The organism is Sediminibacterium roseum (assembly GCF_009939005.1).
GTDB lineage: Bacteria > Bacteroidota > Bacteroidia > Chitinophagales > Chitinophagaceae > Sediminibacterium > Sediminibacterium roseum.
Genome location: NZ_JAACJS010000015.1, coordinates 476,682 through 534,352, shown reverse-complemented (window position 1 = coordinate 534,352; position 57,671 = coordinate 476,682). Strand labels below are relative to the sequence as shown.

General features: G+C 43.9%; 44 protein-coding genes and 1 tRNA gene (1 of these 45 only partly in view). 29 read left to right on the top strand and 16 right to left on the bottom strand.

The features are described 5' to 3' along the window. Together GWC95_RS13485 and GWC95_RS13480 are read left to right on the top strand one after the other, a co-directional pair. A protein-coding gene (locus tag GWC95_RS13485) for a M24 family metallopeptidase (protein WP_161819247.1) crosses the window boundary here: on the top strand, positions 1–699 show its 3' portion. It extends 579 nt beyond the left edge of the window; the window shows 699 of its 1,278 coding nt (coding positions 580–1,278); its start codon lies beyond the left edge, outside the window; its stop codon occupies positions 697–699. 28 nt (positions 700–727) lie between these two features. Next, positions 728–1,690 carry a proline iminopeptidase-family hydrolase gene (locus tag GWC95_RS13480; RefSeq protein ID WP_161819246.1) on the top strand — a complete coding sequence of 321 codons (963 nt, stop codon included), beginning with the start codon at positions 728–730 and terminating at the stop codon, positions 1,688–1,690. A gap of 18 nt (positions 1,691–1,708) precedes the next feature. On the opposite strand, the gene GWC95_RS13475 is transcribed toward GWC95_RS13480, so the two are convergent. Continuing rightward, complete coding sequence (locus tag GWC95_RS13475; protein WP_161819245.1) at positions 1,709–2,530, bottom strand: alpha/beta hydrolase family protein; 822 nt, start codon at positions 2,528–2,530, stop codon at positions 1,709–1,711. A 251-nt stretch (positions 2,531–2,781) separates the two neighbouring features. Here GWC95_RS13475 and GWC95_RS13470 point away from each other — a divergent pair, with 251 nt between their 5' ends. From GWC95_RS13470 to GWC95_RS13450, 5 genes are all read left to right on the top strand, one after another. Continuing rightward, entirely contained in the window at positions 2,782–4,095 is a 1,314-nt protein-coding gene (locus GWC95_RS13470; protein ID WP_161819244.1) for a paraquat-inducible protein A, read from the top strand. After that, on the top strand, positions 4,092–5,456 hold the full coding sequence (locus GWC95_RS13465; protein WP_161819243.1) for a paraquat-inducible protein A: 1,365 nt from the start codon (positions 4,092–4,094) through the stop codon (positions 5,454–5,456). Before GWC95_RS13470 ends, GWC95_RS13465 begins: the two co-directional genes overlap by 4 nt. A 153-nt stretch (positions 5,457–5,609) precedes the next feature. Then, complete coding sequence (locus GWC95_RS13460) at positions 5,610–8,024, top strand: ABC transporter permease (RefSeq protein ID WP_161819242.1); 2,415 nt, start codon at positions 5,610–5,612, stop codon at positions 8,022–8,024. A gap of 158 nt (positions 8,025–8,182) precedes the next feature. Beyond that, positions 8,183–8,575 carry a hypothetical protein gene (locus GWC95_RS13455; RefSeq protein ID WP_237722155.1) on the top strand — a complete coding sequence of 131 codons (393 nt, stop codon included), beginning with the start codon at positions 8,183–8,185 and terminating at the stop codon, positions 8,573–8,575. A gap of 518 nt (positions 8,576–9,093) precedes the next feature. Further along, on the top strand, positions 9,094–9,492 hold the full coding sequence (locus tag GWC95_RS13450) for a hypothetical protein (RefSeq protein ID WP_161819240.1): 399 nt from the start codon (positions 9,094–9,096) through the stop codon (positions 9,490–9,492). 462 nt (positions 9,493–9,954) lie between these two features. Here the strand turns inward: GWC95_RS13450 and GWC95_RS13445 are convergent, their stop codons facing one another. Continuing rightward, positions 9,955–10,332, bottom strand: coding sequence for a replication protein RepA (locus GWC95_RS13445; RefSeq protein WP_161819239.1), 378 nt, complete (start codon positions 10,330–10,332; stop codon positions 9,955–9,957). 310 nt (positions 10,333–10,642) lie between these two features. Here GWC95_RS13445 and GWC95_RS13440 point away from each other — a divergent pair, with 310 nt between their 5' ends. Then, a complete protein-coding gene (locus GWC95_RS13440) occupies positions 10,643–11,404 on the top strand; it encodes a hypothetical protein (RefSeq protein ID WP_161819238.1) in 762 nt (253 codons plus the stop codon). A gap of 473 nt (positions 11,405–11,877) precedes the next feature. Here GWC95_RS13440 and GWC95_RS13435 read toward each other — a convergent pair whose 3' ends face one another. Then, positions 11,878–17,100: a cadherin-like beta sandwich domain-containing protein gene (locus GWC95_RS13435; RefSeq protein ID WP_161819237.1), complete on the bottom strand. Its 5,223-nt coding sequence runs from the start codon at positions 17,098–17,100 to the stop codon at positions 11,878–11,880. Positions 17,101–18,719: 1,619 nt separating this feature from the next. Here GWC95_RS13435 and GWC95_RS13430 point away from each other — a divergent pair. From GWC95_RS13430 to GWC95_RS13410, 5 genes are read left to right on the top strand one after another with little or no spacing between them, the layout of a single operon-like run. Continuing rightward, the gene (locus tag GWC95_RS13430) at positions 18,720–19,379 is read left to right on the top strand and encodes a response regulator transcription factor (protein WP_161819236.1); all 660 of its coding nucleotides are present in this window, start codon (positions 18,720–18,722) and stop codon (positions 19,377–19,379) included. Position 19,380: 1 nt separating this feature from the next. After that, positions 19,381–20,199 (top strand): GLPGLI family protein, encoded by an 819-nt coding sequence (locus GWC95_RS13425; RefSeq protein ID WP_161819235.1) that lies wholly within the window; start codon positions 19,381–19,383, stop codon positions 20,197–20,199. Beyond that, positions 20,189–22,855, top strand: coding sequence for a porin family protein (locus GWC95_RS13420; RefSeq protein ID WP_161819234.1), 2,667 nt, complete (start codon positions 20,189–20,191; stop codon positions 22,853–22,855). The genes GWC95_RS13425 and GWC95_RS13420 overlap by 11 nt, the downstream gene beginning before the upstream one ends. 53 nt (positions 22,856–22,908) lie before the next feature. Further along, positions 22,909–24,012: a hypothetical protein gene (locus GWC95_RS13415; protein WP_161819233.1), complete on the top strand. Its 1,104-nt coding sequence runs from the start codon at positions 22,909–22,911 to the stop codon at positions 24,010–24,012. Positions 24,013–24,014: 2 nt separating this feature from the next. Beyond that, complete coding sequence (locus tag GWC95_RS13410; RefSeq protein ID WP_161819232.1) at positions 24,015–24,440, top strand: hypothetical protein; 426 nt, start codon at positions 24,015–24,017, stop codon at positions 24,438–24,440. A gap of 8 nt (positions 24,441–24,448) precedes the next feature. Here GWC95_RS13410 and GWC95_RS13405 read toward each other — a convergent pair whose 3' ends face one another. From GWC95_RS13405 to GWC95_RS13395, 3 genes are all read right to left on the bottom strand, one after another. Continuing rightward, positions 24,449–25,549 carry a hypothetical protein gene (locus GWC95_RS13405; protein ID WP_161819231.1) on the bottom strand — a complete coding sequence of 367 codons (1,101 nt, stop codon included), beginning with the start codon at positions 25,547–25,549 and terminating at the stop codon, positions 24,449–24,451. A gap of 831 nt (positions 25,550–26,380) precedes the next feature. Next, complete coding sequence (locus tag GWC95_RS13400) at positions 26,381–26,857, bottom strand: hypothetical protein (RefSeq protein WP_161819230.1); 477 nt, start codon at positions 26,855–26,857, stop codon at positions 26,381–26,383. 280 nt (positions 26,858–27,137) lie between these two features. Continuing rightward, the gene (locus tag GWC95_RS13395) at positions 27,138–27,839 is read right to left on the bottom strand and encodes a M949_RS01915 family surface polysaccharide biosynthesis protein (RefSeq protein WP_161819229.1); all 702 of its coding nucleotides are present in this window, start codon (positions 27,837–27,839) and stop codon (positions 27,138–27,140) included. Positions 27,840–28,179: 340 nt separating this feature from the next. Between GWC95_RS13395 and GWC95_RS13390 the strand changes: the two genes are divergently transcribed. From GWC95_RS13390 to GWC95_RS13350, 9 genes are all read left to right on the top strand, one after another. Beyond that, positions 28,180–28,701, top strand: coding sequence for a hypothetical protein (locus GWC95_RS13390; RefSeq protein ID WP_161819228.1), 522 nt, complete (start codon positions 28,180–28,182; stop codon positions 28,699–28,701). Positions 28,702–28,998: 297 nt separating this feature from the next. Beyond that, the gene (locus tag GWC95_RS13385; RefSeq protein ID WP_202630291.1) at positions 28,999–30,336 is read left to right on the top strand and encodes an AAA family ATPase; all 1,338 of its coding nucleotides are present in this window, start codon (positions 28,999–29,001) and stop codon (positions 30,334–30,336) included. Beyond that, on the top strand, positions 30,293–31,000 hold the full coding sequence (locus tag GWC95_RS13380; protein ID WP_161819227.1) for an RloB family protein: 708 nt from the start codon (positions 30,293–30,295) through the stop codon (positions 30,998–31,000). Before GWC95_RS13385 ends, GWC95_RS13380 begins: the two co-directional genes overlap by 44 nt. 227 nt (positions 31,001–31,227) lie before the next feature. After that, on the top strand, positions 31,228–32,178 hold the full coding sequence (locus GWC95_RS13375) for a hypothetical protein (protein ID WP_161819226.1): 951 nt from the start codon (positions 31,228–31,230) through the stop codon (positions 32,176–32,178). A gap of 627 nt (positions 32,179–32,805) precedes the next feature. Continuing rightward, complete coding sequence (locus GWC95_RS13370) at positions 32,806–34,020, top strand: phosphoribosyltransferase-like protein (RefSeq protein ID WP_161819225.1); 1,215 nt, start codon at positions 32,806–32,808, stop codon at positions 34,018–34,020. Continuing rightward, the gene (locus GWC95_RS13365; protein ID WP_161819224.1) at positions 34,017–35,030 is read left to right on the top strand and encodes a hypothetical protein; all 1,014 of its coding nucleotides are present in this window, start codon (positions 34,017–34,019) and stop codon (positions 35,028–35,030) included. Before GWC95_RS13370 ends, GWC95_RS13365 begins: the two co-directional genes overlap by 4 nt. Positions 35,031–35,065: 35 nt before the next feature. Then, entirely contained in the window at positions 35,066–35,620 is a 555-nt protein-coding gene (locus tag GWC95_RS13360; protein ID WP_161819223.1) for a hypothetical protein, read from the top strand. A gap of 11 nt (positions 35,621–35,631) precedes the next feature. After that, positions 35,632–36,927: a phosphoribosylanthranilate isomerase gene (gene trpF / locus GWC95_RS13355; protein ID WP_161819222.1), complete on the top strand. Its 1,296-nt coding sequence runs from the start codon at positions 35,632–35,634 to the stop codon at positions 36,925–36,927. Beyond that, positions 36,905–37,471, top strand: a complete 567-nt coding sequence (locus GWC95_RS13350; protein ID WP_161819221.1) for an HAD family hydrolase — start codon at positions 36,905–36,907, stop codon at positions 37,469–37,471. Before trpF ends, GWC95_RS13350 begins: the two co-directional genes overlap by 23 nt. Positions 37,472–37,477: 6 nt before the next feature. Here GWC95_RS13350 and GWC95_RS13345 read toward each other — a convergent pair whose 3' ends face one another. The 5 genes from GWC95_RS13345 to GWC95_RS13325 all read right to left on the bottom strand — a co-directional run bounded on the left by GWC95_RS13345 (position 37,478) and on the right by GWC95_RS13325 (position 44,560). Next, the gene (locus GWC95_RS13345) at positions 37,478–37,984 is read right to left on the bottom strand and encodes a hypothetical protein (RefSeq protein WP_161819220.1); all 507 of its coding nucleotides are present in this window, start codon (positions 37,982–37,984) and stop codon (positions 37,478–37,480) included. 243 nt (positions 37,985–38,227) lie between these two features. Continuing rightward, a complete protein-coding gene (locus GWC95_RS13340) occupies positions 38,228–39,880 on the bottom strand; it encodes a phosphoribosyltransferase (RefSeq protein ID WP_161819219.1) in 1,653 nt (550 codons plus the stop codon). Positions 39,881–39,963: 83 nt separating this feature from the next. Continuing rightward, positions 39,964–41,088 (bottom strand): DNA methyltransferase, encoded by a 1,125-nt coding sequence (locus tag GWC95_RS13335; protein WP_161819218.1) that lies wholly within the window; start codon positions 41,086–41,088, stop codon positions 39,964–39,966. Further along, positions 41,085–42,455 (bottom strand): DNA double-strand break repair nuclease NurA, encoded by a 1,371-nt coding sequence (locus tag GWC95_RS13330; RefSeq protein WP_161819217.1) that lies wholly within the window; start codon positions 42,453–42,455, stop codon positions 41,085–41,087. Before GWC95_RS13330 ends, GWC95_RS13335 begins: the two co-directional genes overlap by 4 nt. Further along, positions 42,452–44,560, bottom strand: coding sequence for a helicase HerA domain-containing protein (locus GWC95_RS13325; RefSeq protein WP_161819216.1), 2,109 nt, complete (start codon positions 44,558–44,560; stop codon positions 42,452–42,454). Before GWC95_RS13325 ends, GWC95_RS13330 begins: the two co-directional genes overlap by 4 nt. 264 nt (positions 44,561–44,824) lie before the next feature. Between GWC95_RS13325 and GWC95_RS13320 the strand changes: the two genes are divergently transcribed. After that, on the top strand, positions 44,825–46,396 hold the full coding sequence (locus GWC95_RS13320; RefSeq protein ID WP_161819215.1) for a recombinase family protein: 1,572 nt from the start codon (positions 44,825–44,827) through the stop codon (positions 46,394–46,396). 267 nt (positions 46,397–46,663) lie between these two features. Here GWC95_RS13320 and GWC95_RS13315 read toward each other — a convergent pair. Continuing rightward, positions 46,664–46,734, bottom strand: a tRNA-Gln gene (locus tag GWC95_RS13315). A 244-nt stretch (positions 46,735–46,978) separates the two neighbouring features. Further along, on the bottom strand, positions 46,979–49,600 hold the full coding sequence (gene cphA, locus GWC95_RS13310; protein WP_161819214.1) for a cyanophycin synthetase: 2,622 nt from the start codon (positions 49,598–49,600) through the stop codon (positions 46,979–46,981). 186 nt (positions 49,601–49,786) lie between these two features. Here cphA and GWC95_RS13305 point away from each other — a divergent pair, with 186 nt between their 5' ends. From GWC95_RS13305 to GWC95_RS13290, 4 genes are all read left to right on the top strand, one after another. Beyond that, positions 49,787–50,677, top strand: coding sequence for a cyanophycinase (locus tag GWC95_RS13305; protein WP_161819213.1), 891 nt, complete (start codon positions 49,787–49,789; stop codon positions 50,675–50,677). 109 nt (positions 50,678–50,786) lie between these two features. Beyond that, positions 50,787–51,467 (top strand): SGNH/GDSL hydrolase family protein, encoded by a 681-nt coding sequence (locus GWC95_RS13300; protein WP_161819212.1) that lies wholly within the window; start codon positions 50,787–50,789, stop codon positions 51,465–51,467. 97 nt (positions 51,468–51,564) lie between these two features. Beyond that, positions 51,565–52,347 carry a sialate O-acetylesterase gene (locus GWC95_RS13295; protein ID WP_161819211.1) on the top strand — a complete coding sequence of 261 codons (783 nt, stop codon included), beginning with the start codon at positions 51,565–51,567 and terminating at the stop codon, positions 52,345–52,347. A gap of 107 nt (positions 52,348–52,454) precedes the next feature. Further along, the gene (locus tag GWC95_RS13290) at positions 52,455–52,655 is read left to right on the top strand and encodes a hypothetical protein (RefSeq protein ID WP_161819210.1); all 201 of its coding nucleotides are present in this window, start codon (positions 52,455–52,457) and stop codon (positions 52,653–52,655) included. Between the two features lie 71 nt (positions 52,656–52,726). On the opposite strand, the gene GWC95_RS13285 is transcribed toward GWC95_RS13290, so the two are convergent. After that, positions 52,727–53,368, bottom strand: a complete 642-nt coding sequence (locus tag GWC95_RS13285) for an alpha/beta fold hydrolase (RefSeq protein ID WP_161819209.1) — start codon at positions 53,366–53,368, stop codon at positions 52,727–52,729. Next, complete coding sequence (tyrS, locus tag GWC95_RS13280; RefSeq protein ID WP_161819208.1) at positions 53,368–54,651, bottom strand: tyrosine--tRNA ligase; 1,284 nt, start codon at positions 54,649–54,651, stop codon at positions 53,368–53,370. Before tyrS ends, GWC95_RS13285 begins: the two co-directional genes overlap by 1 nt. Before the next feature lie 95 nt (positions 54,652–54,746). Here tyrS and GWC95_RS13275 point away from each other — a divergent pair, with 95 nt between their 5' ends. Next, complete coding sequence (locus GWC95_RS13275) at positions 54,747–55,124, top strand: RDD family protein (RefSeq protein ID WP_161819207.1); 378 nt, start codon at positions 54,747–54,749, stop codon at positions 55,122–55,124. Between the two features lie 69 nt (positions 55,125–55,193). Continuing rightward, on the top strand, positions 55,194–57,050 hold the full coding sequence (hscA, locus tag GWC95_RS13270) for a Fe-S protein assembly chaperone HscA (protein WP_161819206.1): 1,857 nt from the start codon (positions 55,194–55,196) through the stop codon (positions 57,048–57,050). A 1-nt stretch (position 57,051) separates the two neighbouring features. Here the strand turns inward: hscA and GWC95_RS13265 are convergent, their stop codons facing one another. After that, positions 57,052–57,645 (bottom strand): riboflavin synthase, encoded by a 594-nt coding sequence (locus GWC95_RS13265; protein WP_161819205.1) that lies wholly within the window; start codon positions 57,643–57,645, stop codon positions 57,052–57,054. Between the last annotated feature and the right edge of the window lie 26 nt (positions 57,646–57,671).

The window sequence follows — 57,671 nt, the reverse complement described above, 5'->3', positions numbered from 1 at the left end:
AAATCTCCGGCCGAGATCGCGTTGATGCAAAAGGCAAGCGATATAACGGTTGCCGCAATACAAGCAGGTATCAGCAGTTTACGGGAGGGAATGTCGCAACAGGATGTTGCTTCGATCGTTACCGACGCACAAAACAAACTCGGCGGTGTGTCTGATTTTGCACTGATCCTTTTTGGAGAATCGTCTGCAATGCCACATGGCAGCATCAAACCAAAGACCTTGAAAAAAGGAGATATTGTTTTGATGGACTGCGGTTGTACCGTAGAAAATTACAATTCCGATATTACGCGCACCATAGTCTTTGGCGCCGCACCCACCAAACGGCAACTCGATGTATGGGCCCTCGAACAAAAGGCCCAGGCCGCCGGGTTTGCCGCCGCAAAAAATGGGATGCCCTGCGAACTTGTTGATGCCGCGGCCCGCAAAGTGATCACCGATGCAGGTTTCGGCCCAGGCTACCAGTTGCCCGGCCTCCCGCACAGAACGGGCCATGGGATAGGCATGGATGGACACGAGTGGGGAAACATGGTAAAAGGGAACAAGCTGCTGCTTGAACCCGGTATGTGCTTCAGCGTAGAACCGAATATTTCCATACCGGGAGAGTTTGGTGTAAGACTGGAAGACTGCGCTTACATGACTGCCGACGGCCCCAAATGGTTTTCGAAACCGGCATTGTCGATCGACCGGCCGTTTGGATAGTAACTTTTGGAAAGTTTAACCAAAACACATGCGACCACCTGACCTGAAAAGAACATTGACCTTTTTGTGCCTGTGCTGTTTATGCATTGCCTGCAGGCATGAGCCTACGGGCAAACCGGCAGAAGGTTTTATTACAGTAAGCGGAAAAAAGCTATGGTACAAAATATATGGCTCGGGCGATGCCACACCGCTGCTGATGCTTCATGGCGGGCCGGGGTTTCCTTCGTATTATCTTTCACCATTGGCCGCAAGACTGGCAACGGAAAGAAAAGTGATTGTATTTGACCAGATCGGTTGCGGGCGTTCGGAAAGGACAACAGACACTGCATTTATGTCGATAGAAAGCCACCTGGCGCAGGTAGATTCGCTGCTTTCGTATTTACAGGTGAAAGAATATTACCTCTATGGCCACTCTTATGGTACCATGCTGGCGATGGATCATTACCTCAAGCACCCGCAATCGATCAAAGGCGTGGTGTTCGCGAGCCCCTGTATGAGTACGCTGCGTTGGGTAAAGGATGCCGATACGCTTGCCGGCCTGCTGCCCGATTCAACAAGGCTGTTGTTGCGGCAATACATACGCAAAGAGAAAACAGATCCTGTAAAGTTTGCAAAGGCGATCGATACTTATTACAGTACGTATTACAACAGGAAACAACCGGTTCCGAAGGAAGTGGATTCGTCCATCAAAAATTCTGGAGATAATATGTACGAACACATGTGGGGCAAATATGATTTTGAATGCACCGGAACATTATCGGCTTATAACAGGATCAACGATCTTCCACGGGTAAAGGCCCCTGTTCTTTTTACCTGTGGTGAGTTTGATGCGGCGCGGCCCGCAACGGTAAAATATTACCACAGCCTTTTGCCCGGTTCAACGTTTGTTGTGATACCCAATGCGGGGCACGGTACAATGGGCGACCAGCCTGGAGAAGACTACAAAAACGTGCACCTGTTTCTGCAACGGCTCGATCGACAGGAAAGATAAACGCATGTGGCGCAGAGCTTAGCGCTGTAGAAAATCAATCACCAAAGCACTCAACGATTTGCGTTTGTTTGTGAAACTATGATCGGTGTTCCACACCTCGTACCTGAAATAATTTTTGTTGGTTGATTTGAAAAGGGCCGCGAGCTCCTTGTTTTCGTTGTGTTCATCCAGCATGATCACTTGTTTGCCGGCCAGCGGGTTCGCGATTTTTTTGAGGTTGTGAAAATCTGCTTCCTTCAACACGGCCGCGAACAGCGCCTTTCCGGATTTTTTGTTGAGCACAAAATAACCATCTGCCTCTTTTTCCTGCGCAGCCATCTCTGAGGGCGAATTGGTGGAAATGTTTTTATAGATATCCCATGCAGAAAGTGCGAAACCTTTCTTGATACCGGGTATTTCGCTCAATGCTTTCAGGCAAACAAACCCACCCATGCTGTGTCCGAACAAAGCGATGTTGTTGGGGTCTACCTGTAATTTTGCAGCGTTCTGCCTGCAGTAAGCCACTACATTTTTTACATCTTCCACGCAGTGGCGAAAAGAAAATTCGCCCTGGCTTGCCCAACTGCCGCGGTAATTGAAATAGATCACGTTCCAGCCCCGTGCACGCACATCCTGGGCGAGATCCAGGTTGCGTTCGTTGCCGGGATACCCGTGCAGCACCAGCAACGTTGGGTGTGGCTTGCTGCCATTGGCCTTGTACATAAATCCCTGCAGCAAACTTCCCTCCGACGGGAGCTGCAGTTCAATCATCGATGCCGGTGAATCCTTGCTCCATCCGAGATCTTGCGCAGATCCGGATAAGAACGAGGCGATCAATACCACGGTGAAGAGTTTTTTCATAAGCTTTTTTCTTTTTGATAAATTGACCATCGCCACACTGCGGCAAGTGCCAGGCCCGGTGTTGCTTGTCGTGTGCAGAACCACCATTCACCGGATGAAGTTACTGCGTTGGGCCCAACCTCTTGGCCATTTTTCAGGTTTTTTTAAGGTGGTAGCTAACGCGGCCAGGCCTACTGGTACGATTATTTAGCTGTTACCGTCAGAACATTCAATTCCACACTAAAATAACGATTTACAACACCACACGACCGATGGCCAAGGAACGACCTACCCGTAAACCGCTTTTGTACAAGCTGCTGCTGATTGCGGGCGTTGGTATTTTACTTTTTATAGAAGTATTGTGTGGTCTCAAAGTACGCGATCTTTCCGCTGCGCAAAAAGAATACAATTCGAGCTATGCCGAGGTAATCAACGTGTCTTATGGCCTGTTGTCGGTTGATGTATGGCGCGAGCAGATCGTTTCGGCGGCACGCCAGGAGATCGGGCAGTACAGGCTTACGCCTGAACAGCAGGTGGAATTGCGTAAAGAGATCAACCAGTTGCTGCGCACGCTCGTGGCGCATGCGTTCGAGGTGATCAACCGGCCGCAAAAATCGATCGGCGGCAAGCTGAGAAAACTGGTGGTAAAGACATTTGTAAACAAAGAAAAAATTGAAAAGCAGGTTCCCGGTTACACGGATAAATTGATGGCGGAGATTACAAAGCCCGCCACTTTCAAAAAGATCGCTACGCTGGCAGATACGGCTTTGTCGCAGATGGGCCGCGAATCCTACGACAGCTCCGTTGCTGCAACAAAGCACCTGATGGATTCCATCTTTCACAAATACGGCGCCACAGACAGGGCTTCGTATGAGCAGGTGCACCAGTCGCGGTTGAAACAGATCCACAAAGACACCTACAACTATGCCTTCGGTATGTTGGGTTGTATTGTTGCGGTATTGTTGCTGTGGCTGGTACTACGTAAAAAAAGAGACCTTCACTTCTCACTGTATATTTTGTCTGTTGTATCGGCGATGATCCTGCTGGTGGTAGGGTTATCCACCACCATGATAGAAATTGATGCACGTATCGCAACCATGAACCTTCATTTTTTAGGGAAGGAAATTGTATTCAAGGACCAGGGGCTTTTCTTCCAGAGCAAAAGCATCATCGATGTGGTAATGCTTTTACTGGAAACCGGCAAGTTCGACTCGCAGGCGGTGGGTGTTTTGATATTGGTGTTCAGCGTACTGTTTCCTTTTACCAAACTCGCGGCCACTGCTGTGGTTTTGGCTAGTGAAGACAAATGGGGCAAGAAAAAATGGATCCGCTATTTCGCATTCGAATCGGGTAAATGGAGCATGGCGGATGTGATGGTGGTTGCAATATTGATGACCTACATCGGTTTCAACGGCATCGTTCACAAAACGCTTTCGGGTTTGCGCAACGTACCGAATGTTACCACCATTACCACGAGCAATACATCGGTGCAACCGGGTTACATCATCTTTATCGCATTTGTGATCTATGGATTTGTATTGTCTGCGATCCTTAAAAAGATCACCAAAAATTTCACCATCAAATGAGCCGCCCGATGAACCATACCGCAACGCATGCTTCACGTTTACTGAGAGCTACGCTGGTAGCAGCGGTTGCACTGTTGTTGCTGGCGGAAGCGTGGCTGGGATACCAGGTTCATAAATTATCCGATGAGCGCCTGCGTTTGAAATCCACTTATTCGTTTGTAAACAATGTTTCTTTCGGCCTTTTGTCGGTGGATATCTGGCGCGACCAGGTAATAGATGCGGCAAGTGAAAAGATCAGCTCGTTCAGGCTTACACCGGAACAGGAAGATGATCTCCGGAAACAGATCAATGCAGCCCTTCATGGAATGGTTGACGATGCTTTTGCCGATGTAAACAAAAAACAGAAATCGCTCGGCGGAAAACTGAAAAAACTGGCAGTGAAAACCATTGTGGATCCCAAAGAGGTTCATGCGGAAGTGCCCGGTTTTACCAATAAGTTGATGGCGGAATTGACCAAGCCATCGAGCTACCGCAGGATCGCCAACATTGCAGATACGCTCGTGGCAGAGCTGGGGCGTAAGATCTACGACAGCTCCGCCATGGGAACAAAATACCTGATGGATTCTATCTACCGCCGCTATGGCGCCGGGGAGCGCACTGCATTCGAGCGTAACATCCTTCAGAAAATGGAAGTGGTAAGAGAGAACAACTGGAAGTACACCTATGCAATGCTCGGCTGCGCCATCGCCGTACTGATCTGCCTATTTATCGGGAGAAAGAAAACCAATCTTCAAAGCGTATTAACCGTGCTGGCGGTAGTGGCCGCATTGGTGCTGCTGCTCACAGGCGTTACCACCACGCTGATTGAAATAGATGCGATGCTGCAGAAACTGGAACTCCATCTCGTAAGCAAGGCGGTTACATTTGCCAACCAGGACCTTTTCTTCCAGAGCCAGAGTATCATCGATGTTTGTTGGCTGCTGATCAATTCGGGCCGTGCTGATTCGTTTATTGTGGGAGCGATGGTGCTTTTGTTCTCTGTTGTTTTTCCACTGGTAAAACTGGTTTGTATCGCCTTGTCGCGCTCGAGGAAGGAATGGGCGAGAAGCAAAACCATTTATTATTTCGCCTTTCAATCAGACAAATGGGATATGTCGAATGTGATGGTGGTGGCCATACTCATGACCTTCATCGGCTTCAACGGGATTGTAGACAGCACACTCTCAACGCTCAACTTCACCGACGGCAGCCTCTCCAGCGCAACGCTGAATAATACGAGCATACAGCCGGGCTATATTTTGTTTGTGGGTTTTGTTGTGTTCAGCTATTTTTTATCGGCCATGTTCAAAAAGATTTGTGAGGGCGATCTGAAACCCAACGCAAGAACCGGCGAGGTTGACCCGGACTGCATTTCCGCATAGCGTGTAAACGACAGCGCCGTGCCTTCATAAACCTGCTTTCCGTAACCACAATGCTGGCCAGCGGACCGTTAGCTTCAATTTTTCCCGTTTTCCCTCCCAATTTTGTAACTAATGGCGGTAATCTACGTTACCAGTGCATAAACCAAAGCCGCTATGTTCAAAAACTACCTCAAAATCGCCTGGAGGAACCTTGGAAAGAATAAGCTGTTCAGTTTCATTAATATCAGCGGGCTTGCCATCGGCATGCTGGCGGTGATGCTGATCTCTTTGTGGGTCTGGGATGAAGTTGGTTACAATAAATCCTTCAAAAATCATGAACACATCGCTTCCATTTACCGGCGCTATACAGAGCCACTGGACCGTAGCGTAAAAACCTGGGAGTGGGTGCAATATCCGATGGCTGGTGTAATAAAATTAAAATACGGCCATATATTCAGGCATGTGGTGCTCACCCGGAGCGAAATGGAGTATAACCTGACATTGAACGACAGGAACTTCACAGCGCGTGGACGTTTTGCTACCGGGGAAGTGATCGAGATGTTCTCCTTGAAGATGCTAAGAGGCGGGGCGAACAGCATGGATGATCCTACCGGGATCATCATTTCATCTTCCACTGCTACAACGCTTTTCGGGAACAGCGATCCTGTTAACCAAACCATCAAGTTGAACAATCACTTCGAGGTGAAGGTGTCGGGAGTGTACCAGGATGTGCCGTCCAATTCAATATTGGGTACTGCGTGGTTTATTGGTAACCTGGAGCACCTGAAAAAGTTTGACAACAACATCGCTTCGCAATCCATCGACTGGGGCAATACCTCCTCCAATATCTGGGTGCAAACCGCAGACAATGTGAGTATGGAACAGGCGGAAGCGGCCATCAGGAATTTCTACTTTTCAGACGCGCCGCCCGAAACAAGGGACAATGCAAAAAAATACCAGCAAACCCTGTGGCTCCATCCAATGGACCAGTGGTACCTGTATTCGGATTTCAAGGATGGATATGCCAAAGCGGGCAGGGCGGGTTATGTATGGCTGTTCGGTATCATCGGCGCTTTTATTTTATTGCTTGCCTGCATCAACTTTGTTAACCTGAGCACCGCAAGAAGCGAAAAGAGGGCAAAAGAAGTTGGCATCCGGAAAGCGATCGGCTCCATGCGGGCGCAATTGATCGGCCAATTCTTAAGCGAATCGTTCATGGTAGTGTTTTTATCTTTTCTCATCAGTGTTTTATTGATCTGGCTGGTACTGCCCGCGTTCAATGAACTGACTTCTAAAAGCATCCGGTTGCCTTTCACCAATCTTTATTTCTGGATAGACAGCTTTGTCTTCCTGGCCCTTACCGCTTTGCTGGCGGGCCTTTATCCGGCCATTTACCTTTCGTCTTTTCAGCCGGTAAAAGTTTTAAAAGGCATCGCGAAAGCAGGCAGATATGCTTCCCTGCCACGGAAAATATTGGTTGTAGTGCAGTTTACCGTCTCGGTCATCATGATTATTGGCACCACGATTGTTTACCAACAGATCCGTTATACACAAGATCGCCCAACAGGTTATACGCAGGAGAACCTGCTGCGCATCAGTGTGAAGGACCCGTTGTTCGAAAAACAAAAAATGGTGATGAAGCAGGCTTTGCTCAACAGTGGTGTGGTATCGGCCGTTGCGCTTTCCAATAGCCCTGTTACGGCCATCTGGGGCAACTGGGGCGGCTTTAGCTGGAGAGGCAAGGATCCGCGGGCAGAGGCTAATTTCACGACCACGTATATCGATGAAGATTATGGTAAGACCATTCAATGGAAAATAGTACAGGGCAGGGACTTCTCAAAAGATTTCAGTATGGATGCCGATGGCGTGATCATCAACGAAGCGGCGGCCAAATACATGAAGCTGGAAAACCCGGTGGGAGAGTACATCACACATGACTTTTTAAAGATGTCCAGGCAAATCATCGGTGTGGTCAAGGATGTGATCGTACAAAGCCCATACGAAAATGTGAGCCCGGGTTTTTACTGGTTCGATCCGAAAGGCAGCAATCTTTTTACGTTCCAGGTAAGACTGCGGCCCGACCAGCCTGTTCACGCAGCGCTTGCAAAGATCGAAGCGATACAAAAACAGCTACTGCCTTCGGCTCCCTTCAGTTATTCCTTTACCGACCAGGACTATGGAAAGAAGTTCGCGGCGGAACAACGCCTTGGAAAACTGGCAACCCTGTTTGCCATACTCGCCATTTTCATTTCGTGCCTCGGTCTTTTCGGCCTCGCCAGTTTTGTAGCGGAACAAAGAACAAAAGAGATCGGCATCCGCAAAGTATTGGGGGCCACGGTTGCCAATATCTGGAAAATGCTTTCGACGGATTTTGTCCTGCTGATCGTGATTTCCTGCTGTATCGCTTCCCCGATTGCGTACTATTATCTTGACCAGTGGCTGGAAAAATATTCCTACCGGATCCATATTTCCGGTTGGGTATTTGTATGTGCCGCCGCGGGTTCGATTCTGCTGACACTCTTAACGATCAGCTGGCAGGCGATCAAGGCGGCGATGATGAACCCGGTGAAAAGTTTGCGGTCGGAATAGGGCGGAAGTCTCGTCGTTTCTTTCGTCTCTCGTAGGGTGTCAGTGAAAAAACAAATGTGTTCTCAGCGAACGTCTCTAGAAGGCGGGTACGCGCAACACCATATTGTATGTTCTGATAGACACCCGCAAAGAATTAAACATTTAACTTCAGTAATTAAATGTGGACAAATCAAAGCGATCGCCCTATCGTTCGATACATCCACAGTAATTTTGCTGAACCATTCGTGTTAAATAAAGAAAACATGCAGGCCCTGGAACCTATCAGAAAAATATTCTCCTGGATTGCGGTTGTAGCCGTTTTGTTTTTTGTTGTCAACCTTTTTGTGTGGGACAGTGAAACGGTACTGCCCTATGGCACCGTTAGAACCATGTTGCTCATTGGTTTCATCGCCGGTGCGCTGGCAGCCGTTCTATGTATCGCAGAGCCGCCCGTTTCCTGGAAAACGCTCGTGTTTACATTGGCGCTGGCGATTGTTACGGGCGGGCTGTATTTTTTCGAAAGTTCATTCAATGATGCCTGGAAAACTAAGAATGAAGCCTTGAAAAAATAGTGACATTTAAGGCGGGCAACCAGGACTGTTGTTTTTTGAGAGACGTCCCGGGGAGAACTAATAACGGCTCCAATCTTTAATCAATTAAACCTATTTTAACTATTTATAAGGGATAGATTACTTAAGTTCGTATGGGATGACAAAAATCAATTCACATATTACTTCTTCTATTCACACCAGGTATTTTCTTGTACTTGATACACGCGATTCTTTTACTTGTTCTTTCACGGAGTTTCTTCCATTCACCTCGGCCTTGTATTATTTTTCAAGCTTCAAAGCCTTTAAAAGGCTGATCCCGGCCTGACGGTTCCGTTCCCGGGAAACTACTTTTCTAAATATTGCTGCGCAGCAGATGCGACGGTCCAAATAAGTGCATTTCGAAAGTGCATGTCCATAGTCAAATTCGGTTGGCATGTATTTGCATATCTGTCACCAAACAATTAAAAGTATTTATCATGACAATAACCATAGTTCCCCTTTTTAAATATTTCAATAAAAAAATAAATGGTATCTGGAACATGACCCGGTTTGGTAAGGACCGGAACTTATTCTTTTCAAATAAAGATGTATTGTCTGGATCTGTGATTGCCAACGATGCGAGAAAGAGAAAACTTTTGTTCTTCCGAAAATCAGGCTACAGGCAATCGTGCATGATCATTGATCTTGAACAGCTGGATAATTGCAGCATCATAAGGCAGTATCATGAAATCAATGCCGGTGAATTAAAGCATAAAAAACTGCATGAATTTCTTAAGAGTATTTGTTTGAACCTTCGTTTCAAGAATCAAAACCAAACGATTGCCATTCCTTTTTATGAATCCAGTTTCAGCAATGCCGGCGATATAGAGAGGCTTGAGACAAAAGCCAATAAGTGGAAATTGATCCTGTCCAGCACGCTGCCGGTGAGGATTGGATAGTTGTTGAACGGTTTATCGCGGATTGTTTTTTCACCACTAAACATGTTAATTATGACTGAACATAAGACTGATCCTTCGGTAGGAGGGATGATAATAGTGTTGTTGGTACTTTTTAATGCGATCATTTTAAAATCAGGTTTTGTCAGCAATGATCACAGCTGGTCGGGGCTATTGATAACTGTGCCGTTGCTGTTGATTGCGGTTTTTGCCAGGTGGAGGAGTAAAAAGAGTCATTGATTGTGCTTTGGTCACCAGAATATAGGGTGCCATATACATACCTGTACTCCACTATTTTTTTGCTCCTAAAATGGTCCAATTGCAATAAACTCGGATTGTTCTCCGCGGATGTCTCTGGAAGAAGACTCCGCGGTCGGGGTCTTGCACATTGCGTTTAAGCTTGAACCAGTGTGCAATTCAGGTAAACGAAAGAGTAGGGCAGTTATCGGGGATCGATTTCTCGCGTTATTTAAAATAGGCCTCGAAAAATTCTATAAGGAGTTCATCACTGATTCTATTGGTTGTACTTTCTTTTGCGATCACATTCCTGTATTGAGGTGTTTCTCCCAGGAATCTGATAAACTGTTCCTGGATTTGACCGGTACCGGTTACATGGATCTCATCGATGTTCACCATTTTGGCGGCAATTTCCTTGAAAAACTTTTGTGTCAGCGTAACCTCGTGGTTGTTCGCTGTATTTTCATTGGAATTGTTGGCAGCTCCAGCATTGTGGACCTGGCCAAGTATGTAAAAGCGCTGCTGTTCTGACTGGTCTCTTCCGGCAATAATAGCTACATGTGAATCCATCCAAACACCGAATTGTTTTTTGTACTTATTGATCATAATCTGTTTTTTTAAAGTTAGCTCATTTATAATGCGCAGAACGGCCTTTGGCTTAACCTTGTGAGAGTGAGCAACAAACGCCCCATAAAATTATTTTCCCAGTGTGGGAACATGAGGTTGCATGCTGACTAGTCGGCTTTTACAACTTTGATTGTTATCGATCCCCGAAGCGATACGCGAACCGGTCTATAATATTTTTGTTCTCCGCAATGTCTCCCAGCGGGGACATTGCGGTCAGCGTGTTGCACCTGATTTTTTTGCAACGACGATCTGTTTCACTTTATGTGCGGCATCCAGGAACAATTTCGCAATGGCTGATTTCGTAAAGCAGATGTGTAGCACCCCGACCGCAATGTCGCCGCTGGGAGACATTGCGGAGACAAAAAAGATTGATACGTGTGGTACTCCGACCGCAGAGTTGCCGTTGGGAGACGTCTGCGGATACGTTCAAATATTCTTTATTTTTAAGGATAGAGTGGGGGAGAAAAACGCATACTCTGTGGAGAATAAAAACATAAAACTTTCAAATAGTATGATCATGAAAAAGAAAATATTATCAGGCATATTGCTGGTTGCCGTTATTACGGTTGTCTCGTTCTGGGCAAAGAGCCAATTGAATTCTTCCAACGACACATTAAGTTTTTCAGAATTCAATATATCGCCAACCGGCACTGGCTTCACAGCTTTTAATACCGCGTTATTAGGTGAGTCAGGTTTCCTCTCAAGGTTCGGCGCGCCCCCGGCAGGCGTAAATGCGGATTATTCTGATGAAGATGAGGCCAATATGAGCCACTACGTTTACAAGGGGGCTGAAGCCTGGTTCCTTAACGACAAATTACAGGCGTTGGTTATATCCTCATCAGATTTTACGCTTTATTTTTCCAATGGTAGTTCTCTGGTGGTTGGCGATAATATTTCCGCAGTGAACGCGACGTTCCCCAACTCCTGGACAGCCAGGACCGGCAATCAGGTATATGTTAACCTTCAGAATTCATCAGGTCCAGTGGATGCGACGTTATTGTTCGCGTACGATATTGCTACGGGCGTTATCACATCCATCTCTGTACAATAAAGAGGGGGGCTATAATAAAGGAACGTTACAATTTGCCCCTTGGCAGGTTGTACCGTTCCTTGAATTAACTTATTGGTAAGAGTTCTAACTTTTGTTCTCCGCAATGTCTCCCGGCGGGGACATTGCGGTCAGCGTGTTGCACCTGATTTTTTTGCAACGACGATCTGTTTCACTTTATGTGCGGCATCCAGGAACAATTTCGCAATGGCTGATTTCGTAAAGCAGATGTGTAGCACCCCGGCCGCAATGTCCCCGCCGGGAGACATTGCGGAGACAAAATATCTGAATGTCTGCGGGCACGTTCAAACATTCTTTGTTTTTAAATATCTGAATGTCTGCGGGCACGTTCAAACATTCTTTGTTTTTAAGGACAGTCTCTGAAGAATAAAAAAAATACATTTGGAAGCGAAACAAGCGTGCTTGATGGGAACGAGGTTCCTGCAGGGCAAAATGCGGTTCACGCGATCTTTAAGTTAGTTTTTTATTACCTGCCTGACTGCCCTTCCTGCATCATTGAACACTTCAACAAAATAGGCACCCGTGGCAAGACTCCCTGTTTTTAGTTTAATCAAGGAGGTGCCTGGCGCGGCAACAGCTGTTTTTACAACGCGACCCTCTAAATTCATCAACCTTAACCTGGTTGTGCCTGTTGAGGAAACTACATCGCGTTCTAACAATATGATCAGTTCATCTCTAAACGGGTTCCGCGCAATGCGGATGCCTTTGGCTGCTGCTGCTTCCATGTTCGGAGCAGCGATTTTCGCGGTCCTGACCGCCACTTCAAAACGGTGGTCGCCTTTGCTTGCTTCATCCGATGTAAGTGCAAAAGCATAACTGTCATTGATTTTTTCCAGCAGTGTTTCGGTTCCCAGTAGTTTATCAACCAGGTATACACGAACATTGGAAGGCATCGCATATGCCGCCACTTTGATGCGGAAGGTTGCATCCTGCACCTGGGTCTTAATACCAAGCGGAATGACCTCTTCCTTGTTGAACGAATCACTTCTGGAATCGATACAGAGCTTTGTTTTATCTGAAGAAATACTGTAGAAGTCCAACAACTCATTGTTCAGCTTGGGTCCATCATAGGCGTCGGTGCCTGCAGCACCCGCTTTGTGATCCCAACGGAGTTTTATTTGGTCCCATGTTCCTCGCTTGTTTTCGATTTCAAGCGTAAGTTTGGCGGCCGTTGAGCCAACTCCCATTACGGCAACCGGTGTTTTGTCTGCGGCCTTGATGCTCTCATCGAACCTGATCACATTGCCCGCCCCTTTCGCATGTACAAAGAAAGCCCCGAAGGAAGGGATGATGATGTCAGTGCTTCCATCGTTTGTATACGCATCCATTCCGCCTCTTACCTCCTGGTTGGGTGTTGAACTGATCCCTGCGTTTTTGAAAGGATTGAACACATAGATCGTATTGGAAACACCCGTAGGGCCGTTGTTGGCTGACAACAATGCGCCGCCATTGCTTTTCAGCAACCTGATATTGATCGGAGCGGCATAGGGATTTCCAACCAGGTTGTAGGAAGTATTGGCTGCATTGGTTCCTAAAACATAATCAGTCAGACTGCCCTGGTTCAATGTTCCCGTAACATCTGCGGCAAAGGCGGTGGGTTGATCGTTGGAAGGATACGCATTAAGTCCTTCATTCCCTTTGCCCCTTACCATCGCAATGATACCACGCGCTACCGACCATAAAGGTGTTGACGCTGTGTTTGGCGCAATGCTCAATGGTTTCTGGAAAAGAAGCGGTGTCGTAGCAACGGAATCGTAGTAGAGCGCCGAGGCTGAGGAGAATCCCAGGCCGGATGTAAAGCCTGACCCGGGTCCTGTGATTGCAAAATTATCCATCAACTCGTTCAAGGGCAAAGGCTCATTGAAAGGATGCCCCAATGTTCTGAAACCGCGTTGCCCGGCAAGCCACCGTTGCGCAGTAACACGTCCGTTGATCGAAGTGCCGGCGGGTAAAATGGCAACACCTGCGGTTAGATCTGCTGTGGATACCAGCGTAAGATTGTCGCCTGTATTTAATGAACCATTTGTAATGGTAAGAAGTCCCGTCAGGCTTTGGGTATTCCCCGTACCTGGTGCGATTGACAATCCCTTTGCATTATTTATGGTAAGGTTATTGATTGTGCCGGTGCCACTCAGTGTTTGTGCAGTTGCACCGCTGAAAGTAATGGCGCCTGTTCCCGAGATAATTCCATTGTTAACAGCATTACCCACTACCTGCAGGCCGCCTGCTATTGAAATACCCGCGCCTGCCTGTATGGTCAGGTTATTGACAGATTCGCTGCCGGTAATGGCGGGCAGCGTATTCGCATTGGTAATTACTGCTGATTTGGTACGATCGGGGACACCATTTGTCCAGTTGCCCGGGTTGTTCCATGATACATTGATGGTTCCCGTCCAGCTGCTTCTTGGTTTGATCGCGGTGATCGTGTACGCGCGTTTTGTCACGCCATCCGCCGCCGTTACCGAGATAGTGAATGTGGTTATATCCGCTGTTACATTAATATCCTGGAGAGCTGTACCGCCCGCGACTGTGATGCCATTCACTTTGATCACCGCCAATGCTTCCACGGCAGTAGCGGTAAGCGTGAGTGTATTCACTGTTTCGGGAATGGACAGCGTATAGTTTGCCGTTGTACTCGTGAATACAGGAGACAAAGTACCATTGCTCATTGTGATCGACAGAAGATCAGTGTTCGTTGACGGTCCGGGTTCGCGTACAACGATAGCCTGGTAAGTTTTCATTGTGGTTCCATCAACTGCCCTTACGGTAACATTGATGATATTTGGTCCGCCCGCTAATATAATAGGTACTGACGCCGAACCGCTTGTCACCGTGATGGCATTTATGGTAACAGTAGAAGTTATGTCAGAAACAGTAGGTGTAAATGTAACGGTTGCTGTGCCGTGGGGAACAACAGATGTGTAGTTAAGCGTTCCTTCACTAAACGAAGGACTCAATACGCCGGTGCTCAGCCTTAGCGCAGAAAGATTGGCATTGTTACCTGCCGCGCGGTTGACCGTGATTTTGTAAAGCGTGGTTGTTACCCCGTCTTCTGCAGTAACCAATACATTTACCGTATTAGGCCCTGTATTCAGTGAAACAATACCCGATGTGGTTTCACTGGTAAGCGTAATGCCATTCACCGAAACGGTTGCTGTTGCCTCAGAAACCACAGGCGTTACCGTTACTGTTGTTGTTCCGAATGGAACAGACACGGTATAGCCTACTGTGGTTGCTGAAAATGCAGGGCTCAATGTGCCACTGTTGATCACCAGCGATGTAAGCGTCGCATGACTGCTTGGTAAACGGGTAACGGAATATTGGTAAGTCCGGGATGTAACCCTGTCGGCTGCGTTTACCACAATCGTAAAAATGTTCAGTCCTACGTTAAGAAAAAGCGCTGCTGATGCCGTTCCGCTTGTAACGGTTATGCCGTTTACGAGAATGGTAGAAGAGGGATCAGCTGCTGTGGCAATCACACTTGCAGTAAGCGTACCATTGGAAACAACAGCGGAGTAGCTGGGTGTACCCGCAGCGAAAGCCGGGTTGAGAACACCATTGATCGGTTCAAGCGAGGAAAGATTTGCGTTGGACGACACGGCACGTATCACCCTGATGGTATATGTTTTCGAAACAACCCCATCGTCTGCAATGGACACAACTGTGATTGTATTGCTGCCAACAGCCAATGAAACAGGAGTTGAGGCTGTTCCGCTGGCAACAATGGTACCGTTAACCGCAATGGTTGTTCCGGCAGCCTCTGCCGTTGGCGTAACGGTAATCGTGGCCGAAAGGTTTCCGACCGGCACGGAATAGCTGGCCGTGGCGGGTGTATACGAAGGCGACATCGTACCCTGATCAACCACCAACGAAGATAGATTTGCATTTGGCGGTACGCGGCAACTATTGCGGGATGGTTGAAAACCATTTGTCGCCTCATCAGTATCAGTGTTGTTGATCAGGTACGGCTGGTAAATGAAATTGCCCGAACCGGCCCCCGCTATATCGGGTTGAAGCGGTGGGGCCATTGCTGTTCCCCCATACGCCACAGGCACCTGGTCTCCATAGGCTGGTTCTGTTGTATTGTTTGTCGATAGTACCGGCGCAATACTTCCAAACCAATTACAGCCAAAATTTTTAAGATTGTTTCCTGCACTTGGTAATGAGCTGCCTGTCTGCCGGTCAACGATCTGTCCGTACCAGTTTCCGCTGATCACATTGCTGTTAAAATTGCTGTTGGCTGCAGATTGTACCGGTGAATTGGTGCCGCCACTCGCATCAAGGAAAAGTACGCCAATGGTCCAGTTATTGGTGATGAAATTTTCTACTACCGTTGTCCGATCCGTTTTGTTGCGAAATATCAATCCCGAACGATTACTTGTGATGATATTGTTGTGAATGTTGTTTCCATCGCTGTTGTTAATGTCGATCGCGGTGCGGTTTCCTGTGAATTTACAGTTCTTTACTTCAAGATTACCCGCGGTTTGTATGGCAATACCCGCAGTGTTGAGGTCGTTGTTCCAGCTGGCTATGTTATTACCATCGCGTGTGATCGAAAGACCATCGATGACCACATTGACGGCGCCTACCTGTATGGTTGCACTGCCGCCCCCGGGAATGCCACTCAACGTTGTTACATCCATACCCGCGCCTTTCAGAACCATGGTTTTATCGATGGTAACATCTTCGTGATAAGTACCCGGATCGATGTTTACTGTAGCATTGGCGGCAGCGGCATCGACAGCAGCCTGTATTTTGAGCCCCGGGCATACAAGGTAATCCCCGCCCGACAACTGCTTGATAAAGGAAGTTGCTGCAGAAAGCGTCGCAGTTGCAAAAGTCGTTGCACTGGCTTTATCCTTGAAATAATAGGTGTACGCATCGGAAGCACTATTCTTAACAAGATAATTGTAACCGGTAACAGTGATATCCGTATTCGTGAAACCGGCTTCATCCTGGTTATAGATGCCCTGCTCCTCGGCAAAGACGGAATTTGTGCCATCGATAACAATACCGTTTGAACCCCGGCCCACACCGGAGGGATATGGTTTGGAAACATATACCGCCAATCCTCCCCATGCATTCCCGCTGGTTGTGATATTAGAAGCAGTCACGTTTGTACAACCACTCAGTTGGATCCCATTACCCTCGCTTGAATTTGTTGCAGTTATATACGTGAGCGACAGGTTACTGACACCGTTACAATCAAAGGCGCTCTTTTTGGCGCCGTTGATTGTAATATGGCTCAAATTGATATTAGCGATGACCGGCAGCGGTCGTCCCGAATTCGCACTCACGTGTATGGGGTATCCGCCTGTGTTTGCATTAGGTAGTAAAGTAAAATTGCTGAGTGATGTATTGGACCTGTTGGGGTTGATCGCCCAGGCGCTGTTCGAAGTGCGTGTTGCATTGATGATCGTGCCGGCTTCGCTTTCGCCGATGATCGTAAGTGCCTTATCAAACGTTAATGTGGTGGTTAGTGTATAGGTTCCATTGGCGAGGTGAATGTAATCTCCATCGGTTGCAACAGCCACCGCGTGCTGGATAGTGAGTTTGGGTGATGTGGTAGACAAACCGTTATTCGCATTGTTCCCTGTGGGCGCTACGTAATAATGTGTTTGTGTTCTTCCGTTGATGGAGACCAGGAACAAAAGAACCAGGAATACAATTCTGTGCATGTACAAAAAAGTTACATGCCTTCTCATAAAAATGATGGGTTGCTCATAAGAGGTTGGTAAGGGTTGCGGACGGACATTGGTTCGGATTCTTCCGCAAATTGAGTTTCTCCTGCTGCGAATTCCGTAGTTCCATGATTGTATTTCGGCGACTGGTTCCTGTGAACATATGTAGATATTTGATATTTATTTTGTAGACATATGAAAAATAGATGCTAAGGAAAGTCTTGTGCACAAAGGGATTGAGCCGATGTGGGTGAAAATGATATACAGCTATCTTATTGGCAATGACCGGAAAGAAAAAAATGCGGGCCAGGTCCGGCTGAGTCGTATTCAGCGAAGTGCCGTAGTGAAGAGGAGGGATTGATCGTAGTTCAAATCGTAATATTGTTGTTGGTACTTTTTAATGCGATCATTTTAAAATCTGGTTTTGTCAGCAATGATCACAGCTGGTTGGGGCTATTGATAACTGTACCGCTGCTGCTGATTGCCATTTTTGCCAGGTGGAGGAATAAAAAGAGTCATTGATTGTGTGCTTCGGTTAACAGAATAGGGTGCCATATACATTCATGTACTCCACTGTTTTTTTATTCCTAAAATGGTCCAATGAAATAAAGTCGGATTGTTCTCCTCGGATGTCTCTGGAAGAAGACTCCGCGGTCTGAGTCTTGCACATTGCGTTTAAGCTTGAACCAGTGCACAATTTGCAAAATCGAATCAAACTGAGCCGGCTTTTCCGAAGCAAACTGATCCACATTTTTGCTGGCGCAAAATTGCATAACAACACTTCACTCTTATATCTCTTAGCTGCATAGGATCTATTACAATGAACCAGGAGCGGTTCTCTCAAAGTTACCACACAATCATTCATCGTACAACACGCTGATCGTAACGCGTAAAAGCTTGTGCGATCAATGGCTTTGATGTGCGTTGCTGTGTTATTTGTTGTGATCGTTGAGGAAGGTAGTGAATTGAATGACCTCGGTCATTCAATTTTGAAGCGTATTAATCAATTGCTGCAGAAAGAAAAAGATGGATCAATTTGAAGCGGATAAGATGGTTCAGTTTCAATCAGAATGAATGGTTCAGCTTGAACCGGATTTAATGGATCATTGCAATCGGATTTTGCACGTTGGAAAAGAATGTAATTAATTACCCGGTTCGGTAACCCGGTTACGTAACTGAATTAAATGTACAAGGTAGTTACGCAACAGGCGATGCCTCAAGTAACGGTGTCCGCACCATAGAAAATACGCCTGCGTAGAAGCAACTGCAACGTAAATTAACAATGAAATCAGCCTTAAAAATTACCGAAAATTTAAAATTTATTTTGGATCATTAACGGTCAATCACTTATATTACATGTAGCATTGGCTCAAGCTATTTACAATCTCCCCCGATCTACTTGAAGCTCAATTGTGATCGTTGTATTACGATTTTACCACCGGACATTATTGGGAATGACATGCGACGGAGTTGTTGCCTCCATACTGTATCATTCAGGTAAGAGCGACGTATTGGTTAAGCCCGGTAACTATTCCGAAGGGTAATAAAACTGAAACTTTTTTTGAACGAACTCATCCGTGCAGGCTTGATGCATTGAAACATTTATTTCATACGGCATGATTAATTTAGCAATCGTTGATGACCATCCAGCGATCAGATCCGGCATCAGAAAAATACTGGAAGAGTGTGGCGATGTTTTTATATCGATGGAAGCTTCCAATGGCCAGGATTTTCTCAAAAAACTGGCTGTGGCCCAGGCACCAGATATTGCAATTATTGACATAAATATGCCGGTAATGAATGGACATGAGCTTGTAAAAAAACTTCAGGCAGATTTTCCCCAAGTACGCCCAATCGTTTATTCCATTGTTTGCGGAATTGACGCGATGGTTCATATGTTCACTTCTGGCGCCTCTGCTTACCTGAACAAAGCCAAAGATATTACTGAACTGCCCACGGCAATAAGGGCCGTATACGAGAAGGGCAGTTATCTTTCCAATATTCAAATCCCGGCTTTGGTAAAGCCCCGACAAAACGGGATGAAACCAGGGTTTTTCGGAAGAAGCTATCTGACTCCGAGAGAAACCGTGGTGATCAACATGCTTGCAACAGACCTCAATTATCACCAGATCGGTGATCGGCTGAAAGTGGGTGAAAAAACGATTCACAATTATCGCGATCGGATTTATCAAAAGCTCGGGATAAGAAATCGCAGTGAATTGACACTTTTTGCAATAAACAATGGTCTCACTTATAGTATTACCAATATAACTTAAAATGAAAATTTCCTTTTCGCTTTTAATTGCCTTGACTCTTTGCGGTTTTCTGTGCGCTCAAACCAAAGACCCTATAGTAATTATTGTAGAATATAAGTTGACGCATATCATTGATTCCACGCAGCCTGGTAACCCCTACATTGATAACTTTCTATTGCTTGCTGGCAAACAATCCAGTTGGTACGATAAGTATGCGATTGGTATAAAAAAAATCGGTAGAGCTCCGGCACCTGGTACTACATCCAGCGGGATTCCCCTTTCCGCCTTTACCGATCAGAACAAAGCTTCCATCTATAAAAGTATCGACAAACATTCCATGTTTACCGAACTGGTGCTGGGAAAAGTGGAATACGTGGTGTCGGAGGAACTTCCTCTGCCTGAGTGGAAAATTACACTGGAAACAAAAAACCTGGGTGGCTATCTGTGTCAAAAAGCTACGACACGGTTCAAGGGCCGCAATTACGAGGCATGGTTCACTAATAAATTGCCTTACCGTACCGGACCCTGGAAATTCGGGGGACTACCAGGGTTGATACTTGAGATTGGAGACGAAAAAAAAGAGGTCTTATTTAATTTCGTATCTTTTTATACCGCGTCAGAGGGCATGGAAGGGTTGTCAGAAAATAGAAAAGGCATTAGGATAAGTGCCGAACGGTACCGAAAGATAATGACGGCGATTGATAACGATCCTGCCGCGCTGAATAATTCCGGCGGGGGTACTGGCAACCTGGTGGCCATATCTGTGCCCATAGGCGGTTCTTTGCCAACGATGCCCAAACCAAGAAAAATTAATAATCCAATAGAGAAGAATGACCAATAAATACCTAAAAGCTGCTATTCTTTTAGTTGCTTTCTTTGGTTGTATACATGCAGGGTTTTCTCAGATTATTGTCAAGGGACAGGTAGCCGATATCTCAGGTAAAAAACTTTCTTCCATCGCCGTTTCAGTTTTAAATATACAGGAATTGACTTTGGCATATTCTATTACAGATAGTTTAGGGTACTATTCCATTAAAGTACCCGATTGGAAGAAGGGAGACAGCCTGTTCGTAGCAGTAAACGCCAACGGCTATCAGAAAATGCTGATTTACCTTGATTCAAACATTCGCACGGTAGATTTTGAACTCCTGCCAAGCGCCGCGCTGTTGAAGGAAGTGGTAGTTACATCTGGAAAGGGCATAGTAAGGTCTAAAGGAGATACCATTAAATACAATGTAGATTCGTTCAGTCATCCACAAGACCGCACCATACTTGATGTCTTAAAAAAAATGCCCGGTTTGGAAGTGTCGGATAACGGTGAGATAAAATTCCAAGGTAAGTCAATAAATTCCCTGTACGTAGATGGAGACAACCTGGTAGATGGTAAATACAACACGCTCACCAAAAGCCTGGCGAATGACATGGTTGCATCGATTGAGGTTCTTCAGAACCACCAGCCCATACAAACGCTCAGAGACATTGAACTGACAGAGACTGCCGGTCTGAATATCGTGCTAAAAAGCAAAGCAAGAATGAAATTTTTGTTCGATGCGAGTGCTTCGATAGGCGAGCCAGGGTTACGCGATGCAACATTCAACACAATGTCTTTTAAAAAGTCTTTCAAAATACTCAACGCTCTGAAATATTCGAATGCGGGTCGTAATATCAGGGAGGATATCATCCCACATTTTCAATCCGAGGCTAATGCCCGTGACGACAGACAGTTGCTCAAAAATGAGATTGTACAGGCACCGTTGGCATCCAGTCGGGTGTTATTGAATGATGATTTTCTGGAAGACATTAATTTATTCAGTAAAACCAACCAGCAACTCGAAATCCGGTTTAATGGCAGCATTTTCAAAGGAAACATTGTAAATGAATACAGTAACAGGCAATTGGTTTTCCTTCCCACCGACACCATCCGTTATAATGAAAGTTTCTTTACAAAATTTTCTGAAACCTATATACGCCCCAGCATAACTGTTTCCCTTAATAAAAAGAAAATATATTTCAATAATACGTCAGGACTGGAAACCCAGGTGTCCGATGCCGCAAGCGATGTAACAACATCAACTTCCGGGCATTTTCAGGAGAAACTCCGGAGCCGGAAAACTGATATTTTTAATTCATCCAGGTTTCTCAAGGTCCTTTCGCCAAAATTGATCCTGGAACTGTATTCTTATTTGTTCTACAGAACCAGTCCCCAGCTCAGCCAGCTAACGCCAGGATTATATTCATCGCTTCTTAATAACGGTCATCCCTACGATGCCCTGGCAGAATCTGCAAGAAACGCTGGATTTACGTCTCGAAACTATGCGTCAATAAAATACTTGACCAAGATCAGGCAATCGTATAAAGTTGGTGTGGACTGGCAATCACAGCAAATTGTAAGCGATCTCCAAACAGAACTAAGCGGAGTAAAAACCTCGATCGCCGACACTTTCAGAAATCATCTGAATTTTTATAAAACAAGCGTTTTTGCAGAAGCTGTTTTCAGCAGGAATTCGGATCTGGTACAATACGAATTTGCGTTGCCGGTTGAAAAAATGTTCATCACTTACCGGGATACGGGATTTAGTGAGCACAATAGCTATCTTTTTTTCCAGCCCTCGTTTAAGATAAAATCCCGGATTGGAAAGCAGGGGTTCATACAACTAAGTTCCTCAGTTCGGCGAACTATCGGAAACCAGTTTGATATTTACCGGGGATACATTTTGAATGGTTACCGAACCTTTAATTCGAAGGTTGGAATATTACCCGTATCAAAAATCTCCAGCGTTTTGCTATCCTACGAACTGAATGATGTACCTGATTTTCTATTTGCGACAGTCTCAATGGGATACTATCGAACCAACAATAACACAATTCCTTTGTATGCGGTATCTCCAATTGCCACAACCATCGTTAACTATCGTTTCGACAATACAACAGATGGGTTCAATCTTGGGTTACGGGTGTCAAAATATGTTCCTGTTATACGGTCAAATTTTGCGCTCAGCCAAACGATGTCTTTAAACGAGTTCCTACAGTTCCAAAATGGTTTTTTACTGAAGTACCTGAACAGTTCCTGGACCACGAACTGCAAATTTTCTGTTAAGCCACTTTCATTCTTATTCGTCAACTATAGTTTGAACTTAAACATGTTTGTAAATACACCAGTTGGGACCAGTGGCAATCAGATTTCGCAACGATCGTCCAACTTACTCAACAAGATTGATTTCACAATTCCTTTGAACAAGGCTGTAAATATGATGGTGGCAGCTGAGTTTTATAAAAATTCACGACCCGGAATCATCAATAATAATACAGCCTCGTTTATGGATTTTACCTGTGAATACAAGCCTGCCAAAGTTAGGTACGATCTCCAGCTTGGCGTATTCAATATTTTAAACAGGACCGGATACCAAAACATAAGCACCAGTTCTAATTTTTACAGCGAATCCGTGTACCTGATACGACCCAGAAATTTTTTTATAAAAATCAATTACCGATTTTAAAAGCAGGAGGTTTTACCTCTAACTTCTGAATCAATATTCCTTTTCATTTGCCTATGAAGCCATCTTATTTGTTTGCCTGCCTTTTATCTTGTGCGTTATTTGTTCATTGTTCATCAAAACATCCTGCAGGAAACTTTGACACTTTTTCAAGGGAAGATTTTGCTAATAATAAAAACCTTGAAGGCGTAGAAATGGACCTGCCGGGCGTATTTCGTCCAATCAGGATTAAGGTAATTCCAAAGGAAAATTTGATTCTGATTTTAGAAAGCCAGGGACGAGGTTATTTTGCTTCAGCCTATACGCTGGATTCGTTCAAAATGATTCAGCCATTTATAAAGGATGGGGTAGGGCCGGGAGAACAGTTGGCTCCCATGTCGCTTCAATACAATGCGCAGGAAAGAAGAGTGTATGTGTTTGACCACGTTCTGCAGAATTTTTTCTATTATTCAATAGATTCCCTGCGTAATAAATCCCGGGGAATTGCAGCAGGAATGTTGGGAGAAAAAATAAATAAATTTAAACCCAGTATCTATACCCGTCAATTAATGAATCCGGTGGTCTTTGGCCATGACAGAAACATAGTCAGCGTAGCGTCGAATTTACCTCGGGAGCCATTACACGTGCTTGATTTTTATGACAGCACATATAAATATAAGTTTGGAAAAGGCTCGTACCCCGCGTATTCCGATTCATTTCCCCACTATGCTTATCGTGAAATATTTTTTGGAAATGTAAGTATTTCTGATGCCTCAGACCGACTGATTTACACGTATTTCAGCACCGATGTCATTGCGGTGTACGACACTTCCGGAAAATTGATCATGGCGAAACAGGGTCCTGATCTGTTGAAACCAGGATACGAAAAAAGAAATGCGAACGGGGGTAATATTTTTATGCCCGGCAAATCGAGTCGGTCTACTTACCTGTCGAGCGCCTTAATGGGAGCAAATAGTCTCCTGGTACTGTACAATGGAAAACTAATCAGTAAAAGGGATGAACATTCCAATGAAATGTTCGAATTCTCACACAAATTGAAACCCCTTACTATCTACCGGTTTGATAAAAAGATATTTGACTTTGATGTAGATTGGAAGACACGTACAGTGTACGGTCTGTCTACCGAAAACCGGCCACATATTGTAACCTTCAAATTTTAAAAATGCAAAAGTGTAAATCGTTTTTATATGTTTTGGCTATGATGATGGCGCTTTCCTCGGCCTGCCATCCGAAAGAAGAAAAAACATCAAAGCAGATGCTCGATGCCACGGCAATAGCGAAAATAAAAAAGAACTGTCCAGGCGTTGACGGAAAATACGTTAAGATATACTACCTGGATGGGGATTGTTCGATGTGCATTGGAAAAGCAAAGGAACTTGAATTAAAACACACAGATACGCTGCAGGGTGCCATCGTATTGATTGCATTAACCAAAAATGAACACGTATTCCGTCTAAATATGGAGTCCGCAGAAATCAAATCATGCTTTATAGTGGATGAGCTTGGTTATTTCGGTACGGTATTCAAGCTAAATATAGTAACGCATGTGAATCGGGATCATACCATAGAAAGGCAAGAACCGTATTGAAGTCGTGACTATTTCCAATTGATATATAACCCCTCTCTATCCAGGGCATAAATTTTACCGTTGGCTGGATTTACGTCGAAGGATATTTGACCGCCTTTGATAAACAAAAGCTCCTTTGGTACGAGAAGTTGATTGAAGCGATATAAGTTTACAAACCCTTTTTCTTCCTGTTCGAATTTTTTAGGGCTACTATGGATGGCAAAAATACTCTTCCCGTACATTTTTGTCATTCTTGAATAAGATTCCCCACTCGTGGGAAACATCTCAGCCGTTGATAAAGTAGCGTTTGCCGTTTCTGGATTTCCTTTGAACATGGCCACCAATTCACCGTCAGTTTTATAAAGTGAGATAAGATTTGCCTGGTGAGATTGGAATATTACTCGGTCCCCTTTTTCATTAGCATTCAGCCACCCGCCAAAGAGCGGAGGCAGGTCCGGGTTAGAAGTGCCATTGAGCGTGTCCGGTAATTTTCCAACGCTTGATAGAAATTTCCCATCAGTAGCATACAATTTTAGCATGTGGGTTACCGGTTTGGCGAGCTCCGGGAAGTAGTTTGAAAATCGTAACCCTACGGAAAGGTTGTTATCAATATCGATAATTTTTTTCTCCCTTGGCAGCAGTATTGGGTAAGTAAATGTGAACTCCGAAAAGTTCTTCGGTCGTTTAAATAATATGGAAGCATCCCTGCCAAAATACTTCAGTATACTGACCTTCGCTTTCGGTTTTGCAATTGAATCAAGGGATAATTCACAAAACCTTTGCAGATTAAAATCAAAAATGTGAGCATATCGATCACCTTCGAAATATTGAATATCGCTGGCCCCGGCAACCTGCCCTTCAGAAACGCCAAGCGTTAAAAAGGATTTTATAAATTTAATTGAGTCGAGGGTATATGCATAATAGAGCGGAGCGCCTAAACCCGCCGCTCCATCGCCGATGATAAGTAAGTTAAAATCAGGTATCACATTTACAGAAACCGGCCTTTTGACTTCAACAAGTTTTACAAACTCAGATCGGAGTCTTTGCGGCTTTAATGTTTGGGCTTGAGTGCTAGTCAATGAACCAACAAAAATCACCAGAAGTAGAAATCTCGAGAATCCCGTTTTCATAGGGTTAAATTTACCTTTTTTGTAATCGGTTCCCGGCTTAATTTTTGGGTATTCGCAAGAAATAACGGTGGTCATCAACTTATTCCCTTTCCCGGTTTTGTAACAGAACAAATATAGCCAGGTCCGGTGTCAGGAACGCGACATGTTGTATTATGATAAGTGCTCATATTTCAATTATTCAAAACGAGAGGCAGTTTCCCGTCAGATGGTTTAGGCGTTGATGGTGCCTTTCAATGCTGCAAGCATTTTGCACAATTTGCTTGTTGGTTTTGCGGGTAAAATATTATGAAGGGGGGGGCTGGACAGCTGCTGGGTAGATTAAAAAAAATGAGAACAAGGGATGTAAATTTTCATACACCCCCTGTTTTAAAAACTTATACGAAGACCTAGTCAACCGGAGGCGGTGTGCCTTTCACTTGCTGAAGGGGGCATACATACTGAGCATTCGTTTGCGTGTTAAACACGATGCAGTTGTACCTGGTACTTGCCTCACAAAATTCAGGGCAATGTTCAGGACCTGGAACCTGGGCCATTGAATTGTAGCAGACGATTCCCAACAATGGTACTGCAACTGCAATCAGAATTTTTTTCATCCGATTTTTCATTATTGTCTTTTTTTGGTGAATAAGGCTAAAGTTCAGCTGAAATAATCGTGTAATGTAGAGGCAAAAACCTCCTGAAATATTGTCGTCTCAGTCCATGAAGATCTAAATAAAAAAGGAAAGGCTATTAACCTTTCCTTAACGTTGAGGGAAGTGGATTTTTTTCGCGCCATTTTGTGGATGACCTCGCCATTTTAGCCGATATGATGGTTGGTCGTGAGAACTAAATTTATTGTGATGCAATTGGTATTTTAGCTTTAAGTAAACTATATATTTTTTTAGTGAGGTCAGAAACTTCTGACCATTCACCCACAGATTTGTATTCACACATTAGTGTTGTATTTCTATCTGTCAATTTTATTAAAACATAACCTGCATAATCACTTGCGTTTTTGTCGGTGAAATGCGGATTCGTGATGATATCGTACGTATAAATTCTTAATGAATCTCGTTCTAATCGTGATAAATTAAAGTTTTTGCTTTCAACTCCTTTTAGCTCATAAGCACCAGGGAATTTGGTAGTGTCTTTTTTGTATATTTTTTGTTCAAAAGTTGCAGTATCGAGATAATTGTAAATGATGATTTTCTGAGTACGGGTAATAATCTGAATCGTTTCCCAATTAGCTGCTTCCTTCCTTTGATTGTCCTCGCGATCTTTACATGAGAATGAGAAGAAAAGGGCTGAAACGAGTAATAGTTTTTTCATGTGAACGTGCATTAGATAGTAGATTCAAAATACCCAATAGTTCATAAGAACAAATAAAAAACCCCGAAATATTGGTATTTCAGGGTTTACTTCCGTTGCCCGAAGTGGATGGTTTTCGAAAAATTTTCTAGCGGACTTAGCTCGGTTGGCTGAGATTTGTATCTAAATTTTGTTAATGGTAAAACAGTGATACAAATATTTGCTTGCCTAATTATTATGCAAGCGCTTCTGAGGTGTTCCCGAAAGAAAGGATTCGTTGAAAGTTTCAGTCTGACGACTGTTATCGTCTCTCGTTGAATATCGTCTTTTTATTTTTCATTGCTATCTGCCACCCCGCCGGAAAAATCGCATGCTCATTTTTCATCATTAACTCCATTTTTTGCTTGACATTTATCTGCAAGGATTGCGGCAGTTCATAAAAAGCTTTATCAACTTGCGTTTCTCGTTCAAAATCAAGGACGCCATTTTGATGCCTGATAGCAATTTTTTCTCCTCTATAATAAATGATGAATTTTATTCGCCCGTCATCATAGCCATTCGCAGCCAGAGTGCCATAAATAATGATAGGGTCAACTAAACCATCACCGTCATAATCTCTAAAGTCAATATATTTTGTCCAAAACCTAATTGAATTTTCATCATTGTCGTTTTTAATAACGTTGTCATTTATTTCCCATGTCTTGGTGAAGGATCCACTAACGGGCTTAACGTTTACTGATTTAATCTTGTGATGAAGTGTGTCTTTTTCATTAGTTATTTGGTCCGTACTTTCTGCTAAAATGCAGTAATATTCCCCGCTTTTATCTGTGTATTTGTAAATCCGGAAAATTGGAAAAGTTATATTGAGTGTCTTGAGAATGGTCTCATTGAAAACCTCTCTTATCTCTTTGGATGTAAGAATTTTTGAAGTAACTGCTGACTTTTGAGCAATGCTATTTGTCAGGCAAAATAGAGCGATGGTTAAGGTGAAAATTTGCCGCACTATATTTTATTTTAAGGGGTGTGTCGAATAACCGGCAACAAATGGACAAGTATACAATAAAAAAAGGAAAGGCTCTTAACCTTTCCTTAACTTTCCGTTGAGGCTGATGGATTTTTTTCGCGACACTTTATTGATGATTTGACTTTGGTTTGCGGCCTGGAGGCGGAAGTAGACCGAATTTTAGAATACAGTAGAAGAAAATAGTCTATAAATGTTTTATTGATTAACAATTGATTACATCAGTAGTGGATGGCGTACTAGCGTTGACTTATCATCTTGGGATAATTGTGAAAACACAATATTGCATATCGCGATTTGCGATATTCTGTTATATTCGATTATGAGAAAGCATAATGGAATGCGCCCCCACGATGTTGTTATATTGCTGGCAATCATAACAAAAAAGAAAGATCCTTGGCTAGTTAAGGATTTGGCTGCAGAGTTATGTATCAGTCAATCTGAAGTATCTGAGTCTTTAAATAGGAGTCATTTCGGAGGTTTATTTATCCCGCAGTTACGAAGTGTAAACCGTCTTACCTTTTTTGAATTCCTAAAGGCCGGTCTGCCTTGTGTTTTTCCTACGAAGCCTGGTATGATGGTTAACGGTATCGTAACAGCGCATTCTCATCCTGTTATGAAAAAGCGTATTGTTAGCAGCGAATTGTATGTGTGGCCAGAATTAGGAGGAAAAGATCGAGGTTTTGCAATTGATCCTTTTTATGAAAAACAGGTATTAGCAGCGAAGAAAGATGATGAATTGTACAAATTACTGGCGATGGTAGATGCTTTACGTGTAGGTAGAACGAGGGAACGTACGATAGCAGCAGAAATTCTAAATGAAAGTATATTGACTGCAGGATAACTAAACATCATAAGATTCAAGAAAATTCACTTGAAAACAGCCGAATTCAGCATATCATATGTCCTGATATAGAAGGAAACGCTGAAAATTTTTGATTCTTCTAATACTAGATGTATTTTGATATAATTCCCTCCCCCTGATTATTAATCCCAAATCAACTGCTATGAAAAATATATAATGATCAGATGTTGCCGTCTACGCTTGAGATTTTAACGTCAATTTCTTGTAAAATGAGGAATTAGACTTGATAATATGATGCAACTATGTTAATTTTGAGAAAATAACGAAAAATAAGCTATGTTGATTGAATTTCGGGTTACCAACTATAGATCAATTGGGGAAGAGCAAATTATCAGTCTAATTCCGGCGCCCAAGCAGAAAGATTTCCCTGCGAATATATTATTGGAAGGGAGATACAATGCCTTGAATTCCCTCGCATTCTATGGAAATAATGCGAGCGGGAAATCAAATTTTATTCGTGCTATAGGTTTACTAGACAGACTAATCCATACTTCCGCCAAGGCGTCTTCAACAGATCTGTTACCTTATGATCCTTTCGAACTAAGGGAAGGCTGGGAATCCCGTCCAACTGTATTCGAGATCACTTTTGCCTTGAATAAGGAAAGGTATCGCTATGGTGTTGAATTCAATGCAGAAAAGGTAATCAGTGAATGGATGTTCCGAAAAGGTGAATCAAGGGAAGTATCATTGTTTGAAAGAAAAGATGATGTGATCGACCCCAAAACATCTTTTCGTGGATCAGCCAAACTGATCGATGCGGCAGTGGAAGCAACACGTCCGAACGGTCTTTTTCTTTCAACCTGTGATATGCTCAATGTAGACGAAGCCAAGGAAATTTTTCTCTGGTTTCGCAAATTGGTCATTGTCGACGGACTGGAAACGGAACAGGAAGAATCAAGTATAGCAAGTTTATGGAAAAGCGATGGGCCGAGAGAAGATATCAAAAATTATTTTTCAAAACTCCATCTTAACATTCTCGATTTGGATGTCACCACAAAGCCATTTGATATTGCGGAACTACCGGTCAGTATGCCAGACGATTTGAAACAGTCGTTTGCCAATACAATGTCGGGAAGAACTACGCATACCATTTTTACCGAGCACCGGTACTATGATAAAAATGGAAAGCCTTCAGACAAAACGGTGAAATGGAAACTAGATGATAAAGAGTCTGCGGGTACTAAAAAAGCGTTTCAAATGAGTGGTCCAGTCGTATACACTCTTGCTGTGGGTGGTATTCTTGTCATTGATGAGATCGAAGCAAAAATGCACCCAATCATGACACTCCACACCATCCAGCTTTTCCTAGACAAAAATACCAATCCCAATAATGGACAGATCATTTTTGCGACACACGATACCAATTTACTATCCTATTGTCCAATCCGTCGTGATCAGATTTATTTCTGCGAAAAAAATGATTGGGAATCAACAGAAATCTATTCTTTGTCTGACTTCACATACAAGGATGACAAAAAAGAAAGACCGGATGCAGACAAAGAAAAACGATATTTTGAAGGAAGGTATGGCGCCATCCCGATGCTTGGCAATTTCAAACCTGTAAAAGTTTATGGCAAAAAAAGGACAACTCGCACAGAAAGCCATCAGGGATGAGGTCACGCGTCCGACACGGCTCAAGAAATATACGCAGTATATTTTAATCGTTTGTGAAGACAGCGTCACGGAGAGAAACTATTTCGAAGGATTTCAGCCGCTTTTCCCTGACGAAACTATGTACGTGCATTCCGTCGGAACAGGCAGAGATCCACTGGGAGTTACGCAGCAGGCGGTAACTGAATTAAAGGATCTCGAAGCCGCAATTGGTAAGGAGGTTGATTTTGTATGGGTTGTTTTCGATGTCGATGATGCGGGGATCGACTTGGCAAAACTTGCCAGGTTCAATCAGGCAATCAGTCTAGCAGGTGCAGAAGGTTTTTCTGTGGCTTGGAGTAATGAGGTGTTCGAATTATGGCTGCTCCTGCATTTAGAGGAAGTGACTCATCTCCCTGCCTTGGGAAGGGAAGATGTCTATGATCGCCTGGAGCAAGCCATTCAGGCCCATCCTGGTTACGAACAGTACCTATACCGACATGGTAAAGCTGTTATCCTGGAATATATAGTAGCTCTCGGAAATGAAACGCAGGCGATGGAACGAGCACAATTCCTACATGATAGAAATCATCCCAGAGGGACTATCAATGCTAATCCTTGTACCCAAATTTTTCAACTAGTAAAGGATTTACGTGAATGGGTAGCTTATCACAACTACAAGCCCTAAATCTGCACAAACCAATTTCGTTGACGACCATAGAAAAGCTTGAAAGGAAAATCCAGTTTACACTAAAGCATATTTTAGTATAGACTAACCATAGAATAATAGTATCAATGATCTGGTCAAAGGATCTTCGACAAGATCACCGTAAGTGCTTAAAAATCAATAGCGGCTCCATTATTTTTACTTCCTCTTGGTAGATTATCCATAAGTCTTTTCTAAAATATCGAGATATGACAAAAAGAAATAACTCCGATAATATTTCATTTCGTGTTCTGAACAGAGCTGCAACCAACAGTGAATTAAGTACGTTGATGATGTTCAATCTTGAGCTAGATAGACGGATTGCAGGTTGGAGAGGTCTACGAGTATTCAGAGGCGATAGTCTGGCTGCTGTAAAACAACGTTTAGGGATGACCGGGGATGATATCAAACTGTTGGGAGAAAGATTGTTTATGATAGGAGATAAAGCCCGTCATTTTCAACAACCAAACCATGGTGCCAATAACTTTGCAATCCATAATACAGATCAACAAGCTTTCACTTATTTATTCAATAAATTCGTGGAATGTAAGAAGAATAAAGCGCCCTACTATGTGCGTTTCTTTCAGGAAAACATAGCATTTAGCGAGTATTTCGTTACAAAAAATAGAAAAGCTTTCATCAGCAAGATTACAGACATACCTTATGTGGATCAGATGCAGATTCGCAATTACTACCTCATATTGTTACATCACCTGGCAGAGTCAGGGTATAAGCAGAAATCACATTTTGTGTCAACGTCTACAGATTTGAATATCGCATCAGGTTTTGCTAACCAGCGAAATATATCCGGTGATAGAATTGAACTTTACGGTTGGCGTATGGGTTCCGGTTTGTCAATGGCTAAACTTTTTTTAAAACATAAACTTCCCACCTATAAAGTTCCATTTCCAAAACAACGCGAAATTAGTTTTACAGCGGGTATACTGCCGCATTTTATCATCGGGTTTAAATTACCTGATCGGAGAGAGTTCCATATTAACCCGGCGCTTTTTATAACAAAGCCGCTGGATAACAAGGTCTTTACAACTGGGTTGTTTGTCGATCAACGCTTGTTCCCCCAAGTATTTGCCGAGACCAACTATAACGGGTTCTTTTACTATCACGAAGGCATGTATATGGAAATCGGCAGGATTGTTTAGATGTTACAGTTTCCTCATTTTGAATGCCGTAGTTGAACGGGTGTCGCTTAAAATACGGAATGACATTCCCGTACGCAATTTCACTGATTTAATAGTTTGACTACTAATACGATAAAGTTGTTTTTGTAGAGTAAACCTCATTACTTTATTAATCAGGTTTTGGTTTATTAGGACTAAGGGTCTTATGCATTCAAGAAAGGATAACTAATAATTATCTTACGGCCGCTTCTGTAAGACTTGCAACTGAGATGGATCTCGAATCGGTAGCACAACTGTTTGAGAGAAAGGCGATGCCACGAAAAGTGACTTTGGCTATATCGACATGCTTCTTAATACGCCTGATTTCAATTCACAATCCGAAAAATTATTGAAAACCAATTACATGCTTAGTGCTATCCTTATTTTTCAAAACAAATTAAAACACCACGTCTTTTATTTGATTAAAATTCTTAATTTGAATTGCATTAGCATTTTTTGAGTCTGCTATTTGCTGCTCCCCCCGCAGAAATCGCCAACAATCCTTTAAAAAACCCATGAGCAACTTAGGTCCGCGACGACCAAGCGTTTTCTTATCGTTCCAAATCGACGGCAATTAGTGAAGATTGTAAATCGCATAAACTTATCTGTATGCAGCAAACGTTAATTCAAAAAATTCTTGCTAAGGGTATTGCGAATTCCAGTTTTATAGATAACCAAAATTTAATCGCAAAGCTGAGCCTACTGGAGTTGCTCCAGAAGTATGAAAAATATTTATGCCTTGACAGTACCTACAGCACAACCTATTATAAACGAATCGAAACCTCACTACAATTTATTCCAGACAAATACCAACACGTTGCGTTAACTCTCTTTGCTAATGTTTTTTATGTCGGTGAGGGATTGTTGTCAGATGCGTTGGTTTATCTTTTCAAAGAAGTTTTAGCAAAGCATGAAAACGACTACGACAAGGTTGTGAAATCAATGCATATTTTCGAAACCGATCCATCTGGATTAATCGAAGCTTTTTTTCGTGTAAACCATATTGAAGGCAGACTCGATGCAGCCACTTTTTCTAGGTGCAAGTCTGTTGGAGAGTTTATCACATCATTAAATAACTACAATACCTGTGAATCATTAAGACAAAATACGGCGCTGCAAACAAGTATCAAAGCATTACTAGATAAAAAAATATGGATTCTCTTAACAGATTTTTCCTTTAGCGGAACTTCAATTAAATCCGATATCGAGCGGATGATTAAATTGCGAGATATCTGTTATGATCCAGATGATAAACCTCAAATTATTGTATGCGCACAGATAATTTCTTCAAAAGCATTAAGCGCAATTGAAGCGAAGTTCAGCGGACAAAGTGTTTCGGTATTTTATGCGCAACTCTATAATGACCAATTGAGAATCGTCCCTGAAGAGGTGTGGAAATTAGAGGGCGAAAGTGAATTACCGTCAACATTACTTTTTGAGAAAGATCAGGAAGTGTATAAACAGGTGCTTGAATTATGTAACTGGTTCGCCGGTGAGTATATTGACAAAGATCCGGCTCATGATCATACACGAGATAAATGTGATAGAAAGACAATGGCTTACGGCTTTCAAGATTGTGGATATACAGTAATTCCGCAGCGGAACGCTCCAAGTAATTCCCTCCCGATTTATTGGTATAAGCCAAGCAAAGAGTTTATTGCTAAATATGGTATCAACTACATACCACCTTTCCCCCGAACTATTTCAAGAGTTACGCAATCGAAAAGTGGCGATGGAGATCACCTAAAATCGATAGAAGACAATAAAGAGCAGTTGCAAACTTTATTGAAAGCATTAATGAACCCGCCAAAAGTACCTGTATGAAGGAAATTGATATTGAACAACTTGATTATCAAATCGATATCAACAAGTCGTATTTATTCTTTATTTCTCCGAATTATGAAGATCGTTCGATCGGCTTTCTGGAAGAGATCCTAAAACTTTCAAAAAAGAATTTTCGAGTTGTGGTGATCAAGTTGCAATCGCACAGTTATAAAATAGATATCCTTGATGATTTGAAAATTAATTTGTTCAATAAGTCTGTTGAGAGGCTCAAAGCCGCCGGAATTAATTACAATGTAGTTGAAATCGCGTACCCCGATAGGTATACACCTATGAAGATTTTGCATTTGAAAAATGATTATCTCAAAGATGGGGATAATGTCATTTTTGATATTTCATGCATCCCAAAATCTGTTGTTGTTCATGTTTGTGAGGAATTTTTGGGAGACGAAAAATTGTCAGATTTTTCAATGGCTTATTCAAGCCCCAACAGTTATCCAAAAATCAGATACCCACAAGCTATTGGTGAGATGAAAGGTATTCTCAATCATGAATCGATCAATAAATTGATTGATAAGTATGTGCAAGGGACTTTGATAACTTTTCCAAGCGATCTTGGCTATAGCGGGCAGCTTATTGCTGACCAAGTGGCAAGATACAACAACTTTGAGCAGTACTTATTTGTTTATATGCGTAGACGCGAACCGATGAGTTCCTATGACGCTATAGCAGGTAATATCAATTTGCTTGGGGAGGCATATAAGGAATGGAGAAACAATGTAGTCAACCATTTTTCGATTCAGGATGGATTTCGTAAACTGGAAGATGTTGTTAATCACATTATTGATAGGGTTGAACAATCAGAGCGTGCCGGATATTTGGTTCTTTTTGCTCCTTTTGGCCCCAAACCCTTAATTGTAGGGTGTTATCTGTTATGCAAAAGGCTGCAGGAGGCCGGATTCGGCTGTGAAATCGTCCAGGAATCGTCTTTTCAATATTCCAGTGTCTATTCCTTAGGATTAAATAAGACGTATCTGTTCAAAATTAAATAAATTAGCGATGTCGCGTTAGCGCTTCAACTATTTGCATGGAAATCACAAAAGACAAGGAATTTATCATCGTAATGAAGGTCGGCCCTTTTTGTGGCTACGGCCTGGATGAAATTATCCAGATAAAAACCAACGAAGAAAACAAAGTCGGTGTGTTTTATTTCGGATATGGGGGAGCGTTTTGCCATCCTGGCAAAGTCCGTCGGTTTGTTGACCAGGCACAAAAGCAGGGTGCAGCGACCATCAAGCTGCTCTTTATAACGACAAAATCGGATTTCTCATCAGCGCTACTAAAATCGGAGTTTTTATCAGAAAACGGCTACGATTGGGTAAACCTACACCCAGAGGTTTTATTGGTGGGAAGTAAATTTGCTTTTGTTGCGAAAGGCCTGAAAGAGGTGAACTATGATCTTGATTTGTCGCAATACAGATCCATGTTAGGCCAGCGGAAAGGAAAATATTTGAATGAGCATCTGCGTTTTAGAGCGGACAAAAGTTGCGCACAATATGAACCAAGAGATTGTCCACCTGCGCCTGCACGAATTGAATATGAAAGCGAGTTGGTATTTCCGTATTGTGTATTAGTTAAATGATTCCAATATCCATGAAAGACCAAAAAATACTAAAAGTATGCAAGATCGATTCGATCGCATTTGCCAGTTTTGCGCTCAAGCAGAAAGCTGATTTTTTCGGTGTGCATGTCATCTACAAAAAAGATATTGGTAAACGTTTTCAATTAGTACAGGATATAAAGGCGCAAAATGGGAAGGTGATTATTGTCACTTACATCAATGATCTAGTAACTCTTCAAGAAGTGATCGCTCTTTATCAGCCTGCCGGCATTCAATTCCACTACCCATTCAACGCAGAATTGGTTCAAACAATTAAACAAACGAATCCGAAATTATCGCTGTTTGGCGTTTTGAGTGACGAAGAATCGTCGCCTAACTTTGCACAAATGGACCAACTTTTGGATTGGGTCGTATATGATACAAACTATCGCGGCGGGACTGGTGAGGCAAGCGCTTATAAACATCTGAAGAATATACCGCCGAGCTTGTTAAGCAAAACCCTACTAGCTGGTGGCATCAATCCGAAAAGGGTGCGTGAACTTGCAAAGGTGGGAACTGCAGGATTTGATGTGCAGAGTTTATTTAGAAGCGGCAATCTACTCAATTTTCGCAGCCTTGAAAATTTAGTGGATGTGCTTAAGTTTCCGAGAACAAGGTCTTTCTCTGTGAGCCTTACAGATATTCCGTTGACTCAGATGAAAAATATAGGCCGGTATTTTGTGGATCCCAATCTGGATTATCACCTCGATTATTCCGATACCTCATTGTACCCCAACTTTGATACAACAAAATGCGGAATTGAAGAAAAAGAAAGGTTTTTATCGCAACTGCCACATTCAATTCATTTTTTTTTGAATTCGAATGAGAAATTGCGTGAACAAATTGCGGACTTTTATAAAAAATATAGCCTTTCGTTAACCCATGTGTTTCTGCAATTTTTTCCTGAAATTGATTGTAGTTTGTTCACCAGTCAACGGAAACATGGCTATGAAGAAAAATTCAATGATTCAGTTTTAAAAGTAATTCCTTCGGTGTTCTACAAAGACTTGGATCTTTTTTTTGAACGCTTTATTGAATGCGATTTCATTTCAATTGTTGTTCCTCCGCCAGAAAAAAAACAAAACATCGAATCCTTCATAGAAGTCTACAAACGGCACGAAGATAAATTTAAGGACAAAGAAGTGTGGCTCGATCGAAACCTGAACATTGAATTTGTCAAAATGTTTCAACAAAGGCTTGGAAGAGATTTCAACTACATAATCGGGAAGGAAGTAATTTCCGATTGGACTAAACTACCTGCGATCCATGAGCAAATTTCTAAAGCGTAATCAAATCGAACTGGTGGTAATTGACTGGTTTGGTGTTCTGTCGCCAAACTTTTATTGGTGTCGTCAGTCGAAAGAAAGTAAGGCGCTCAAAATCTGGTGTGATATGGTATTCGATAATCCAGAGTTGCTAAACGATCTTATGCGCGGTAGATATTCCATCTCCGAACTTTCTCAAAGAGGTGAACCCATTGAAGAGTCATTTATTGTAGAAATGTTCATGAAAGATATGGACTGTTACCGACCTGATTTTGAACTGCTAGCCTCAATTCAGGCCATTTTTCCAAATGCAAAAAAGGTGTTGGCCTCCGATAATTTTTCCCTGTTTGATCATATTGTTACAGAATATCAACTCGAAAGCCATTTTGATCGTCTCTTTTTGTCGCACAAACTAGGTGCTTTGAAAAACGATACTGAATCTCTTTTTGAAAATATTTTGCGCGAGTATTCTCTTGATAATTTCGAAAACTGCATTTTAATCGATGATAGCGAAGCAAACTGTGTAAAATTCCGTTCTAAACTGGGTAGGGCAATTCTGGTTAGTTAGTCCCACCTAAGCCCCTCCTTCTTCGCCGTACAATAAAATGCGATTGAAAGCATCTTCATGAAGCGGCATTGATGCTGCTTGAATCCCCTTCACCAAGTATCGATCCAAAGAGATTAGTCGATCGCCCTCAATAGAGGTCAGTAAGATCGGGTGATTGATGTAGTTGCGAATATATCTGACCGGCACTGAAAACCGTTCTTTTTCATTTTGTTGATGGTCAATCTTGAAATTTGATTTAGACTTCCCAAAAGGCAAAGCTTTCCCCGTCACTTCCACAACCGCATATACTCCACGCTCCAAACGCATTCTGCCGTTCAATTCAGACGAATTACGGGAATCAAAACCTACGCGGATAACACCTAGTTGCCCCTTCTCAAAAAAGTCCTTCTGCCAAGTTGTGATCCGGTATTCACTTTTTGCACCAATGCGGTGCGTTCTTAGGAAGTCATCCACCGCCCAGTATTTAGGGTTGCAGAAAAATGTCCAAAACCCAGTTATTATCGTTGTGCCCATTAGTTAAGTATTCGCTGGTTTCCATTTATTACAAAATAAACCCCTAATCGTCAGTCGTTTATAAACTAAAATACAAAAACCTTTACAACTGCTCTTGCTTAGAAATAAAAAAGTACCAGGCCCTGACTTTAACTAACTTACTTTACCAGGTTACCATCGCAGAATTTAATTTTATGCATCAAATACGCCAAGCCCTTACCCATGTAAGCACTTTTCTTTCCTGCAATCCAGTTTAACCCGACATTATAATTTTGAGAGCGTCGAGTTGAGTCTTGTAATTTGAATTAGTTTTTTGTTTGCATAGTGGTCAAATCCTCTTGTCTCTTCCTTTTTTCCATAACATACCCATATTTCTTTTCCTTTTTCTTCAGCGATCCTAAACAGGAGAGCCAAGTATACAGAATGAACTGGATAATACAGGATTACTATATCTGAACTGTGTATATCGTTGATTGCCTCATGAAGATAATTCCTACCCTCAATCTCAGTGTATTGTTGTTTACCGTCTATTACTTCAACCCGTTTTTGCTCGCCACCAATCCAGTCGTCAACTATTTCATATTCTTTCTTCGATGAAAAATAATTTCGTAGTAAAGATAGCGGGTCAAAATGATCGGGTATCACTACTTTGTCACAAGCAATGAATACTTTAACGGTAGATGAATCTTTTATCGCGTCCTCCTGTGGTTGGAACTTGATCCTAACTGGATTTTTAGCCAAGTGGGTTTTAATTGATTCTTTTGTTAGATCAAATTTTTTATTCCTACCGAGGTAGTCTCTCATGTTTGCAGAAGCAGTATAGTTAGCCTCTCGCAAAACACAGCATTTCTTTAATTCCTCTATATTAACTCCGCCATGTCCTTCCATTCTCATTTGTGGTATTCGCTTCGCTTCTGGGTGGTATACGCAAGCAAAATAAAGATGCTTTGCATTGTTCTTTAGTGCATCAATTATAATTTTCGCAGTCCTCGCGGTAGTTATCGAATCATCGACTATTAAAATATTTCTAGTCGCAAGTTTTGTTTTGTTATCACTTGCAAACTGTTGGACTGATTCTAAGTTCGAACCCTGATCAGTTTGAGAATAATTAGATATTTTAAGATGTTTGATTTCGGCTTGCTGATATATAAAATGTTTAATCAAAAACGGAAGTTCAATGCCACCGAATCGAATTCCAATAATCCAATGAATTTCATCGGGTGGAAGGTTCTTTTTTAATTTACTTATAAATAAAAGGTTGTCTAGTGGTATATCTGCCTCTTTATAATTTCTTAAAGGTTTGAGGTCTTTATTAAATTTCTCAAGATAATTAATAATGAACTTTCTTGCAGAATTGACAAATTGCATCAATTGTGAATGACTGATGATAAACTGCGGAATACCCAAGATATAATTATAGTAGTTGCTGATTGCGCATCCGGTCAAGCTTTCTATTTCTTTGATATCAAATGTAAATTCGGAAATGTTTTCCAAGATATCCTCAAAGAGAATTATGAACTTGAATCTGATATCATCCAATATAGATGCTAATATAAAATTGTCGCCGAGGAAATCGCTGCTTTGAAGCCCCTGCAGAATAGCCAAATTTGTATCTAAAAACATGCATAGGTTAATCACCTGCGAACTCCTGGAATCATCTAAAAGCGTAGAGTAGTAAATCTCATTCCGGTTTTTTAATTTTCCATTTTCCCTGATAAAATAATGTGCATAAGAAAAACGGCTCTCAACTTCTTTCAATAACTTCTGCTCAGACGGGGTTAGTTTAGTAATGACTTTCGAGCTGATTCCAGTTTTTACCTCAAAATTATATTTTCCGATCACCTCTTTATTTTCGGCAACCGTGCTATCGAACTCTTTTTTGATTTGATTGGTAAACTCAATAAAATCCTTTTTCACTTCTTCTAATCGAGAAGGTGAAAAGAATTCGGGTACTAGCGATATATTTCCTCTGTGTAAGTCTTGCATTGATGAGCATCTAACTATCTTGTCAGTATTATATCCACCTCTCCAGGTTTCTTTGACTGATCGCCATATAATTTGGTTTGTGTTTTGGTATTTTCTTTTAAAGGTTTTTTGATGATTTTTACTGTGTGTTTTGGAAAATGTTTTTTTAAAATTTCTAAAGTTGTATTTAAGGTATACGAACGTTTATCTGTCCGTACGTAAACCGTACTCTTTCTCGCCATCATTTTTGCACATAACCCAAAAACGTCGTCCAATAGTGAATAGTATTCCTCTTTGCTCACAAATCTTCCCTTGTGTTTTTCTTTCAGCGCTTTCGGATTTTCAGGCCCGCCTAAGAGCCACAAGCGCAGCCATTGGTCTGCGTGGTAATCCGTAATTGAACAGTACGGGGGAGAGGTAAATAGTAAGGAGAACTTAATATTATTTTGTACGGCTCTATCTGAAATAGCTATTAATTCCTGTGCGCTGTCACCAAACACCACAGCGCTTTCGGTAACGGACGGAGTTCCTTTTTCGTACCGCCAGTTTATTTTTTTTATAATAAACTCACAAGGGTTCAATTTAGGTGGTTTTGTCATCTTATTTTTTCTCCACCAATCAACAGAATACTTCATTCCCATAGACTTGGTCATTCTCATTTGATTAGAAAGACCCTCTCCAATTTTTGCATGGAGGTAGATGAGAAGAATGGACATTAAGGTTGCGTCCACATCATTATTTTTCCAGTCTAGGTGTTTTCTGGCCGCCAGAAGAAATTTCAAAACCTCATTGCAATAACACATTTTGTAAAATGTGTCCATTTTATTGGCCGCGACCTTATAATAGTTGCGTTTCCCATAAATTTCCAGGAGACGGTCAATCACTTCTTCTTTCGACGCCGGTTGAAGTTTGACGGTTCCATAGAGCCAGCCGACAGGATTAATTTCGATGCCAAGGCTGCTGCGACCTAATACGCCACCTGCATAAATGCTACTGCACCGGCCTGCGAAGGGATCAATAATGTAATCTCCTTCTTTTGAGTATTTCTCAACAACCTTAAAAGCAAACTCTAATGGAAACATCGCATAGTATGGCCCAAATCTTGCCCAACGCGATTCCGCGGTAGAGAATCCTTTTAATATTTTTCCAGTTTCAATCATCTTAATGAGCGTTCTCTGATTTCGCGAGCGATGTCTTCAAAAATTCGTTTACCGATATACAATGGAGTTACTGCTTCTGAATGCGCCGAGATGAGAGCAGAAACAGAGTTAGGGTATTGGTTTGATCCTAAATGATCCAATAAATTCATTACATCATTTAGGCGTGGAAATTGATCCGGCGTTGCAGTCTCAAGATCTTTTTGGGCGTCAGTATACGTAGCAAGTACAGCTACCAGTTTTTGACCATTATTTGTTTTATAAAACAGCTTTCTTCCAAAGTAGGTATCCTGACCATAAGGTTTGATGCTCTCTGAATATATAATGTTCTCTTTAATGTAGCTGTCGGTCAAGAGTAACGCTGATTGCCTTGGAAATTTGTCCGTCAACCCATCGATTGATGTGTCAATATCAGTAAAGTGTTTATAAAAACTTCCTGACTTTTCTATACCGATTAGTAGGAGATCATTTCCATTCATGGTTTTTTGAAGGTCATTTAGCCGGCGTAGTTCAATTGCAATTGTTTTTGCCAACCATGAAGATGTACTAAATACTGCCAATGGTCCGTCCATGATAAACGCAACTCTGCGTAAAGTGGCCAGCCACCCTTTTCTTTCAAACGCCCTCAGTATATGGATCAACCAAAGTTTCTCAAGAGTGGATTTTATCTGACCAAACAACTCACCGTTGCTGCCGCTCGGCGTCATTAATTCATGTAGTCGCAGCGCATCGGTAGAGAACAATGGTTTGCCTGTATGTTTGCAGGGAAATTCACCATATCCATAGGTCATTTTTTCATCAATGCCTTCTATTGGGCTATCCGGCATGGATTTTTCTGAATCAGGGAAACGGCTCCTTTTTATCTTTAACAAATATTCATAGGTGTCAAGCAATGTTTCGCCTTCAGAAAAAATACTTTGGCGTTGCATTTCGTCGAATAGATATCGCCGCAGCGAAGATTTCGGGCTGCTTTCTCCAGTTACGATCATATTATTTCCGGGGAAAACACTTTCGAAAGTAGAAGCTTTTTCCATTTCCCGAAATTTCTTTGGACTTATGAATTCCTCTTTGGCGAGTTCATTGATTTGTTGCATGTCGATTAGTACTGATGCAATTGTAACATATCCTATCTCCGCCCCTGGGAAACCGTTCGCCGGTTTATAGGCGCGGCTGTCACCATCGATCGCCAGTACTAAATCCGGTTGATAATTACTTTCAGGTAGATTAGCTTTTTGGACCAGTATTGTTTCTTTAGCATCATCGCCATCGTGCAGCCGGATAAGCATCCGGTCCTGTAGTTCCTGTATTCTCGGGCTATCGAGTATCCTGCGTAGTGGCTCATAACTTCCAAATTCTCCTTCTAAACTCATAAAGTATCGACTTGAAATTTATCAACTTGAACCGGAATGACAAAGGGATTACTGAGTGTTTTCACCCTTAAAAAACCTTTGTCTTGCGCCCTTCTAATTGAAGGTTCAAAATCAACAAAGTCGTAGTATTTACATAGTTCTTTAGTTTCGTCGGTATTGTTTAAGTGCGCAATAAACCAGTTCGAAGTATTCCTTAATATGTTTTTCTGTATGCTGCTTACTTCTTGTGTGGCGTACACCATTCCGATGCGATATTTGGCGCCCTCTTTTGCTGTTCTAACCCATATATCCGATAAATCAAGGTCATTACCTGCAGGCAATATGTTATGTGCTTCCTCGATGTAAATCAAAATTTCCGGAATGGTTAAAGATCCGCGTATGAACTGTTTTTGATTTTCACGAAATATCCTCGCCATAATCCGATTCGCTGATGATTTATTCAGTTCAGGTTCGCCGCTGGATTGGTCTACTATCACAAGCTTACCGGAAACGAGATGCGTATATATATCCTGCGCATAATCGTTGCTTGTATCAGCGCTGTGTTGTTCAGCGGCTTTGCCGATCTTCCTAGTTCCGTTCGCATATTGAAAAATGCCTATAATTTTTTTCAGGTCTTCATCTGCCCAGCTTTCTCCAGATCCATTTGGCCTGCTTACGTATGCAATTTCAAATGCACGATAGCCACTTTGACTATCACGAATGAATTTGTCTAAGTTTTCGAATGCGCTCGCGAGCTGGGCCCACGAAGGATTCTGATTTGAGAATATTTGCGCTGCGGATTGGTAATCCGGTGCGAAGTTGCTCTGACTATCCTGCATCGCCTGAAGTAATTCACGATTGAAAAGACTTCTTGTATCGGCGCGAATAGCCGCCGGAACGGGGAACCCAGCTCTCGCCAAAACAGAGCGATAGGCCAGCACACGACGTTTATAACGGGTCGTTGCACTCATGTCGCTGGGATCAGGCGGCTCAAAAGAAACCTGCATAAAGTTTTTCATGTAGGTGGTAGAATCATCGGACAAGATGCTATCAATGATCTCTTTACCTATTTGAAGATTTTCATCCAAATAGAAGTTTAGCAACATAAGAATCCGATCAGGGTCGCTAGGATGCCGCGTTATTCCATAAGTTACAACTTCATTCTCACGTTGTCCATTAGGAATAAGGTTCCAAATGTTTTTTAAAGCATTGTTATTATCCTGGGCATTTTCATTGGCATATTCTCCATTAGGATCAAAAATGATCTGCCCGATGCGAAGGGGATTGTCACTTGGAGTACCTTTCCGAAGTTCAAAAACTGATTTCGCAATTATTTTTGTTGTGTTCGATTTACCGGTTCTGGTCATACCAAAGAGAGCGGATTTCTGACTTAGTAGATCTGCAGGATACAGAAAGACCGGAACATCGTCGATTTGTTGATATTTTCTATTGGTTGAGGCGTAACGTACATAACCCAATTTTACACGTTCGGTATTGTTGTATTTGGCTCTGTGTTCCTGCTTGTTGATCGGATCGCAATAATTTACAATTTCTTCGAGCGCAGAAGAGTTAGGCTTATAAATTTTAAGGCCTCGATTGGGATAATAATTTGAGATGTCGCTACCAAACTTCATCGACAAGGGTGCTTCCGAATTCTGAAGATTATCTTCGAGAAAAAAGGTCCCTATGATCCTGCATTCAACTCCCGCATATCCCAGGAGAACTCTCGTTTTTGGGTCCATAGCGCCGTCTGAATCCCAATGTTTTTCAATTTCACCACTAACACGCTGCGCCGTTTCTACTCTTATTCTTTCTGCTTCTTTGTCTTGGGGAAGTGGTGAGCTATCCATCACACGTAGCAAAATAAATGATGCATCCTCGGATTTGAAATCAATGTTTGATGCATTGGAGGGATCTATTCGCGAAGCAATTAAAAAACTGAGGCTCGGAATTCCGCCTACTTTTTTTCTCTCACTATCGTGGATTATTACGCGAGCGGTTTCATAGTTTATTGAATACAGCTCACCGACATATTCTGTGTGTTGAATAAGCTTTTGAAACCACTTTTGTGTTTCACTTTCTTTGGTTGCGCCTATTTTTTCAATGAGTTTCTTTTCTATGCTCACTTGGTAGATATTTTAAATTCGAAGATAGTTTGCCCAAAATTAAAATGCTTATATTATTGTCAGCCTATAAAGCATTGGTTTACAGGAAAATATATAGACTATTGGATAATTGAAGGTATTCGCCGGGGGGACAATGAAGTAAGATAAAACACTAATATATCAATTCTACGCAATTCTGCAAAACCGATTAGTCAGCGTTTATCTGCTATAGTACGAAGATCTAGTATTACATGAACTAAGGCAAATTCGTATTTTTTAATAAAAATGACCACTCAAAACACAATCCAACAATCCGCTTTCATTTACACCCGCGTATCAACCGAAGAACAAGCCATACGTGGAGGATCACTGAAAACACAACAAGATACCCTTCGGCAATATTGTTCAATGTACAATATACGTGTGGACAAAATTTTTGTAGAGGATCATTCAGCAAAAACATTTAAAAGACCTGAATGGCGAAAGTTAATGATCGAGCTACAGAATTCTAATGAACGTCCAGACTTGATTCTTTTTACCAGGTGGGATAGATTCAGCAGGAATACTGGCGATGCCTATTACATGATTAAGACCCTCAAAAACCTCGGCGTCGAAGCTCAGGTAATCGAACAACCATTAGATTTATCAATCCCCGAAAACAAAATGATGTTCGCCTTTTATCTTGCCATCCCAGAAGTAGAAAATGATAGAAGAGGATTAAATACAAAGATGGGAATGCTACGCGCAAGAGAACGCGGAAAATGGCTTGGCAAGGTCCCGTTGGGTTATCAAAACTACTGCATGCCTGATGGCTCAAAACTTATTACACCTAAAGAACCTGATGCTTCAATAATCAGATTTGCTTTTCACCAACTTGCGAACTTACGTTGCAACATCACCGATGCTTATTCGATGGCGGTCAAAGAAGGATTGAAATGTAGCAGAAGTAATTTCTGGAAAATGCTACAAAGTCCGGTGTATGCCGGTAATGTAGCTGTATCAGAAGTAGACCAAGCAACAAAATATGTAGTTCCTGGCTTGCATAGAGCAATCGTACCACCGATTACTTTCGATCGGGTTCAAAATGTATTCTTTACTAAAAAGAAAGCTGTTAGTATCAATAAAAGGAATACCCGGCGTTTGCGATTTATCCTCAAAGGGTTTATTTCATGTCCGAAATGTGGGAGACTATTGACGGCGAGTGGCACAACTAATCGAAGCGGATCTTTATATCATTACTACCACTGTAATTCTAAGTGTGGTTACCGGAGAAGGTGCGATGCACTCCATGAGAAATTTATGGACGAGTTAAAAAAGTTGCGACCTGCTACGCAATACCTTGAAGAATATAGAAATCTAATTCAAGTGAATTATGCAAACCAGAATAGCAAAACTAATCGTAAGAAGGGGCGGGAAATGCGATCAATAGAGATATTTACCGAAAGAATTTATAAAGCCAAAAATCTTTTATTGGACGGGCACATTGAGTTTGAACAATATAAAGAAATTAAAGACGATCTGGAAGCAAAAATCCGGTTGCTCGGATATTCGATAGAGGCTATTTCAAAAAAGCAAATTGAGCTTTTAGACAAAGTGGATCAATCATCCAAACTCCTGTTACGTCTTGATAATTTTATGACGAACCTTAATGAAAAGAACCGGCATGCATTTGTGTCAATTATTCTAAATAAGAAAACAAACTGGGAACCTGGTAATATGAAGGATGTTTTTAAAAATACATGTCAATCGGTATTCGGTCTCAGGAAAGAACATGCGGCAGACGAAACTCCAACACCGGAGCAAATAACCAAGTTTTTACAGGAATTAGCTGATATGGATCTTCTCATTTCGACCTGATTTTTACCGGAAAGTTCGATTCTACTAAGTCGACCTTCTCGAAAAAATCAAAGTGATTTATTTAAATTAAAACATAATGCGAAGATTCTCATAAGGTTAAGATCTTCTTCAGAGTTCGAGCGATTTTCTCAAAAAAGGAGTATGATTTTTTAGGAAGTAAAAAATTACGGAATATTTGAAATATCGCATTTTGCCAAACTCAATGCTGGCGCGGGTTTCAGGAGAAAAAAGAAAAAGGAATGTTGTATTAACATTCCTTTAACTAAGTTGCCCGACCTGGATTCGAACCAAGACAAACTGCACCAAAAACAGTCGTACTACCATTATACTATCAGGCAATCCGCTCAATTACAACCAGAAAGTTGTGATTGGGGTGCAAAAATAAGGGTGGGGTAGACTTGTTCCAAATTTTTTACTGTTTTTTCCGGTGGAAGAAGGTAAAAACTGCGCCAAAATGGAGTGGGGAAATAAGGGAGCCTCCCATGATTTTTGGTCAACCGGCCTGGCGCCGCCCGCGCCAAAAAAAACAGCGATGAAGGTTATCGCCCTCATCGCTGTTTGATTGCAACCGCCAGGGTTGGCCTAGGCCGCATCCTCCTTCTCTTTCAACGATTTGATCAGGTCCAGCGCCTCGGCCACTACGTCGCACATAATGGTGATCAGCGAGCCGGGTTTGGCATTGTCGTAGGCGTAGAGGATGGCCTCTTTTTCATTGTAGATGATCTTGATCGGGATATCGCTTGTTTTGGTTTCGTTGATGCCCTCCACCAGCAGGTTCACGATCTCTTCGGCGCTCCGGCCACGGAGGTTTTTGTCCTGGCGGATGATGATCTCGTCGAACGACCTCCCCGAGATCCGGCCGAGTTCGCGTATGTCGTCGTCGCGCCGGTCGCCGGTGCCGCTGATGATGCCCACTTTTGGCGTGCCGTCCATCTTTTTTACAAAGTCGCAAAGCAGTTCGAGTCCCGCGGGGTTGTGTGCGAAATCTACCAGGAACTTGAAATGCCTGAACTCGAACAGGTTCAACCTGCCCGGTGTCTGCGATGGCGAAGGCACGAAGGTGCTGAGGGCGGTGCGTATGTCTTCTATCGTAATGTCTTTGAAAAGATAGGCCGCCAGCATCGCTGGAAGCGTATTCATAATATTGTGCAAGGCTTTTCCACCGTAGGTGATGGGGATCTCGCTCACCTTGATGACGCGTATCTTCCACGTACCTTTTAAGATCGAAACATACCCGTTCTCATACACCGCGGCATAGCCCCCGTTCTTACAGTGTTTTTGTATGCGCGGGTTGTTCTCATCCATACTGAAGTAGGCAACATTACAGGTCAGTCCCTCGTGCATCGCATACACCAGGTCGTCTTCCGCGTTCAGGATGGCGAATCCGTGGTTGAATGTTGTTTCGGGAACGACCGCTTTTGCGCGGGCCATCTGTTCTATGCTGTCGATGCCGCCCAGCCCGAGGTGGTCGGCCGTTACATTGGTAACGATGCTTACATCGCAGTTCTGGAAAGCGAGCCCCGCCTTGAGCAAACCACCGCGCGCGCATTCCAGCACCGCGAAGTCAACGGTGGGATCGCGCAGCACAAATTTTGCGCTCAGCGGCCCGGTGCAGTCGCCTTTCATCATCAGCTGGTTCTGTATGTATACGCCATCGCTCGTGGTATAACCTACTTTTCTGCCCGCTGTTTTGCAGATGTGCGCCACGAGCCTGGTGGTGGTTGTTTTTCCATTGGTACCTGTGACGGCAACGATCGGTATGCGGCCATCCGATCCTTTTGGAAACAGCATATTGATCACGGGTTCCGCCACATTGCGCGGCAACCCGTCGGCCGGGTCTATGTGCATGCGGAAACCCGGCGCTGCATTCACTTCCAGCACCGCACCGCCGTTTTCGTAAACAGGCGTGCGCAGATCGGGCGCCATGATGTCGATACCACAGATATCGAGCCCGATGATTTTTGCGATCCTTTCCGCGAGGAATATATTTACGGGATGCACCTCGTCCGTTACATCGGTGGATGTGCCGCCGGTGCTCAGGTTGGCGGTTGTTTTCAATAAAACGAGCTCGCCTTTTTTGGGAACGGTCTCCAGCGTATAACCGATCTCGTCGAGCATTTTTTGGGTGGATGCGTCAACGGTGATCTGTGTCAGCACCTTCTCATGTCCGTATCCCCTTCTCGGGTCTTTGTTGGTTTCATCGATCAGGTATTGTATGGTATGCTCACCATCTCCCACAACAGAGGCCGGCGTGCGCAATGCGGCACAAATGAATTTGTAATTGATCACGAGCACCCGGAAATCCACGCCCGTAATAAATTTTTCAACGATCACCGTGCGCGAATAGTTCTTTGCCGATTCAAATGCTTTCACCGCCTGCTCCCAGGTAGTGATGTTGGTGGTATTGCCTTTTCCGTGGTTGCCATCGATGGGTTTGATCACGAGCGGGTAGCCGTATTTGGTAACTGCGTCGCGCAATCCCTCTTCTGTGCGCACGGTGGTTCCGCGTGGTACGGGTATTTCCGCGGCTTCGAGCAGGTTCTTTGTTTCTTCCTTGTCGCCCGCAATATCAACCGCAATATTGCTTGTGGTGCTGGCGATGGTTGCGCGTATCCTTTTCTGGTGAACGCCATAGCCCAGCTGCACCAGGCTCTGCCCGTTCAACCGGATGTAGGGGATGCCGCGTTTGGCCGCCTCTTCCACAATAGAACCGGTAGAGGGCCCGAGCCTTGTCTCTTCCCTGATCTCCCTGAGTTGCTGTATGTCTTGCGCGGGATCGTATTCCACCCCATCCACCAATGCCTGCGCAATTTTTACAGAAGCGCGTGCCGCGTAAACGCCGGCGTCTTCTTCCATATAATTGAAAACGACATAATATTCGCCTGGCTTGCCCGTTCCGCGTGTGCGGCCGAATCCGCAGTTCATGCCGGCGAGGGTCTGCAGTTCGAGGGCAATGTGTTCGATCACGTGTCCCATCCATGTACCTTCTTTCACCCTTTCAAAAAAACCGCCCGGCTTGCCTACGCTGCAGCGGTGCGAATACATAGAAGGGAAAAGGGCCTCGAGCCTTTCGGGGAAACCATCGATCTTATTGGTTGGCCTTTCCTCCAGTTCTTCCAGGTCCAGTTTCATCTGTATCAGCTGCGGGCGGCGCACGCTCCAGTAGTTGGGGCCGCGGAGGATCTTTATTTCTTCAATTTTCATATACCTGTTTTCAGTGTTTTTTTGCCACAGATTTCACGGATGAACACAGAAGGATGCTCGATACAGTGCAAGACCTCTGTGTTCATCCGTGAAATCTGTGGCATACAAAATGTCGCTACCCACAAAATATATCAATTTTCCCGCTATGACAAAACACTTATTTTTGTCGGGAACGAATTTTCACGCATGAGTATTCCCAGGGGAAAGCTGATAGCCATTGGTGGCGCAGAAGACAAAGGAACAGAGTTTGAAAAAAGCGCGGTTTACCGCGACAATCTTAATTTTTTTGAGCTGGGCATCCTGCGCCGCATTGTGGAAGAAGCGGGGGGCAATGATGCACGGATCGAAGTGATCACCACGGCATCTACCATTCCTTACGAAGTGGGCGAGAATTACCTGAATGCGTTTGGAAAGATCGGCTGCACAGATATCGGTGTGATACACATACGCAACCGCGAAGATGTTTTGAACGAAGAATACCTGCAACGGATCAGCCGCTGCGCCGGTGTAATGTTCAGCGGCGGCAACCAGCTTCGCTTAACTGCGATATTCGGCGGAACGCGTTTCCTTGACATCATCAAAAGCAGGTACCAGAACGAAAATTTCGTGGTTGCCGGAACATCGGCCGGCGCCATGGCCATGAGCAGCACCATGATCTACGAGGGCAACGCCACACGCGCCCACCTGAAAGGCGAAGTGAAAATAACAACAGGACTCGGTTTTATGGACCAGGTCATCTTCGATTCACATTTTGAGAAACGCGGCCGTTTTGCAAGACTGGCGCAGGCCGTTTCTGCCAACCCCTCCTGCATAGGCATCGGTTTGGGAGAAGATACGGGGATGCTCATTACACAGGGCAACAGGATGGAAGCGATCGGCAGCGGACTGGTGATCATCGTAGACGGCCACGACATCAGGTACTCCAACATGGCCGATATCCCCGAAGGAAATCCCTTGAGCATCGAAAACATCAAAGTACATTTTTGTGCAAAAGGAAATGGTTATCTTGTTAAAGAAAGAGAATTTGTTGAACTGATGGGATTGGAGACCACACCGGTTATGACAGACGTATATTGATTCACGCGTTGTGCGTGCGATGATAAGGTTTGCTGACCCGTGGTATGAGATCCATCCTTTATTTCAACTTCTCTTCACCATTTATTATTTCTAACGCCAAACCCTCCGTATGTCAAGCAAACTCATCCTACTCGGCCTTTTTGTTGCCAGCATGATACTTTTTTCATTTCGCCCGGATAAGAAAAAAAAGGTATTGTTTTTTGGCGATTCCATCACGCAGGCGGGTGTGCGCCCGGGCGGATACATCAAGGTGATGGATTCCATGCTGCAGCAGCAGGGGCTTTCAGATAAATTTGAATTGATCGGCGCAGGCATCGGTGGCGATAAGATCTATGATCTTTACCTACGCATGGAAAAAGATGTGCTCGAGCAAAAACCGGATATCGTTGTGATCTATGTTGGCGTGAACGATGTGTGGCACAAATCGAGCAGCGGCACCGGCACCGATTACCCTAAATTCGGTCGTTTCTACGAAGCGGTTGTAAACAAATTACAATCTGCCGGCTGCAAAGTGATCGTATGCACCCCTGCGGTGATCGGCGAAAAAACCGATAACTCCAACATGCAGGATGGCGACCTCAACCATTACAGCAACTGGATACGCGAGTACAGCAAAAGGGCAAACCTGCCGCTGGTAGACCTGCGTGCCGCATTCATCAGCTATAATCTCAAGAACAATCTACAGAACAAGGAATCAGGAATTCTTACAACAGACCGCGTTCACCTTACGCCGGCAGGAAACATTTTTGTTGCGGAGCAGATGTGGAACGTGATCAAAACGGTTAATTGATCCTGGTTTTTTGATGCGCGGCGTCATCGAATGAAACCAGCGTGAATGATGGCCGAAACAGATTATTTTAGAAGTAATCACCAATAACCTTTCTCTCATGCCCGGGAAAATAATTGTAACGCTGCTTTTTGTGTTGAGCCTTAGTCTTTCACCATATGCACAACTGTCTGCCGACAAAAGCAGGAATGCGGTATACCTGCTGATCGGCCAATCCAACATGGCGGGAAGGGGAGCGGTGGAAGCCGAAGATTCAACCCCGCACCCGCGCATCTGGATGCTGAACAAAGAAGAGAAATGGGTTCCTGCGCGTGAACCGCTGGCATTCGACAAACCGGCGGTGCTAGGCGTTGGCCCGGGTTATGCTTTTGCAAAAGAAATGGCTAAGACAGACGCGTCGGTTATTTGCCTTGTACCTTCCGCCGTAGGCGGATCAAGGATCGATGTATGGAAACCCGGTGCATACGACAGCGCCACCAAAACCCATCCTTACGACGATGCCATCCGAAGGATAAAAAAAGCGATGGAAACCGGCGAACTCAAAGGTATTCTCTGGCACCAGGGAGAAAGCGATGCGAATGCAAGATTGAGCGGTTCATACGAGGGCAAACTGCGCGAGCTCATTCAACGCTTTCGTTCGGAATTGAATGCGCCCGGTGTCCCTTTTATTTTGGGTGAGATCGGGGATTTCAAACCCGGCGAGAACAAAGAGATCCCTGTCATCAATGCGGTCATCCGCTCGGTAGCGGGCTCCACAAAAAATGCCGCGTTTGTAGAAAACAAGGGCCTTACACACAAAGGCGACTTTTTGCATTTTGACGCTGCATCGGCCCGGGAACTGGGAAAAAGATATGCGGCGGCGTTTCTTTCCGTTCGGCAATAACCATCAGGCATTTCTTCCGGCCCCGGCTGCCATTGGTTTTTGTGAAAATCATTTCCCATCCCACTGGCATAACTATTGTATTTATAGTATAACTAAATTCTTATCCTATGAAAAAGATATTGATTGCCGCAGGCATAGTGGGTACCGCAGCAGCGGGTGTATTCTTTTATATGCGTAACCGCAACAAAACTGCCAAGGCCATGCACAAATTTGCAGATGCAGCAGGTGATGTACACGATGGTGTAAGAAGGTATTTCCGCCGCGCGCACAAAGAAGCAAGACGTGATATGGAAGACGCGATTGCATAATCCATCACCAGACACAAATTTTGAGTAGAGAGTTAAATACAGCGGTACCGGCTTACAAAAGCAGGTACCGCTTATTTTTTGAGCAGTTGCATAAGCAATGCAGAGATCTCTTTTGCCTTGTTCACGATCATAAAATGCCCGCCGTTGCTGATCGTATGATCGGCGTGGATGTTGCGGTAGGGAATCAGCCAGTCGGTATTGCCATGCAGTTGAACAATATTGCCCGGGAAGGTCCTGTTTCTCCAATGCACCACGGCATTGATTGCCCAGCGTGTAAAATCTTTGGGACTGTTGTTCACCATTTTCATGATCTCTTCTTTTTGCGAGCGGTCTTTCACGCCAAACAAATAAAAAAGAAAAGGCGCGGTGAAAGCGGTAACACGTACGGGGAGTATTTTCTGCAAGGGAACATACCGCCCGAGCCTGAAATAAAAAGGAAGCTCCCGTTCGCTTTTTGCGCTAGATATGAGAATAACCTTTTTCACAGGTATCTGCTTCGCGATCTCAACCGCCAGCATACCGCCAAAAGAAAGCCCTACGATCACCGGATCCGGTTCCGTGATCTTTTCGGCCATCCGTTTGGCGTATGATGCCATTGTTTCCTTTGGCGCAGGGGAGAACCAGTTCAGGTAAATGCGTTCGATACCGGGTAGATCGAGCCGGTTAAAAACATGTTCGTCGGCCCCCAATCCCGGTATGAAATAAACTTTCATCACATCACTTTAACAAGGAAATAATTCTTTTTCCCTTTCTGAACAAGTAGGTATTTATCACGCAGCAGGTCGCCTTTTGTTATATGTGTTTTTTCCTGGGTGATCTTTGATTTATTCAATCCCAACCCACCGGCCTGCCACATTTTTCTTGCTTCGCCTTTGCTCGGGAAGATCTGTGCGTCGGCAAGGAAATTCACGATCTCGTAACCCTCATCGAGTGTATTTCGTTGTATCTCGATGGATGGAACGCCTTCCATTACCTGGAGCAGTTGTTCTTCTGAAAGGCTTTGCAGGATCTCGGTTGTAGCATTGCCGAATAATATTTCAGATGCCTTAACGGCAAACTCGTAATCTTCGCGGCTGTGTACAAACGTGGTCACTTCTTCTGCCAGTTTTTTCTGTAATGCCCGTTCATGTGGCGCCGATTCGTGTTGGGCGAGCAGTGCATCTATTTCTGCTTTACCGAGCAGGGTGAAAATTTTGATCCAGCTGGTTGCATCGCTGTCGCTCGCATTCAGCCAGAACTGGTAGAACTGGTAGGGCGATGTTTTTTTTGCGTCGAGCCACACATTTCCTTTTTCCGTTTTGCCAAATTTCCCCCCATCGGCTTTTTTGATGAGCGGGCAGGTAAATGCAAAGGCTTCCCCGCCGGCTTTGCGGCGGATGAGTTCCGTGCCCGTAACTATATTGCCCCACTGGTCGCTGCCACCCATCTGCAGTTTGCAGTTTTTGTTTTGGTATAGCCAGTAAAAATCGTAACCCTGTATCAGCTGGTAGGTAAACTCTGTGAAACTCATGCCTACTTCACTTTCCAGCCGTTTTTTAACGCTGTCTTTCGCCATCATGTAATTCACTGTAATGTGTTTCCCCGCATCGCGTATGAACTGGAGGAACGAGATCTCTTTGAACCAGTCGTAATTGTTCACCATCACCGCCGCATTGGGTTTGCCCGGTGTAAAATCCAGGAACTTCGACAACTGCTTATGAACGCCCGCCTGATTGAACTGCAAAACTTCTTCGCTCAGCAGGTTGCGCTCCTCGCTTTTTCCCGAAGGGTCGCCTACCATACCCGTTGCGCCACCCACAAGGGCATAAGGTTTATGCCCGGCGCGCTGCATGTGCACCAGCAGTAAAATAGGCACCAGGCTGCCGATGTGCAGGCTGTCTGATGTGGGATCGAACCCGATATAACCCGATACCATTTCTTTCTGTAACAATTCTTCCGTACCCGGCATGATGTCCTGTATCATCCCCCGCCATTGTAGTTCTTCGATGAGATTCATTTGGTGTTGCTGATTTTGGGGGCGAAGGTAGGAATTTAGCTGCGAGCGGAGCGCTTTTCGGCCCGAAGCTCGTGGCCGCACCTTACCTTTGCTCCATGAAAAAAGTTGGCGACGGTACCCGCATTCTTAATTTTCTCATCGATACGGCATTCATTTTCCTGGTCGCCTTTGCCGGGTTCAAAACGTGGAACTGGTACGTAATGTACTGGGGGTATACGCCGCATAACTTCGGCTGGTTCTTTGCCGGGGCATTGTTTGTGTACTACCTGCTGTTCGAGGCTCTGTTTACCCGCACCCCGGGCAAATGGTTCACCTATACCAAGGTTGTGAACGACGCAGGCAAAAGGCCATCCCTCATCGCGGTGCTGGTGCGCACACTGGCGAGGTTAACCATCGTGGATCTTTTCTTTATGCCTTTCATCGGGAAACCGCTGCACGACTATATCAGTAAAACAATGGTAGTAGAAGTGTGATGTAGCGTTGGGCGTTTTCCTACTTTTGTATCACATACTTCTCACTCCGCATTCCCTAATTAAACAGCAATGGCCAAGATAGCAATCAACATAGCAACCGGTAGTTTACAACAGGCAGAAATGATCGTGGGCATAGACCTCGGCACCACCAACAGCCTTGTTGCCATCATTCACCCCGAAAGCAAGCAGCCAACGGCGCTTAAAGAACACAATACCAGCAGCCTCGTACCGAGTGTGGTGCATTTCGACGCGCTGGGGAATGCGATCGTGGGAGAAGAAGCGAAAAAATACCTTGAGACCGATCCGCAAAACACCATTTTCAGCGCAAAGCGCCTGATGGGCAAAAGCTACAACGACCTCAAAGCGAACGCAGATTTTTTTACCTACAAGGTGATCGATGATGATACCGATAGCCTGGTAAAAGTTCAGGTGGGCAACCGGTTTTATTCGCCGATCGACCTGTCTTCCTTTATTCTGAAAGAACTAAAGCAAAGGGCCGAACACATTTTAAAAACGCCTGTTACCAAAGCGGTCATTACCGTGCCCGCCTATTTCAACGATGCGCAACGGCAGGCCACCCGCGATGCAGGTAAGCTCGCCGGCCTCGATGTATTGCGTATCGTAAACGAGCCCACGGCCGCGAGCCTTGCGTATGGGCTGGGGCTGAACAAAGACGAAGAAAAAACAATTGCCGTGTACGATCTCGGCGGCGGAACATTCGATATCTCCATTCTCCGCATCAGCAACGGGATCTTTGAAGTGCTGAGCACGAACGGAAATACATACCTGGGCGGCGACGACCTCGACAGGGCCATCGTTTCTTACTGGATGAACGAAGCGGGCATTACTGCAGCCGAACTCAACAGCAATAAAGAATTGTCGCAAGGGCTCCGCCTGCGTGCGGAAGAGGCGAAAAAACATTTGAGCGGGCACGAGCTGTTTGACATCAATTGGAATGGCAATGCATTGTCGATCACCAGGGAAAAATTCGAATCGCTGATCCAGCCGCTGATCGGTCAAACCGTAGAATCGTGTAAGAACGCGTTGAAAGATGCGGGCCTTACCGCAGAAAACATTGATACCATCGTGATGGTGGGTGGCAGCACACGCGTGCCCGCTGTTAAAAATGCCGTGAGCCGTTTTTTCGGCAAGCCGGTAAACGATTCCGTAAATCCCGATGAAGTCGTGGCCCTGGGAGCCGCCGTTCAGGCAGATATTCTTGCGGGAAATAACAAGGATTTTCTCCTGCTCGATATTACTCCTTTGAGCCTCGGCATTGAAACGATGGGAGGGTTGATGGATGTGCTGATACCGCGCAATGCCAAGATCCCAACCAAAGTGGGCAGGCAATACACCACGCAGAAAGATGGACAGGCAAACATGCGCATCTCTGTTTACCAGGGCGAGCGAGACCTGGTAAAAGACAACCGCAAGCTGGCCGAGTTCAGCCTGAAAGGAATTCCGGGGATGCCTGCAGGGTTGCCAAAGGTAGAAGTGAGTTTTCTGATCAATGCCGATGGCATTCTCGTGGTAAAGGCCAAAGAACTGCGCAGCGGCGTGGAACAGGAGATAGAAGTAAAACCACAGTACGGCTTAACAGACGACGAAGTGGAAAAAATGCTGCTCGAAAGCATTACGCATGCCAAAGACGATATGCAGACCCGCGCGTTGGTAGAGGCGAGAACGGAAGGTGAGCAGATTCTCGATGTAACGGAAAAATTCATCGGCAAGAATGCATCTCTTTTATCAAAAGACGAACTGACGCAGACCGCCGATGCGATGCAGGCATTGCAACTCGCCCTGACGATGGAAGACAAGGACCTCATCCATAAAAAAATAGAAGAACTCAACGAGATTTCGCGCCCGTTTGCAGAAAGGGCGATGGACGCAGCGGTAAGCGGCGCTTTGAAAGGAAAAACGATCTGAGTTAGCTGGTGCCCAGCTCCAGCCTTCGCTGCACATATTTTCCCAGGATGTCGAACTCGATATTTACCTGGGTGCCTTTTTTTACCTGGTGAATATTGGTGTGTTCATAAGTATAAGGGATCACCGCGATCGTGAAACTGTCTTTGCCCACGTTGAAACAGGTAAGGCTCGTTCCGTTCACCGCGATGGATCCTTTTTCTATCACCAGGTGCGCAAATTCGCGCGGAAATTGAAAAGTGAATTCCCAGGAACCGTTCAGCTCCCTGCGCTCTGTGCAGGTTGCCGTAGTATCTACATGGCCCTGTACAATGTGCCCGTCAAGACGCCCGTTCATCAACATGCATCTTTCTAGATTTATGTCCATGCCTTCTGTCCAGCTGCCCAGGTCCGTTTTGCGAAGGGTTTCTTCGATTGCGGTAACTACGTGTGCGTTTCCGTCGGTGCTTTCCACCGTAAGGCAAACCCCGTTGTGGCTGACGCTCTGGTCTACCTTCAGCTCCTTTGAAATGGGCGATTCGATCCTGAAGCTGAGGTTGGAGCCGTTTTCGGAGATGGAAACGACCCGGCCGGTGCTTTCGATTATACCTGTAAACATGGGTGCAAGTTAGAACAGGGAAGCAA

Excerpts from the sequence above, each read along its gene's own strand:
- GWC95_RS13285 (WP_161819209.1), bottom strand. The coding sequence starts at position 53,368 with ATGAAAGTTTATTTCATACCGGGATTGGGGGCCGACGAACATGTTTTT.
- GWC95_RS13415 (WP_161819233.1), top strand. The coding sequence starts at position 22,909 with ATGAAGCCATCTTATTTGTTTGCCTGCCTTTTATCTTGTGCGTTATTT.
- GWC95_RS13320 (WP_161819215.1), top strand. The coding sequence starts at position 44,825 with ATGACCACTCAAAACACAATCCAACAATCCGCTTTCATTTACACCCGC.
- GWC95_RS13455 (WP_237722155.1), top strand. The coding sequence starts at position 8,183 with ATGTGGACAAATCAAAGCGATCGCCCTATCGTTCGATACATCCACAGT.
- GWC95_RS13475 (WP_161819245.1), bottom strand. The coding sequence starts at position 2,530 with ATGAAAAAACTCTTCACCGTGGTATTGATCGCCTCGTTCTTATCCGGA.
- GWC95_RS13405 (WP_161819231.1), bottom strand. The coding sequence starts at position 25,549 with ATGAAAACGGGATTCTCGAGATTTCTACTTCTGGTGATTTTTGTTGGT.
- cphA (WP_161819214.1), bottom strand. The coding sequence starts at position 49,600 with ATGAAAATTGAAGAAATAAAGATCCTCCGCGGCCCCAACTACTGGAGC.
- GWC95_RS13335 (WP_161819218.1), bottom strand. The coding sequence starts at position 41,088 with ATGATTGAAACTGGAAAAATATTAAAAGGATTCTCTACCGCGGAATCG.
- GWC95_RS13435 (WP_161819237.1), bottom strand. The coding sequence starts at position 17,100 with ATGCACAGAATTGTATTCCTGGTTCTTTTGTTCCTGGTCTCCATCAAC.
- GWC95_RS13400 (WP_161819230.1), bottom strand. The coding sequence starts at position 26,857 with ATGAAAAAACTATTACTCGTTTCAGCCCTTTTCTTCTCATTCTCATGT.
- GWC95_RS13445 (WP_161819239.1), bottom strand. The coding sequence starts at position 10,332 with ATGATCAATAAGTACAAAAAACAATTCGGTGTTTGGATGGATTCACAT.
- GWC95_RS13410 (WP_161819232.1), top strand. The coding sequence starts at position 24,015 with ATGCAAAAGTGTAAATCGTTTTTATATGTTTTGGCTATGATGATGGCG.
- GWC95_RS13460 (WP_161819242.1), top strand. The coding sequence starts at position 5,610 with ATGTTCAAAAACTACCTCAAAATCGCCTGGAGGAACCTTGGAAAGAAT.
- GWC95_RS13345 (WP_161819220.1), bottom strand. The coding sequence starts at position 37,984 with ATGGGCACAACGATAATAACTGGGTTTTGGACATTTTTCTGCAACCCT.
- GWC95_RS13390 (WP_161819228.1), top strand. The coding sequence starts at position 28,180 with ATGAGAAAGCATAATGGAATGCGCCCCCACGATGTTGTTATATTGCTG.
- GWC95_RS13440 (WP_161819238.1), top strand. The coding sequence starts at position 10,643 with ATGGCTGATTTCGTAAAGCAGATGTGTAGCACCCCGACCGCAATGTCG.
- GWC95_RS13365 (WP_161819224.1), top strand. The coding sequence starts at position 34,017 with ATGAAGGAAATTGATATTGAACAACTTGATTATCAAATCGATATCAAC.
- GWC95_RS13360 (WP_161819223.1), top strand. The coding sequence starts at position 35,066 with ATGGAAATCACAAAAGACAAGGAATTTATCATCGTAATGAAGGTCGGC.
- GWC95_RS13480 (WP_161819246.1), top strand. The coding sequence starts at position 728 with ATGCGACCACCTGACCTGAAAAGAACATTGACCTTTTTGTGCCTGTGC.
- GWC95_RS13450 (WP_161819240.1), top strand. The coding sequence starts at position 9,094 with ATGACCCGGTTTGGTAAGGACCGGAACTTATTCTTTTCAAATAAAGAT.
- GWC95_RS13295 (WP_161819211.1), top strand. The coding sequence starts at position 51,565 with ATGCCCGGGAAAATAATTGTAACGCTGCTTTTTGTGTTGAGCCTTAGT.
- GWC95_RS13375 (WP_161819226.1), top strand. The coding sequence starts at position 31,228 with ATGACAAAAAGAAATAACTCCGATAATATTTCATTTCGTGTTCTGAAC.
- GWC95_RS13465 (WP_161819243.1), top strand. The coding sequence starts at position 4,092 with ATGAGCCGCCCGATGAACCATACCGCAACGCATGCTTCACGTTTACTG.
- trpF (WP_161819222.1), top strand. The coding sequence starts at position 35,632 with ATGAAAGACCAAAAAATACTAAAAGTATGCAAGATCGATTCGATCGCA.
- GWC95_RS13300 (WP_161819212.1), top strand. The coding sequence starts at position 50,787 with ATGTCAAGCAAACTCATCCTACTCGGCCTTTTTGTTGCCAGCATGATA.
- GWC95_RS13265 (WP_161819205.1), bottom strand. The coding sequence starts at position 57,645 with ATGTTTACAGGTATAATCGAAAGCACCGGCCGGGTCGTTTCCATCTCC.
- GWC95_RS13430 (WP_161819236.1), top strand. The coding sequence starts at position 18,720 with ATGATTAATTTAGCAATCGTTGATGACCATCCAGCGATCAGATCCGGC.
- GWC95_RS13290 (WP_161819210.1), top strand. The coding sequence starts at position 52,455 with ATGAAAAAGATATTGATTGCCGCAGGCATAGTGGGTACCGCAGCAGCG.
- GWC95_RS13275 (WP_161819207.1), top strand. The coding sequence starts at position 54,747 with ATGAAAAAAGTTGGCGACGGTACCCGCATTCTTAATTTTCTCATCGAT.
- GWC95_RS13420 (WP_161819234.1), top strand. The coding sequence starts at position 20,189 with ATGACCAATAAATACCTAAAAGCTGCTATTCTTTTAGTTGCTTTCTTT.
- GWC95_RS13380 (WP_161819227.1), top strand. The coding sequence starts at position 30,293 with ATGGCAAAAAAAGGACAACTCGCACAGAAAGCCATCAGGGATGAGGTC.
- GWC95_RS13330 (WP_161819217.1), bottom strand. The coding sequence starts at position 42,455 with ATGAGTTTAGAAGGAGAATTTGGAAGTTATGAGCCACTACGCAGGATA.
- GWC95_RS13470 (WP_161819244.1), top strand. The coding sequence starts at position 2,782 with ATGGCCAAGGAACGACCTACCCGTAAACCGCTTTTGTACAAGCTGCTG.
- GWC95_RS13370 (WP_161819225.1), top strand. The coding sequence starts at position 32,806 with ATGCAGCAAACGTTAATTCAAAAAATTCTTGCTAAGGGTATTGCGAAT.
- hscA (WP_161819206.1), top strand. The coding sequence starts at position 55,194 with ATGGCCAAGATAGCAATCAACATAGCAACCGGTAGTTTACAACAGGCA.
- tyrS (WP_161819208.1), bottom strand. The coding sequence starts at position 54,651 with ATGAATCTCATCGAAGAACTACAATGGCGGGGGATGATACAGGACATC.
- GWC95_RS13385 (WP_202630291.1), top strand. The coding sequence starts at position 28,999 with ATGTTGATTGAATTTCGGGTTACCAACTATAGATCAATTGGGGAAGAG.
- GWC95_RS13350 (WP_161819221.1), top strand. The coding sequence starts at position 36,905 with ATGAGCAAATTTCTAAAGCGTAATCAAATCGAACTGGTGGTAATTGAC.
- GWC95_RS13305 (WP_161819213.1), top strand. The coding sequence starts at position 49,787 with ATGAGTATTCCCAGGGGAAAGCTGATAGCCATTGGTGGCGCAGAAGAC.
- GWC95_RS13425 (WP_161819235.1), top strand. The coding sequence starts at position 19,381 with ATGAAAATTTCCTTTTCGCTTTTAATTGCCTTGACTCTTTGCGGTTTT.